This is a genomic window from Streptomyces sp. NPDC102279, from assembly GCF_044766365.1.
Lineage (GTDB): Bacteria > Actinomycetota > Actinomycetes > Streptomycetales > Streptomycetaceae > Streptomyces.
Window position 1 is genome coordinate 1 of sequence record NZ_JBIWLU010000018.1, and the last position, 57,122, is coordinate 57,122.

The 57,122-nt window shown below is 71.4% G+C and carries 47 protein-coding genes, 1 tRNA gene, 1 rRNA gene and 1 pseudogene (1 of these 50 running past the window's edge); 32 read left to right on the plus strand and 18 right to left on the minus strand.

Translation table 11 applies throughout. The annotated features are described in order from the left end of the window. From rrf to ACIRQH_RS36235, 3 genes are all read left to right on the plus strand, one after another. A 5S ribosomal RNA gene (gene rrf, locus ACIRQH_RS36225) occupies positions 1-88 on the plus strand; the annotation flags it as partial. 113 nt (positions 89-201) lie between these two features. Next, positions 202-864 (plus strand): DegT/DnrJ/EryC1/StrS family aminotransferase, encoded by a 663-nt coding sequence (locus ACIRQH_RS36230; RefSeq protein ID WP_404229448.1) that lies wholly within the window; start codon positions 202-204, stop codon positions 862-864. 85 nt (positions 865-949) lie between these two features. Further along, positions 950-1,025: transfer RNA gene (locus tag ACIRQH_RS36235), tRNA-Thr, on the plus strand. 83 nt (positions 1,026-1,108) lie between these two features. On the opposite strand, the gene ACIRQH_RS36240 is transcribed toward ACIRQH_RS36235, so the two are convergent. Then, positions 1,109-3,856, minus strand: coding sequence for a SpoIIE family protein phosphatase (locus tag ACIRQH_RS36240; protein WP_404229290.1), 2,748 nt, complete (start codon positions 3,854-3,856; stop codon positions 1,109-1,111). Positions 3,857-4,265: 409 nt separating this feature from the next. Between ACIRQH_RS36240 and ACIRQH_RS36245 the strand changes: the two genes are divergently transcribed. The 10 genes from ACIRQH_RS36245 (at position 4,266) to ACIRQH_RS36290 (ending at position 19,295) form a co-directional block, all read left to right on the plus strand. Then, the gene (locus ACIRQH_RS36245) at positions 4,266-9,758 is read left to right on the plus strand and encodes a HAMP domain-containing protein (RefSeq protein ID WP_388867776.1); all 5,493 of its coding nucleotides are present in this window, start codon (positions 4,266-4,268) and stop codon (positions 9,756-9,758) included. 354 nt (positions 9,759-10,112) lie between these two features. After that, positions 10,113-10,796, plus strand: coding sequence for a response regulator (locus tag ACIRQH_RS36250; RefSeq protein WP_358819826.1), 684 nt, complete (start codon positions 10,113-10,115; stop codon positions 10,794-10,796). A 155-nt stretch (positions 10,797-10,951) separates the two neighbouring features. Continuing rightward, positions 10,952-13,693 (plus strand): DNA translocase FtsK, encoded by a 2,742-nt coding sequence (locus ACIRQH_RS36255; protein WP_404229293.1) that lies wholly within the window; start codon positions 10,952-10,954, stop codon positions 13,691-13,693. 334 nt (positions 13,694-14,027) lie between these two features. Then, complete coding sequence (locus ACIRQH_RS36260; RefSeq protein WP_358819828.1) at positions 14,028-14,885, plus strand: RodZ domain-containing protein; 858 nt, start codon at positions 14,028-14,030, stop codon at positions 14,883-14,885. 91 nt (positions 14,886-14,976) lie between these two features. After that, the gene (gene rimO / locus ACIRQH_RS36265) at positions 14,977-16,458 is read left to right on the plus strand and encodes a 30S ribosomal protein S12 methylthiotransferase RimO (protein ID WP_404229295.1); all 1,482 of its coding nucleotides are present in this window, start codon (positions 14,977-14,979) and stop codon (positions 16,456-16,458) included. Next, positions 16,455-17,177: a CDP-diacylglycerol--glycerol-3-phosphate 3-phosphatidyltransferase gene (gene pgsA / locus ACIRQH_RS36270; protein WP_388867768.1), complete on the plus strand. Its 723-nt coding sequence runs from the start codon at positions 16,455-16,457 to the stop codon at positions 17,175-17,177. The genes rimO and pgsA overlap by 4 nt, the downstream gene beginning before the upstream one ends. Next, complete coding sequence (locus ACIRQH_RS36275) at positions 17,174-17,719, plus strand: CinA family protein (RefSeq protein WP_388933354.1); 546 nt, start codon at positions 17,174-17,176, stop codon at positions 17,717-17,719. Before pgsA ends, ACIRQH_RS36275 begins: the two co-directional genes overlap by 4 nt. A 109-nt stretch (positions 17,720-17,828) precedes the next feature. Continuing rightward, positions 17,829-18,206, plus strand: a complete 378-nt coding sequence (locus ACIRQH_RS36280) for a helix-turn-helix domain-containing protein (protein WP_037620346.1) — start codon at positions 17,829-17,831, stop codon at positions 18,204-18,206. Positions 18,207-18,427: 221 nt separating this feature from the next. After that, the gene (locus ACIRQH_RS36285) at positions 18,428-18,898 is read left to right on the plus strand and encodes a DNA starvation/stationary phase protection protein (RefSeq protein ID WP_358819832.1); all 471 of its coding nucleotides are present in this window, start codon (positions 18,428-18,430) and stop codon (positions 18,896-18,898) included. A 115-nt stretch (positions 18,899-19,013) separates the two neighbouring features. Then, positions 19,014-19,295 carry a hypothetical protein gene (locus ACIRQH_RS36290; RefSeq protein WP_358819833.1) on the plus strand — a complete coding sequence of 94 codons (282 nt, stop codon included), beginning with the start codon at positions 19,014-19,016 and terminating at the stop codon, positions 19,293-19,295. Positions 19,296-19,550: 255 nt separating this feature from the next. Here ACIRQH_RS36290 and ACIRQH_RS36295 read toward each other — a convergent pair whose 3' ends face one another. The 3 genes from ACIRQH_RS36295 to ACIRQH_RS36305 form a co-directional block, all read right to left on the minus strand. After that, complete coding sequence (locus ACIRQH_RS36295) at positions 19,551-20,312, minus strand: SDR family NAD(P)-dependent oxidoreductase (RefSeq protein WP_388867761.1); 762 nt, start codon at positions 20,310-20,312, stop codon at positions 19,551-19,553. Positions 20,313-20,344: 32 nt separating this feature from the next. After that, complete coding sequence (locus ACIRQH_RS36300; RefSeq protein ID WP_404229301.1) at positions 20,345-21,184, minus strand: Fpg/Nei family DNA glycosylase; 840 nt, start codon at positions 21,182-21,184, stop codon at positions 20,345-20,347. A 214-nt stretch (positions 21,185-21,398) separates the two neighbouring features. Further along, the gene (locus ACIRQH_RS36305; protein ID WP_404229304.1) at positions 21,399-26,522 is read right to left on the minus strand and encodes an ATP-dependent helicase; all 5,124 of its coding nucleotides are present in this window, start codon (positions 26,520-26,522) and stop codon (positions 21,399-21,401) included. Between ACIRQH_RS36305 and ACIRQH_RS36310 the strand changes: the two are divergent. From ACIRQH_RS36310 to ACIRQH_RS36320, 3 genes and pseudogenes are all read left to right on the plus strand, one after another. Further along, positions 26,521-27,426: pseudogene (locus ACIRQH_RS36310) on the plus strand (AraC family ligand binding domain-containing protein); the annotation flags it as partial. The gene ACIRQH_RS36305 and the pseudogene ACIRQH_RS36310 sit on opposite strands and share 2 nt — an antisense overlap. A gap of 113 nt (positions 27,427-27,539) precedes the next feature. Then, on the plus strand, positions 27,540-28,367 hold the full coding sequence (locus ACIRQH_RS36315; RefSeq protein ID WP_388867752.1) for an AzlC family ABC transporter permease: 828 nt from the start codon (positions 27,540-27,542) through the stop codon (positions 28,365-28,367). Beyond that, positions 28,364-28,672 carry an AzlD domain-containing protein gene (locus tag ACIRQH_RS36320; RefSeq protein ID WP_358819838.1) on the plus strand — a complete coding sequence of 103 codons (309 nt, stop codon included), beginning with the start codon at positions 28,364-28,366 and terminating at the stop codon, positions 28,670-28,672. The genes ACIRQH_RS36315 and ACIRQH_RS36320 overlap by 4 nt, the downstream gene beginning before the upstream one ends. 150 nt (positions 28,673-28,822) lie before the next feature. On the opposite strand, the gene ACIRQH_RS36325 is transcribed toward ACIRQH_RS36320, so the two are convergent. Then, on the minus strand, positions 28,823-29,767 hold the full coding sequence (locus ACIRQH_RS36325; protein ID WP_404229308.1) for a hypothetical protein: 945 nt from the start codon (positions 29,765-29,767) through the stop codon (positions 28,823-28,825). Positions 29,768-29,847: 80 nt separating this feature from the next. Here ACIRQH_RS36325 and ACIRQH_RS36330 point away from each other — a divergent pair, with 80 nt between their 5' ends. Together ACIRQH_RS36330 and ACIRQH_RS36335 are read left to right on the plus strand one after the other, a co-directional pair. Next, complete coding sequence (locus tag ACIRQH_RS36330) at positions 29,848-30,042, plus strand: DUF3046 domain-containing protein (RefSeq protein WP_358819840.1); 195 nt, start codon at positions 29,848-29,850, stop codon at positions 30,040-30,042. A gap of 104 nt (positions 30,043-30,146) precedes the next feature. Beyond that, the gene (locus tag ACIRQH_RS36335) at positions 30,147-31,358 is read left to right on the plus strand and encodes an AI-2E family transporter (RefSeq protein ID WP_404229311.1); all 1,212 of its coding nucleotides are present in this window, start codon (positions 30,147-30,149) and stop codon (positions 31,356-31,358) included. Positions 31,359-31,361: 3 nt separating this feature from the next. On the opposite strand, the gene ACIRQH_RS36340 is transcribed toward ACIRQH_RS36335, so the two are convergent. Then, positions 31,362-32,141 carry a hypothetical protein gene (locus ACIRQH_RS36340; protein ID WP_404229313.1) on the minus strand — a complete coding sequence of 260 codons (780 nt, stop codon included), beginning with the start codon at positions 32,139-32,141 and terminating at the stop codon, positions 31,362-31,364. Between the two features lie 358 nt (positions 32,142-32,499). Between ACIRQH_RS36340 and recA the strand changes: the two genes are divergently transcribed. The 4 genes from recA (at position 32,500) to ACIRQH_RS36360 (ending at position 38,102) form a co-directional block, all read left to right on the plus strand. Then, complete coding sequence (recA, locus tag ACIRQH_RS36345) at positions 32,500-33,630, plus strand: recombinase RecA (protein ID WP_358819843.1); 1,131 nt, start codon at positions 32,500-32,502, stop codon at positions 33,628-33,630. Between the two features lie 3 nt (positions 33,631-33,633). Next, the gene (gene recX, locus ACIRQH_RS36350) at positions 33,634-34,557 is read left to right on the plus strand and encodes a recombination regulator RecX (RefSeq protein WP_404229316.1); all 924 of its coding nucleotides are present in this window, start codon (positions 33,634-33,636) and stop codon (positions 34,555-34,557) included. 297 nt (positions 34,558-34,854) lie between these two features. Then, positions 34,855-35,571 carry an ArsR/SmtB family transcription factor gene (locus ACIRQH_RS36355; protein ID WP_404229319.1) on the plus strand — a complete coding sequence of 239 codons (717 nt, stop codon included), beginning with the start codon at positions 34,855-34,857 and terminating at the stop codon, positions 35,569-35,571. Continuing rightward, positions 35,568-38,102 carry an ABC transporter permease gene (locus ACIRQH_RS36360; RefSeq protein ID WP_404229321.1) on the plus strand — a complete coding sequence of 845 codons (2,535 nt, stop codon included), beginning with the start codon at positions 35,568-35,570 and terminating at the stop codon, positions 38,100-38,102. Before ACIRQH_RS36355 ends, ACIRQH_RS36360 begins: the two co-directional genes overlap by 4 nt. Before the next feature lie 179 nt (positions 38,103-38,281). Here the strand turns inward: ACIRQH_RS36360 and ACIRQH_RS36365 are convergent, their stop codons facing one another. The 8 genes from ACIRQH_RS36365 to ACIRQH_RS36400 form a co-directional block, all read right to left on the minus strand. Then, a complete protein-coding gene (locus ACIRQH_RS36365) occupies positions 38,282-38,692 on the minus strand; it encodes a rhodanese-like domain-containing protein (RefSeq protein WP_388867731.1) in 411 nt (136 codons plus the stop codon). Next, positions 38,689-39,243: a cysteine dioxygenase gene (locus ACIRQH_RS36370; protein ID WP_388867728.1), complete on the minus strand. Its 555-nt coding sequence runs from the start codon at positions 39,241-39,243 to the stop codon at positions 38,689-38,691. The genes ACIRQH_RS36365 and ACIRQH_RS36370 overlap by 4 nt, the downstream gene beginning before the upstream one ends. A gap of 71 nt (positions 39,244-39,314) precedes the next feature. Then, positions 39,315-39,476 carry a putative leader peptide gene (locus ACIRQH_RS36375; RefSeq protein WP_358819849.1) on the minus strand — a complete coding sequence of 54 codons (162 nt, stop codon included), beginning with the start codon at positions 39,474-39,476 and terminating at the stop codon, positions 39,315-39,317. Between the two features lie 33 nt (positions 39,477-39,509). Then, the gene (locus ACIRQH_RS36380; protein WP_404229326.1) at positions 39,510-41,255 is read right to left on the minus strand and encodes an FAD-dependent monooxygenase; all 1,746 of its coding nucleotides are present in this window, start codon (positions 41,253-41,255) and stop codon (positions 39,510-39,512) included. A gap of 173 nt (positions 41,256-41,428) precedes the next feature. After that, complete coding sequence (locus tag ACIRQH_RS36385) at positions 41,429-42,322, minus strand: amino acid ABC transporter permease (protein ID WP_358819851.1); 894 nt, start codon at positions 42,320-42,322, stop codon at positions 41,429-41,431. Continuing rightward, on the minus strand, positions 42,319-42,987 hold the full coding sequence (locus ACIRQH_RS36390) for an amino acid ABC transporter permease (RefSeq protein ID WP_358819852.1): 669 nt from the start codon (positions 42,985-42,987) through the stop codon (positions 42,319-42,321). The genes ACIRQH_RS36385 and ACIRQH_RS36390 overlap by 4 nt, the downstream gene beginning before the upstream one ends. Before the next feature lie 151 nt (positions 42,988-43,138). Then, positions 43,139-43,972 carry a glutamate ABC transporter substrate-binding protein gene (locus tag ACIRQH_RS36395; protein ID WP_358819853.1) on the minus strand — a complete coding sequence of 278 codons (834 nt, stop codon included), beginning with the start codon at positions 43,970-43,972 and terminating at the stop codon, positions 43,139-43,141. Between the two features lie 95 nt (positions 43,973-44,067). Next, the gene (locus tag ACIRQH_RS36400) at positions 44,068-44,844 is read right to left on the minus strand and encodes an amino acid ABC transporter ATP-binding protein (RefSeq protein ID WP_358819854.1); all 777 of its coding nucleotides are present in this window, start codon (positions 44,842-44,844) and stop codon (positions 44,068-44,070) included. Between the two features lie 293 nt (positions 44,845-45,137). Here ACIRQH_RS36400 and ACIRQH_RS36405 point away from each other — a divergent pair, with 293 nt between their 5' ends. After that, entirely contained in the window at positions 45,138-45,824 is a 687-nt protein-coding gene (locus tag ACIRQH_RS36405; RefSeq protein ID WP_358819855.1) for a response regulator transcription factor, read from the plus strand. Positions 45,825-45,832: 8 nt separating this feature from the next. After that, entirely contained in the window at positions 45,833-47,245 is a 1,413-nt protein-coding gene (locus ACIRQH_RS36410; protein ID WP_404229332.1) for a sensor histidine kinase, read from the plus strand. 24 nt (positions 47,246-47,269) lie between these two features. Here ACIRQH_RS36410 and ACIRQH_RS36415 read toward each other — a convergent pair whose 3' ends face one another. Then, positions 47,270-48,268 carry a TAXI family TRAP transporter solute-binding subunit gene (locus ACIRQH_RS36415; RefSeq protein ID WP_388867718.1) on the minus strand — a complete coding sequence of 333 codons (999 nt, stop codon included), beginning with the start codon at positions 48,266-48,268 and terminating at the stop codon, positions 47,270-47,272. 142 nt (positions 48,269-48,410) lie between these two features. Here ACIRQH_RS36415 and ACIRQH_RS36420 point away from each other — a divergent pair, with 142 nt between their 5' ends. Together ACIRQH_RS36420 and ACIRQH_RS36425 are read left to right on the plus strand one after the other, a co-directional pair. Then, positions 48,411-48,869 (plus strand): MazG nucleotide pyrophosphohydrolase domain-containing protein, encoded by a 459-nt coding sequence (locus ACIRQH_RS36420; RefSeq protein ID WP_404229335.1) that lies wholly within the window; start codon positions 48,411-48,413, stop codon positions 48,867-48,869. Between the two features lie 218 nt (positions 48,870-49,087). Continuing rightward, positions 49,088-49,963: an alpha/beta fold hydrolase gene (locus ACIRQH_RS36425; RefSeq protein WP_404229337.1), complete on the plus strand. Its 876-nt coding sequence runs from the start codon at positions 49,088-49,090 to the stop codon at positions 49,961-49,963. A 14-nt stretch (positions 49,964-49,977) separates the two neighbouring features. Here ACIRQH_RS36425 and ACIRQH_RS36430 read toward each other — a convergent pair whose 3' ends face one another. Continuing rightward, positions 49,978-50,712 (minus strand): TetR/AcrR family transcriptional regulator, encoded by a 735-nt coding sequence (locus ACIRQH_RS36430; protein WP_388867710.1) that lies wholly within the window; start codon positions 50,710-50,712, stop codon positions 49,978-49,980. A 92-nt stretch (positions 50,713-50,804) separates the two neighbouring features. On the opposite strand from ACIRQH_RS36430, the gene ACIRQH_RS36435 reads away from it, so the two are divergent. From ACIRQH_RS36435 to ACIRQH_RS36445, 3 genes are all read left to right on the plus strand, one after another. After that, positions 50,805-51,668: an NAD(P)H-binding protein gene (locus ACIRQH_RS36435; protein ID WP_404229340.1), complete on the plus strand. Its 864-nt coding sequence runs from the start codon at positions 50,805-50,807 to the stop codon at positions 51,666-51,668. 176 nt (positions 51,669-51,844) lie between these two features. Beyond that, positions 51,845-53,374, plus strand: coding sequence for a tRNA (N6-isopentenyl adenosine(37)-C2)-methylthiotransferase MiaB (miaB, locus tag ACIRQH_RS36440; protein ID WP_404229343.1), 1,530 nt, complete (start codon positions 51,845-51,847; stop codon positions 53,372-53,374). Positions 53,375-53,516: 142 nt separating this feature from the next. Then, a complete protein-coding gene (locus ACIRQH_RS36445) occupies positions 53,517-54,245 on the plus strand; it encodes a class III extradiol dioxygenase subunit B-like domain-containing protein (protein WP_404229346.1) in 729 nt (242 codons plus the stop codon). Positions 54,246-54,623: 378 nt separating this feature from the next. Here ACIRQH_RS36445 and ACIRQH_RS36450 read toward each other — a convergent pair whose 3' ends face one another. Beyond that, on the minus strand, positions 54,624-54,887 hold the full coding sequence (locus ACIRQH_RS36450; protein WP_358819863.1) for an antitoxin: 264 nt from the start codon (positions 54,885-54,887) through the stop codon (positions 54,624-54,626). A gap of 24 nt (positions 54,888-54,911) precedes the next feature. Beyond that, positions 54,912-55,166, minus strand: coding sequence for a hypothetical protein (locus tag ACIRQH_RS36455; protein ID WP_358819864.1), 255 nt, complete (start codon positions 55,164-55,166; stop codon positions 54,912-54,914). Between the two features lie 182 nt (positions 55,167-55,348). On the opposite strand from ACIRQH_RS36455, the gene miaA reads away from it, so the two are divergent. From miaA to dapF, 3 genes are all read left to right on the plus strand, one after another. After that, positions 55,349-56,287 carry a tRNA (adenosine(37)-N6)-dimethylallyltransferase MiaA gene (gene miaA / locus ACIRQH_RS36460; RefSeq protein WP_388867694.1) on the plus strand — a complete coding sequence of 313 codons (939 nt, stop codon included), beginning with the start codon at positions 55,349-55,351 and terminating at the stop codon, positions 56,285-56,287. A 107-nt stretch (positions 56,288-56,394) separates the two neighbouring features. Next, entirely contained in the window at positions 56,395-56,937 is a 543-nt protein-coding gene (locus tag ACIRQH_RS36465) for a hypothetical protein (protein WP_404229451.1), read from the plus strand. Positions 56,938-56,986: 49 nt separating this feature from the next. Beyond that, on the plus strand, positions 56,987-57,122 hold the 5' portion of the coding sequence (gene dapF, locus ACIRQH_RS36470; protein ID WP_404229351.1) for a diaminopimelate epimerase. It continues 734 nt past the right edge of the window; 136 of the gene's 870 nt are visible here — the first part of the coding sequence; it begins with the start codon at positions 56,987-56,989; its stop codon lies beyond the right edge, outside the window.

The window sequence follows — 57,122 nt, forward strand, 5'->3', positions numbered from 1 at the left end:
CGGTTACATTCCGAACCCGGAAGCTAAGCCTCACAGCGCCGATGGTACTGCAGGGGGGACCCTGTGGGAGAGTAGGACGCCGCCGAACTAATATTGGAGAGCTGGTCCCCGAACTTCGGTTCGGGGACCAGCTCTTTTTTGTTTTGCGTCACTTGGAGTTCACGTTGCGCGACCACCATCCCAAGCATGGGTACTGCTGCAATGCTCAGGGCCGCGGGCGTCGGAGCCGGTGACGAGGTCATCGTCCCGGCCTTCGGGAACGTGGACGTCGCCGAGGCCGTGAACCAGGCCGGCGCCACCGTCGTCTTCGCCGACATAGACCCGGCGACCTACTGCCTCGACCCGCTCGCGGTCGACGCCGTCATAACGCCCCGGTCCGCGGCTGTCATCGTCGTGCACCGCTTCGGACGGACCGCCGACCTGCCGCGGCTGCACGAACTCGGCCGACAGCACGGGCTGTTGGTGCTGGAACAGGGAGAGGTCGCCGCGCCGTACGACGAGATCGCGCAGCGCCGGGAACGGGCCGCCTACCTCGACGGCCGGCTCAGCGGGGTGCGGACGCCGGACGGCGGAGACGGACACACCTACCAGCAGTACGTGGTGCGGGTGCCCGGCAACGGGCGGCCGGACCGGGACGCCTTCGCACGAGCCGTGCGGGCCAGGGGAGTTGAGTGCCGGGTCCCGGTCAAGACGCCGGTGCACCGCATGCCCGGGTTCCGTCGGGACGTGCACCTTCCCGAGACCGAGCGGGCCGCGGACGAGACTCTTTCCCTGCCGGTGGAGGGGGCGTTGACCAAGCGGGAGATGCAGCGGATCGTCTCCGCGTGCAACGCGCTCGGCGGACTTCTCCAGCCCGCATTCTGATCTCCGCACCGGTGGTTGGGAACACCGTTGTCTTCGGGGTATGATCTATTTCGTTGCCGCGAGGGAAACTTCGCAGAGGCAGCAGGCCCCCCTAGCTCAGTCGGTAGAGCGTCTCCATGGTAAGGAGAAGGTCAACGGTTCGATTCCGTTGGGGGGCTCCAGCAGAAAAGGCCTCCGCCCTTGTGGGCGGGGGCCTTTCGCATGTCCGGGGCCGACCGGCGTTCCCGGCCGGCCCCGACGGTCACTAGTCGTTCTGCAGGCCCGGAACGCGCATCGCGAGAATCGCCATGTCGTCCGAGGGGGCGTCCGAGGCGAAGCGCTCCACCGCGCGCATGATGCGTGCCGCGACGGCACCCGCCGTCAGGCCCGTGCAGGTGGTGAGGACGTCCGCGAGACCGTCGTCACCGAGCATGCGGGTGCCCTCGCGGCGCTCGGTGACGCCGTCCGTGACACAGAGCAGGACATCGCCCGGATCGAGGGTGACCGTCTGCTCGTAGAGCTCCAGGTCCTCCATCACGCCGAGGAGCGGCTGAGGTTCGGCGGCCGGTTCGACCGTGCCGTCCTGGCGCAGACGCAGCGGGAGCGGGTGCCCGGCGCAGACCACCTTCAGGACGGCGCTGCCGTCCTCCTGGGGCCACAGCTCGCCGTACAGGAGGGTCAGGAAGCGGCTGCGGGCGCCCTCGTCGAGGATCGCGGAGTTCAGGCGCTCCAGTACGGCCGGCCCTCCGTAGCCCTCGCGGGCCAGCAGGCGCAGGGCGTGCCGGGCGAGGCCGGTGACCGCCGCCGCCTCCGGGCCCGTACCGCAGACGTCGCCGATGGCGAAGCCGTACGCGCCGTCGCGGATGGGGAAGAGGTCGTAGAAGTCGCCGCCGACTTCGTTGCCCTCGCCGGCCGCGCGGTAGATGACCTCGACCTCGACGTTCTCGATGTGGGGGAGCTCGGGGGGCAGGAGGCTGCGCTGGAGGGACTGGCTGATGGCCGTGCGCTCCGAGTACAGGCGCGCGTTGTCCAGGGCGAGGGCCGCTCGGCGGGAGAGGTCCTCGGCCAGTTCCAGGATCTCCTGTCGGAAGTGCTCGTCCGACGGCTTGCCGAGGGTCAGCATCCCGATGACGCGGTTGCGGGCCACCAGGGGGAGGACGACGGTCTCGCCGCCGACCGCCGAGGCCGTGGCGAGGGTCGTGCCGATGCCGGTGTTCGCCGAGGCGTTCTCGCCGAGGCCCAGGCTGCGCATGGAGGTGCGCAGGGCGGCCTCGTGGGCCGCGGCGGCGGGCGCCGACCAGACGCGGGCGCCCGGCGTGGGCACCGGGTCCGGCGGGGCGATCTTCGACAGCAGTGCCTTGAGACCGTCGATGCGTTCCTCGTCCTCGTGCAGCACGTACGAGAGGTACGGCTCCGAGGCCTGGTCGGCGATCGTGTAGACCGCGCACCAGGTCGCGAGGGTCGGGACGGTCATCTGGGCCATGAGGGCGAGTGTCTGGTCGCGGTCCAGGGTGCCGGCGAGGAGGTCGGAGGCCTCGACGAGGAACGAGAGGGAGCCGCGGCGCAGGCGTTCCAGTTCGCCGAGGCGGGCGGACTCCACGGCCAGGGCGATGCGGTCGGCGGCGAACTGGAGGCGCAGGGCCTCCTCGTTGGAGTAGCGGCCCGGGGCTTCGGCGGCGACGCCGAGGGAGCCGGTGAGGCGGCCCTCGACCTTCAGCGGGACGGTGACGACCGAGCGCATGCCGGTGCCGCCGAGGAGCGGGACGGCGCCGGGGACGACCGTCAGGTCCTCGTGGACGGCGGGCATCCGGGCCGAGCCGTAGCGTCCGGGCCCCGCCTCGACGGGGACGCGGGCGAAGCGCTGCCGGGCGGAGGGCAGGCCCGTCGAGGCGCGTACCTCCAACTCCGTCTCGTCGTCGGTCGCGAGGAGCAGGAACGCGGAGTCGGCGTCGAGCATGTCGCGGGCGCGCTCCACCGTGCGCTGGAGGAGGCCGTCGAGGTCGTCCGGGGCGGGCGAGCCGATGAAGATCTCGAACGGGTCGGTGGTCTGGCCCTCGGCGGTGGTGCCCGAGTCCGCCGCGGCGAGGCGCAACGGGGTCTGCAGGACGGCGCGTTCGTGGTCGCGGACGAGGAGGCAGACCGTCGACGGTTCGCCGCTCGTGTCCCGGACCCGCAGGTGTGAGGCGTAGACGGGGGCGACCCGGCCGTCGGCGCAGCGGATGCCGTAAGTGCCCTCCCAGCGGGAGAGCTGGAGGGCCTCGACGATGCCGGTGCTGGTGCCCGGGGTGTGCGGCCAGGCCGCGAGGTCGGTGAGCGGCTTGCCGGTGACCTGCTCGGCGGCGTACCCGAAGAGTTCCTCGGCGTCCTCGTTCCACGCGTTGATGGCGCCGGTGCGGTCGATCTGGACGACCGCGACGCGGACGCGGCCGTCGGCGAGGGGGAGGAGGTGGGCGGGGAGGGCGGGGCCGGCGGCGCGGGTGCCGACCGCGCGCTCGGGGAGTTCGAGCTGGAACCAGACCTGCTTGTGGGTGGGCGTGTACTCGACACCCCAGCGGCCGGCGAGGGCCGCGCACAGCTGGAGCCCGCGTCCGCCCTCGCGGTCGGGGCTGCCCATGTTGATGGCCGCTCCCTGGAGTGGGATCTCGCGTTCGGGGTAGTGGTCCGCCACCTCGATGCGTACGCCGTCGTCGCTGCGCAGACACAGAACGTCGGCGGAGGTGCCCGCGTGCACGACGGCATTGGTGACCAGTTCGCTGGTCAGGACGACGGCGTCGTCCACGATGTCGGCGAATCCCCAGCCCTGGAGGGTGTCGCGGACGAAGGAGCGGGCGGTAGCGACGGAGCGTCCCACCGGCTCGAAACTGGCGGCCGCGCGCGCGGTGATCACAGAACTCCTCGTCCGGTTGTCGGCGTGCACGGCTGCGTGGCCGCCCCGCTCCTGCGTGGGAAGAGCGTTGGTCCCCGTCGGCCGGGGATCCTGAGGCGCTTCTCCAGGATGCAGTCCGGTGGTCATGGTGCGGTGCCCCTCCGATGCCTGCCCGCTCGTGCTCGTGCCACCGCCCAGGCCGGACAGGTCCGGCACGGCTGGACAGCCGCATGCAAGGTTACTTACCTTCGCCGTCCATGCGGATGCCGGTCGACAGTGTTTCCGTCCGGAAGGGCCGGGACTTTCCGTTCCGCCGTGCGCGTGTGGCCGTCCGCGACCAGGGTCGGCTCCGGTTCCGCAGGTGTGCGGACGAGGCCCGATGGTGTGCGGACGATGTGCGAAGCTGCCGAACTGTTATGGCCTGGTTGAGCCGGGGTGAAACACTGGGCAGGCTCCACGGAGTAGGTCCGGGCACACCGAGTGCCTCCTCTGCACGCCGAGCAGCAGTACCCGAGTACGCCGAGCAGTAATGGTCGACCCTTGCGGGAGGGACACAGTGGAGTCTGGCGCAGCGACGCGGGGCGGTAGGACGCGCGCGAAAGGCGGACAGTCCCCGAGCAGTGGGCGCACACCGCGCACCGGTACGACCGAGGTGGACACGGCGGCGCTGAACCGCATGCTGGCCGCCCTGGTCTCGATGCGGGACGGGAACTTCCGCAAGCGGCTCACGGTCTCCGGCGACGGGGTGATGTCCGAGATCGCGGCGGTCTTCAACGAGGTGGCCGACCGCAATCTGCATCTCACCGGCGAGCTGTCGCGGGTGCGGCGGGTGGTGGGCCGTGAGGGAAAGCTCACGGAGCGGCTGGAGACGGGGGTCTGTGAGGGCTCCTGGGCGGCCGCGATCGACGCGTCGAACGCGCTGGTCGACGATCTCGTACGACCCGTCTCCGAGGTCGGCCGGGTGCTGTCCGCGGTCGCGGAGGGCGATCTGTCGCCGCGGATGGATCTGCGCGCGCAGGCGGCCGACGGGAACGGGCATCCGCTGCGCGGCGAGTTCCTGAAGGTCGGACGGACGGTCAACAACCTCGTCGACCAGCTGTCGACGTTCACCGACGAGGTCACGCGTGTGGCCAGCGAGGTGGGGACCGAGGGCAAGCTGGGCGGGCAGGCCCGGGTGCGCGGGATGTCGGGTTCGTGGAAGGACCTCACGGACTCGGTCAACACGATGGCGTACCGGCTGACGGCCCAGGTGCGGGACATCGCCCTGGTGACGACGGCGGTCGCCAAGGGTGACCTGTCGCGGAAGGTCACCGTTCACGTGGCCGGCGAGATGCTGGAGCTGAAGAACACCGTCAACACGATGGTCGACCAGCTCTCGTCGTTCTCCTCCGAGGTGACGCGTGTCGCGCGTGAGGTGGGGACCGAGGGCGAGCTGGGCGGCCAGGCGCAGGTGCCCGGGGTGGCCGGCGTCTGGAAGGACCTCACCGACTCGGTGAACCTGATGGCCGGCAACCTGACGGCCCAGGTGCGCGGGATCGCGCAGGTGACGACGGCCGTCGCGAGCGGTGACCTCTCGCAGAAGGTGACCGTCTCCGCGCGGGGCGAGGTCGCGCAGCTCGCCGAGACGATCAACCAGATGACCGAGACTCTGCGGACGTTCGCCGACGAGGTCACGCGTGTGGCCAACGAGGTCGGCGCCGGAGGTCAGCTCGGCGGTCAGGCGAACGTGCCGGGCGCGGCGGGCACGTGGAAGGACCTGACCGATTCGGTCAACACGGTCTTCCGGAACCTGACGACGCAGGTGCGCGACATCGCCGCGGTGACGACGGCGGTGGCCAACGGCGACCTGTCGCAGAAGGTCACCGTGGACGTGGCCGGCGAGATGCTGGAGCTGAAGAACACCGTCAACACGATGGTCGACCAGCTGTCGTCGTTCGGTGTCGAGGTCACCCGGGTGGCGCGCGAGGTCGGTGTCGAGGGTGAGCTGGGCGGCCAGGCGCAGGTGCCGGGGGTGGCCGGTACGTGGAAGGACCTCACCGACTCCGTCAACACGGCGTTCCAGAACCTGACGGGTCAGGTGCGCAACATCGCGCAGGTGACGACGGCGGTCGCGAACGGTGACCTGTCGCAGAAGGTCACCGTGGACGTGTCCGGCGAGATGCTCCAGCTGAAGAACACCGTGAACACGATGGTGGACCAGCTGTCGAGCTTCGCCGACCAGGTGACGCGGATGGCGCGGGACGTGGGTACGGAGGGCCGGCTCGGCGGTCAGGCCCGGGTGGACGGTGTGTCCGGTACGTGGAAGGAACTCACCGACTCCGTCAACTTCATGGCGGGGAACCTGACCTCGCAGGTACGCCAGATCGCGCAGGTGACCACCGCGGTGGCCCGGGGCGACCTGTCGCAGAAGATCGACGTGGACGCGCGCGGCGAGATCCTGGAGCTGAAGAACACCATCAACACGATGGTCGACCAGCTCTCCGCGTTCGCCGACCAGGTGACGCGGGTGGCGCGCGAGGTGGGCACGGAGGGCCGGCTCGGCGGTCAGGCCCAGGTGCCCGGCGTCGCCGGTGTCTGGCGCGACCTGACCGACTCCGTGAACGGCATGGCCGGCAACCTCACCGCCCAGGTGCGCAACATCGCGCAGGTGGCGACGGCGGTGGCCCGGGGTGACCTGTCGCAGAAGATCGACGTGGACGCGCGCGGCGAGATCCTGGAACTGAAGAACACCCTCAACACGATGGTGGACCAGCTCTCGAACTTCGCCGAGCAGGTGACGCGGGTGGCCCGCGAGGTGGGCACGGAGGGCATGCTGGGCGGGCAGGCCGAGGTGCAGGGTGTCTCCGGCACCTGGAAGGACCTCACCCAGTCCGTGAACTTCATGGCCAACAACCTGACCATCCAGGTGCGCAACATCGCCGAGGTGACGACGGCGGTCGCGAAGGGCGACCTGTCGAAGAAGATCACCGTCGACGCCAAGGGCGAGATCCTCGAACTGGTCACGACCGTCAACACGATGGTGGACCAGCTGTCGAACTTCGCCGAGCAGGTGACGCGGGTGGCCCGCGAGGTGGGCACCGACGGCAACCTGGGCGGGCAGGCGCGGGTGCCGGGTGTCACCGGCATCTGGAAGGACCTGAGCGACAACGTCAACGTGATGGCCAACAACCTGACCAACCAGGTGCGGAACATCTCCCAGGTCGCGACCGCGGTGGCCAACGGCGACCTCACCAAGAAGGTCACGGTCGAGGCGAGCGGTGAGGTCGCTCAGCTCGCCGACACCGTCAACACCATGGTGAAGACGCTGAGTTCGTTCGCCGACCAGGTGACCCGGGTGGCCCGCGAGGTGGGCACGGACGGCATCCTCGGCGGCCAGGCGCGCGTACCGGGCGTGTCCGGCACGTGGAAGGACCTCACCGAGTCGGTGAACGGGATGGCGTCCAACCTGACCGGCCAGGTGCGCAACATCGCGATGGTCACGACGGCCATCGCGAAGGGTGACCTGACCAAGAAGATCGACATCGACGCGCGCGGCGAGATCCTGGAGCTCAAGACCACCATCAACACGATGGTCGACCAGTTGTCGTCCTTCGCCGAGGAGGTCACCCGGGTGGCCCGCGAGGTGGGCACCGAGGGGCAGTTGGGCGGCCAGGCACGCGTGCGTGACGTCGACGGCACCTGGCGCGACCTCACCGAGTCGGTGAACGAGATGGCCGGGAACCTGACGCGGCAGGTACGTGCCATCGCGCGCGTGGCGACCGCGGTGACCCGCGGTGACCTGAACCTGAAGATCGACGTGGACGCGTCCGGCGAGATCCAGGAACTCCAGGACTACATCAACAAGATGATCGCCAACCTGCGCGACACCACGATCGCGAACAAGGAGCAGGACTGGCTGAAGGGCAACCTCGCCCGCATCTCCGCCCTGATGCAGGGCCGCCGCGACCTCGCCGACGTGGCCTCCCTGATCATGAGTGAGCTGACACCGGTCGTCTCGGCCCAGCACGGCGCGTTCTTCCTCTCCATGCCGCTGGTCGACGGCAAGGACGCGGGCGCCGAGGACGAGGAGGCGTACGAGCTGCGCATGCTCGGGTCGTACGGCTACTCGATGGGCTCCATGCCGACGTCGTTCCGGCCCGGCGAGGCGCTCATCGGGACGGCCGCCCAGGAGAAGCGCACGATCCTGGTGGAGAACGCGCCGAGCGGCTACCTGAAGATCTCCTCCGGGCTCGGTGAGGCGCCTCCGGCCCAGGTCATCGTGCTTCCGGTGCTGTTCGAGGGGACGGTGCTCGGGGTCATCGAGCTGGCGTCGTTCACGCCGTTCACACAGATCCAGAAGGACTTCCTGAACCAGATCGCCGAGATGATCGCGACGAGCGTCAACACCATCTCCGTGAACACCAAGACGGAGGTGCTGCTCCGCCAGTCGCAGGAGCTGACCGAGCAACTGCGCGAGCGTTCGGCGGAGTTGGAGAACCGGCAGAAGGCGCTCCAGGACTCGAACATGGAGCTGGAGGAGAAGGCCGAGCTGCTGGCCCAGCAGAACCGGGACATCGAGGTGAAGAACACCGAGATCGAGGAGGCCCGCCAGGTCCTGGAGGAGCGTGCCGAGCAGCTCGCCGTCTCCATGCGCTACAAGAGCGAGTTCCTGGCGAACATGTCGCACGAGCTGCGGACGCCGCTCAACTCCCTGCTGATCCTCGCCAAGTTGCTCGCCGACAACGCGGACACGAACCTGACGCCCAAGCAGGTCGAGTTCGCCGAGACGATCCACGGCGCGGGCTCGGACCTGCTCCAGCTGATCAACGACATCCTCGACCTGTCCAAGGTCGAGGCGGGCAAGATGGACGTGTCGCCGACCCGTATCGCGCTGGTCCAGCTCGTCGACTACGTCGAGGCCACCTTCCGCCCGCTGACGGCGGAGAAGGGGCTCGACTTCTCGGTGCGGGTCTCGCCGGAACTGCCCGCCACGCTGCACACGGACGAACAGCGGCTGCTCCAGGTGCTGCGCAACCTGCTCTCCAACGCGGTGAAGTTCACCGACTCCGGGGCGGTCGAGCTGGTGATCCGGCCGGCCGGCGCGGACGTGCCGGTGGCCATCCGGGAGCAGCTCCTGGAGTCGGGCTCGCTGCGGGAAGCGGACGGCGACCTGATCGCGTTCTCCGTGACCGACACCGGTATCGGGATCGCCGCGAGCAAGATGCGGGTGATCTTCGAGGCCTTCAAGCAGGCGGACGGCACGACGAGCCGCAAGTACGGCGGCACGGGCCTCGGCCTCTCCATCTCGCGGGAGATCGCGCGGCTGCTGGGCGGCGAGATCCACGCGCAGAGCGAGCCGGGACGCGGTTCCACCTTCACGCTGTACCTGCCGCTGTACCCGAGCGAACTGCCGCCGCAGGGCTACGGGCAGATGGCCCCGGCGCTTGAGGCGGGGGAGCTGCTCGCCTCCGAGGCGGAGCTGGCCGGCCAGGGCGTCGAGATGACGGCCGAGGTGAAGTCGTACCAGGAGACCCAGAACGGACCCGCCGCGCTCTTCAGGAGGCGCCGCAGGACGCTTCCTGCGGCCGAGGAGCACACCGCCGCCCCCGGGCGGCCGGAGAGCGGTGCGGGAGGCTCTCAGGAGCAGTGGGCGGCTCCGGAGACGGGACCGCAGCCGCCCCGGGGCATCCGCTTCGAGGGGGAGAAGGTCCTGATCGTCGACGACGACATCCGCAACGTGTTCGCGCTGACGAGCGTCCTGGAGCAGCACGGCCTGTCGGTGCTGTACGCGGAGAACGGCCGTGAGGGCATCGAGGTGCTGGAGCAGCACGACGATGTGACGGTCGTTCTGATGGACATCATGATGCCCGAGATGGACGGTTACGCGACGACCACGGCGATCCGCAGGATGCCGCAGTTCGCGGGGCTGCCGATCATCGCCCTGACGGCGAAGGCGATGAAGGGCGACCGGGAGAAGGCGATCGAGTCGGGGGCCTCCGACTACGTGACCAAGCCGGTCGATCCCGATCACCTGCTCTCCGTGATGGAGCAGTGGATGCGCGAGGGGTGACGTGGGCGACACCGGGTGGGGCGGGCGGTCGTCCGGTGACGCGGTGTGGAGGGCCGGTTCACCGTGCGGCACGGCCGCGGCGGCCGCTCCACCTCGTGCGGCAGGTCGCACAACGGACCTGGCCCGAAGCCGTGTAGAAGCACGGGATTCGGGGAACCTTCTGGTCTCCCGCTACGTTTCTGCTACGTGCACAGTGACATCACGGTGACAGGGTGTGGCGACAGGCGGGGTGCGGCTACCATGACCGGCACAAGGACGGACGACGTAAGGGAGTCGTCCTCTGGGGCGGCCCCCGGTGCTACCCCAAGTCCTGCGGACAGGGGAGGCCCCATGCCGGGGCGAGGAGGGCGGGCCATGGTGCAGAAGGCCAAGATCCTCCTGGTCGATGACCGGCCGGAGAATCTGCTGGCGCTGGAGGCGATTCTCTCCGCGCTCGATCAGACACTGGTGCGGGCATCGTCCGGGGAGGAAGCGCTCAAGGCGCTGCTCACGGACGACTTCGCGGTCATTCTGCTGGACGTCCAGATGCCGGGCATGGACGGTTTCGAGACCGCCGCGCACATCAAGCGGCGGGAGCGGACCCGGGACATCCCGATCATCTTCCTCACCGCCATCAACCACGGCCCCCACCACACCTTCCGGGGGTACGCGGCGGGCGCTGTGGACTACATCTCCAAGCCGTTCGACCCGTGGGTGCTGCGCGCGAAGGTCTCGGTCTTCGTCGAGCTGTACATGAAGAACTGCCAACTCCGGGAGCAGGCAGCCCTGCTGCGGCTCCAGTTGGAGGGCGGTGGCGGCAGGGCGACGCTCGGCGACACCAAGGAGCCCGCCGGTCTCCTCGCCGAACTGTCCGCGCGGCTCGCGGCCGTTGAGGAGCAGGCCGAGGCGCTGTCCAAGCAACTGGACGACGACTCCGCGGACGCGGCGGCCGTGGCGACCGCGGCCCACCTCGAACGCAAGCTGACCGGGCTGCGCAGAGCGCTGGACGCCCTGGAGCCGGGCACCGGAAGCGCACCCCCGCTCCCGTCGCAGAGCTGAAGGGACGTCGACGCGGAAACGTTGTCGACGTCGGCGCGGCCGGGCGGGAAACCGGATGAGGACGCGTCAGTTCCGGTCCCTGGCAAGGGCGACACGATCGGGTGAAGCCGTGGGCACACGTGTCCCCTGTCGTCTCCACCGGTAACCTCACACACATGGCCTCACGTCAGTCCGCAGCCAAGAAGCCGCCCGCGAAGAAGGCGGCCGCTCCGACGAAGGCTCCGGCGAAGAAGGCCCCCGCGAAAAAGGCAGCCGCCAAGAAGGCGCCTGCCAGGAGGACCGCGGCCAAGAGGCCCGCTCCCGCGCCGGCGCCCAGCCCGACCGCGGGCGTGTACCGACTGGTGCGCGCCCTGTGGCTGGGCATCGCCCATGCCGTCGGAGCGACCTTCCGTGGCATAGGGCGGGGCGCCAAGGGCCTCGACCCGGCCCACCGCAAGGACGGCGTCGCGCTCCTGCTGCTCGGCGTCGCGCTGATCGTCGCGGCGGGAACCTGGTCCAACCTGCGCGGCCCGGTCGGCGACCTCGTCGAGATGCTCGTCACCGGTGCCTTCGGGCGCCTCGACCTGCTCGTGCCGATACTCCTCGGCGTCATCGCGGCCCGGCTCATCCGCCACCCCGAGCAGCCCGAGGCCAACGGCCGCATCGTCATCGGTCTGTCCGCCCTCGCGATCGGTGTGCTCGGGCAGGTCCACATCGCGTGCGGGTCGCCCGCGCGCAGCGACGGCATGCAGGCGATAAGGGACGCCGGCGGACTCATCGGCTGGGGTGCTTCCACCCCGCTGACGTACACGATGGGCGACGTCCTCGCCGTGCCGCTCCTCGTGCTGCTCACGATCTTCGGGCTGCTGGTCGTCACGGCCACCCCGGTCAACGCGATCCCGCAGCGGCTGCGCCTGCTCGGCCAGAAGCTCGGTATCGTCCAGGCCGACTTCGACGAGGACGCGTTCGGCGAGGACGACGAGCGCTACGACGAACAGTGGCGCGAGGCGACCCCGGCGCGCTCCCGCAGACGCCCGCAGGCCCCCGACGCGTACGACCCCGACAACGCCGAGCAGGACGCGCTCACCAAGCGACGGAGCCGGCCCCGGCGGCCCGGCGCGCAGCAGCCCGACATGAACCGGCCGATGGACGCCGTGGACGTCGCCGCCGCGGCCGCCGCCGCGCTCGACGGTGCCGTGCTGCACGGGATGCCGCCCTCGCCGCTGGTCGCCGACCTGACGCAGGGCGTCAGCGTGGAGCGCGACGGCTACGAGGAGACCACGCCGGTGCCGGCCGCGCGGGCCAAGGGCCCGGTACCGGGTGCCAAGCGGCCGAAGCAGGAGGCCCTGCCCTCCGAGGGCGTCGTGCCCGACCTCACCAAGGCCGCGCCCGACGGGCCCCGCGCGCTGCCCCCGCGCGCGGAGCAGCTCCAGCTCTCCGGGGACATCACGTACTCGCTGCCCTCGCTCGACCTCCTGGAGCGCGGCGGCCCCGGCAAGACACGCAGCGCCGCCAACGACGCGGTGGTCGCCTCCCTGCAGAACGTCTTCCGGGAGTTCAAGGTCGACGCCGCCGTCACCGGCTTCACGCGCGGTCCGACGGTCACGCGCTACGAGGTCGAGCTCGGCCCCGCCGTGAAGGTCGAGCGGATCACGGCGCTGACCAAGAACATCGCGTACGCGGTCGCCAGTCCCGACGTGCGGATCATCAGCCCGATCCCCGGCAAGTCCGCGGTCGGCATCGAGATCCCCAACACCGACCGCGAGATGGTCAACCTCGGCGACGTGCTGCGGCTCGCGGACGCGGCCGAGGACGACCACCCGATGCTCGTCGCGCTCGGCAAGGACGTCGAGGGCGGCTACGTGATGGCCAACCTCGCGAAGATGCCCCACGTGCTGGTCGCCGGTGCCACCGGCTCCGGCAAGTCCTCGTGCATCAACTGCCTCATCACCTCGGTCATGGTCCGCGCGACCCCCGAGGACGTACGGATGGTCCTGGTCGACCCCAAACGCGTCGAGCTGACCGCCTACGAGGGCATCCCGCACCTGATCACGCCGATCATCACCAACCCGAAGCGGGCGGCCGAGGCGCTCCAGTGGGTCGTGCGCGAGATGGACCTGCGCTACGACGATCTGGCCGCGTTCGGTTACCGGCACATCGACGACTTCAACGCGGCCATCCGCAGCGGCAAGGTCAAGCTGCCCGAGGGCAGTGAGCGTGAGCTGACCCCGTACCCGTACCTCCTGGTCATCGTCGACGAGCTCGCCGACCTGATGATGGTCGCCCCGCGTGACGTCGAGGACGCGATCGTGCGCATCACGCAGCTCGCCCGCGCGGCCGGCATCCACCTGGTGCTCGCCACCCAGCGCCCGTCGGTCGACGTCGTCACCGGTCTGATCAAGGCGAACGTGCCCTCCCGGCTCGCCTTCGCCACGTCCTCGCTCGCCGACTCCCGCGTCATCCTCGACCAGCCCGGCGCCGAGAAGCTGATCGGCAAGGGCGACGGGCTCTTCCTGCCGATGGGCGCCAACAAGCCCACGCGTATGCAGGGCGCCTTCGTCACCGAGGACGAGGTCGCCGCCGTCGTGCAGCACTGCAAGGACCAGATGGCGCCCGTCTTCCGCGAGGACGTCACCGTGGGCACCAAGCAGAAGAAGGAGATCGACGAGGACATCGGCGACGACCTCGACCTGCTGTGCGCGGCGGCCGAACTGGTCGTCACCTCGCAGTTCGGGTCCACCTCGATGCTCCAGCGCAAGCTGCGCGTCGGCTTCGCCAAGGCCGGCCGGCTCATGGACCTGATGGAGTCGCGCGGCATCGTCGGACCGACCGAGGGATCCAAGGCCCGGGACGTGCTCGTGAAGGGCGACGAGCTCGACGGAGTGTTGGCCGTGATTCGCGGGGAAGCAGGAGCATAGGCACTTCGACGGAGGAAGACGGGACAGCCGGTCGGGGCACGGTGGCCGCACGGCGGGACGCCCGAAGGTCGGGCGGTTCGCCGCGCGGGTGGCGGAACGACACGTTCAGCCCCAGTCTGATATTCGAACGTGACTCACCCGTAAGGGATCGACGGGCAACCGTTTCCCTTCGTCGCACGTCAAGTTGAGCGAAGGGACGCCAACTGTCCCGGCGTCAGGATGACCGGCCATTCTGATGGCGTACAAAGTCCCACCGCCCGGTTGCCCCACCCTTTCGTACCCCCCCTAGACTGAACCTCCAGCACAGGTGGCTACACGCTCGAAAGGCGCCCCCGTGTCCATCGGCAACTCCCCTGACGGCAACACCCCCGAAGACGAGCGTCCGTTCGAAGACGACCGTGCGGCCGAGCGGGTCTCGATCGGCCGTGCCCTCCAGCAGGCACGTATCGACGCCGGCCTCACCGTCGACGACGTCAGCAACGCCACCCGCGTCCGCATCACGATCATCCACGCCATCGAACAGGACGACTTCACCCCGTGCGGCGGCGACGTCTACGCCCGCGGGCACATCCGGACGCTGGCTCGCGCCGTCCAGCTCGATCCGGTCCCGCTCCTCACCCAGTACGACGCCGAGCACGGCGGACGTCCCGCGCCGACGCCCGCCGCCCCGCTCTTCGAGGCGGAACGCATCCGTCCCGAGCGGCGCGGACCGAACTGGACGGCCGCCATGGTCGCCGCGATCGTCGCGGTGATCGGGTTCGTCGGGTTCACCGTCGTCAAGGGGGGCGACAGCGGTGACGACTCGAAGACCCAGGTCGCCGAGGGCTCCACGCCCACCGCCAGCAAGGCCGCCTCGCCCAGCGCGGACGCCAGCAAGCCCGCCGACCCGAAGCCGGACCCGTCCGACAGCGCCATCGCGGCCGCCCCGCAGGACAAGGTGACCGTGCGGGTCAGTGCCCCGGACGGACGCAGCTGGATCTCCGCCAAGGACCACAACGGCCGGATGCTCTTCGACGGCCTGCTGAACCAGGGCGAGTCCAAGACCTTCCAGGACAGCTCCAAGATCAATCTCATCCTCGGTGACGCCGGAGCCATCCAGCTCTACGTCAACGGCAAGAAGATCGAGGACGACTTCCGGCCGGGTGCGGTCGAGCGTCTGACCTACACGAAGGGCGACCCCCAGGTCGGCTGAGGTCAGCAGACACAGGCAGTCCACGGGGTTGGCCAAGATCGGCCAACCCCGTCGACATGGGGTGTCGGAGAGACAAAGTAGTCTTGAGCCCATGCCTGAACGCCGTACCGTCGCACTCGTCACCCTTGGCTGCGCCCGTAACGAGGTGGACTCGGAGGAGCTCGCAGGCCGCTTGGAGGCGGACGGCTGGCACCTCGTGGAGGACGCCGAGCAAGCGGATGTCGCCGTCGTCAACACCTGTGGCTTCGTCGAAGCCGCCAAGAAGGACTCCGTCGACGCCCTGCTCGAAGCCAACGACCTCAAGGGCCATGGCAGAACCCAGGCCGTCGTGGCGGTGGGCTGCATGGCCGAGCGGTACGGCAAGGAACTCGCCGAAGCCCTCCCCGAGGCCGACGGCGTGCTCGGATTCGACGACTACGCCGACATCTCCGACCGCCTGCAGACCATCCTGAACGGCGGCATCCACGCCTCCCACACCCCGCGCGACCGGCGCAAGCTGCTGCCGATCAGCCCCGCCGAGCGGCAGACCGCCGGCGAGGAAGTGGCCCTTCCCGGCCACGGCGCCCCCACCGACCTGCCCGAGGGCGTCGCCCCGGTCTCCGGCCCCCGCGCTCCGCTGCGCCGCAGGCTGGACGGCTCCCCGGTCGCCTCGGTGAAGCTCGCCTCCGGCTGCGACCGCCGCTGCACCTTCTGCGCCATCCCGTCCTTCCGCGGCTCGTTCATCTCGCGCCGCCCCAGCGACGTCCTGAACGAAGCCCGCTGGCTCGCCGAGCAGGGTGTGAAGGAGGTCATGCTGGTCTCCGAGAACAACACCTCGTACGGCAAGGACCTCGGTGACATCCGTCTCCTGGAGACGATGCTGCCGGAGCTGGCCGAGATCGACGGCATCGAGCGGGTGCGGGTCAGCTACCTCCAGCCCGCCGAGATGCGCCCCGGCCTGATCGACGTCCTGACGTCGACGGAGAACGTCGCGCCCTACTTCGACCTGTCCTTCCAGCACTCCGCGCCCGACGTGCTGCGCTCCATGCGCCGCTTCGGCGACACCGACCGGTTCCTGGAGCTGCTCGACACCATCCGCGCCAAGGCCCCGCAGGCCGGCGTGCGCTCGAACTTCATCGTCGGGTTCCCCGGCGAGAGCGAGGCCGACCTCGCCGAGCTGGAGCGCTTCCTCACGGGCGCCCGCCTCGACGCGATCGGCGTCTTCGGCTACTCCGACGAGGACGGCACCGAAGCGGCGACCTTCGAGAACAAGCTGGACGAGGATGTCGTCGCCGAGCGCCTCGCGCGCGTGTCCCGACTCGCCGAGGAACTGGTCGCCCAGCGCGCCGAGGAGCGCGTCGGCGAGACGGTCCACGTCCTGGTCGAGTCGATCGACGGCGAGGACGGCGCGTACGGCCGCGCCGCGCACCAGGCGCCCGAGACGGACGGGCAGGTGCTGTTCACGAGCGGCGAAGGTCTGACCGTCGGCCGTATCGTCGAGGCCAAGGTGGTCGGTACGGAAGGTGTCGACCTGGTGGCCGAGCCACTGATCGGCGCGCTCGCGTGTATGGAGACTGAGGAGGCGGCCAGATGACCGGAGTCCCGGCATCCGCGGCGGGCGGCTCCCCCAGCGCCAAAGGCGCTATGAGCGCCCCCGACGCGTCCGGTGCTCCGGGCGACGGCAAGCCGGTGCGGGGCGGGAAGCTGACCGCTGCGGCCGTCGACCAGGCCAGCCTGTGGAACATCGCCAACATCCTGACCATGATCCGGCTCGTCCTCGTGCCCGGCTTCGTGGCCCTGATGCTGGCCGACGGCGGGTACGACCCCGCCATGCGCGCCTGGGCCTGGGCGGCGTTCGCCGTCGCCATGATCACCGACATCTTCGACGGTCACCTGGCCCGGACCTACAACCTTGTCACCGACTTCGGGAAGATCGCCGACCCCATCGCCGACAAGGCGATCATGGGCGCGGCGCTCATCTGCCTGTCGGGCCTCGGCGATCTGCCCTGGTGGGTGACCGTCGTCATCCTCGGCCGTGAGCTGGGCGTCACGCTGCTGCGCTTCGTCGTGATCCGGTACGGCGTCATCCCGGCGAGCCGGGGCGGCAAGCTGAAGACGCTGGCTCAGGGCACGGCGGTCGGGATGTACATCCTGGCGCTGACGGGGGCGCTGGCCACCCTGAGGTTCTGGGTGATGGCCGTGGCGGTCGTCCTGACGGTGGTCACCGGACTCGACTATGTGCGACAGGCCGTTGTGCTGCGCAGGCAGGGCATCGCCGCACGCCAGGCAGCCGCCGAGGAGACCGCGCGGTGACGTCCGCGGCCACCGAGGTGGTGCGACTACTCACGGTGAGGGGTGAGACCCTCGCCGTCGCCGAGTCGCTCACCGGTGGCCTGGTGGCGGCCGAGCTCACGGCGGTACCGGGTGCCTCGAAGGCGTTCCGCGGCTCCGTGACCGCGTACGCCACCCCGCTCAAGCATCAGCTGCTGGGTGTCGACGCCACTCTGCTGGCCGAGCGCGGGGCGGTGGATCCGCAGGTCGCGGCCCAGATGGCGGCCGGAGTGCGCAGGGCGCTCGGCGCGGACTGGGGGATCGCCACCACGGGCGTCGCCGGCCCGGATCCTCAGGACGGTCAGCCGGTCGGCACGGTGTACGTGGCCGTCGCGGGGCCCTCCGGCGCGACTTTTCCTGCCCCTGGTGGCGGGAAAGTGGAGCCACTGCGGTTGAACGGTGGCCGGGCGGAAATCCGTATGGAGAGTGTACGCAGCGTGCTCGCCCTGCTCCTGAGCGAGCTGGCGGGCGAACAGACCGGGAATGAGCGGGCACAGGATACGGAACAGAACGGGGGGTTTTGATGTTTGCAGCCCTGAGTGAACACGACATCGCTCCCCGCACGGCCGCGGCGCAAGGCGGTACGGTGGGGCGTGAAGGATGCGGCTACGCGGTCCGAGGAGGGAGCCACCGATGATTCTGCTCCGTCGCCTGCTTGGTGACGTGCTGCGTCGGCAGCGCCAGCGCCAGGGCCGTACTCTGCGCGAAGTCTCCTCGTCCGCCCGAGTCTCACTCGGCTATCTCTCCGAGGTGGAGCGGGGGCAGAAGGAGGCATCCTCCGAGCTGCTCTCCGCGATCTGCGACGCGCTTGACGTACGGATGTCCGAGCTCATGCGGGAAGTGAGCGACGAGCTCGCTCTCGCCGAGCTGGCCCAGTCGGCTGCGGCCACCGAACCGGTGCCCGCACCGGTGCGTCGCCCGATGCTCAATTCCGTATCGGTGACCGGTGTGCCACCGGAACGGGTCACGATCAAGGCGCCTGCCGAGGCGGTCGACGTCGTCGCCGCCTGACGCTCACGGACTCACGTCCCTGAGCCGGTCACGCACATGGGAAGCCCCGGCCGGGGCGTCCTCCAGGGAGACCTGGAGGAGCCTGGCCGGGGCTTTCGCGTTGCCCGGAAGCGGGTAGGGGAGACCGGTATGGGTCCATTTGCCGGTCTTCGGCCCGCCCTTCATGGTGGAGGGACGGGGCGAGGCCGACCGCCGGACCCGTCGTGAATCGGAGGATGTGGATGTACGTCGTGAAGAGCCCTCTGTCCGACGCGGACCTGAAGACCGTCGCCGAGGCGTTGCAGGGCGCCCTGGTCGACCTGGTGGACCTCTCCCTCGTGGCGAAGCAGGTGCACTGGAACGTCGTGGGGCCCCGCTTCCGCTCCGTCCACCTCCAGCTCGACGAGGTCGTGGACACCGCGCGCCTGCACTCCGACACCGTCGCCGAGCGCGCCGCGACGCTGGGCGTCTCGCCGGACGGACGGGCCGCGACGGTGGCGACGAGCAGCGGCATCGGCGCGACCCCCGACGGCTGGATCAAGGACGAGGACGCCGTGGCGTCCCTGGTCGACGCGCTCGGCGCGGTGATCACCCGGATGCGGGAACGCGTGGGCTCCACCGGTGAGCCGGACCCGGTGAGCCAGGACATCTTCATCGGCATCACGGCCGACCTGGAGAAGCACCACTGGATGTTCCAGGCGGAGAACGGCTGAGGGCTGACCGATGGCTCGGCGCTTCGCCACCGGCCGCACCCGTCGGCCGCCGGTCAGGTCGCTCGTGTCGCGTGTATGGAGTCGATGGCCCGGTGCCGGGCCGGAGGAGGGTGCCATGGCGGGGCGAATAGTGCGCCGGGGGGCCGCTCTGGTGTTGGGCGTGCTGTGGTGGTGCAGCGTGCTCCGGCTCGCTCTGGCCCCCGACGCGGGGGTGCTGGAAGGGACGATAGCGGCGGGCGGATGGGGGCTGAGCCTGCTTCCGGTCCACTGCGTGCCGAAGTCCCGCGCGGCCGGCGCCATGGGTTCCGACCGGTGGTGGGCGTACTGGCGGGAGGTCTGGCGCCGGCGGGCGAGCGGTGGAGGGAACGGGGAGGGTCCGGCTCCTGGGGTCGGGTAGGCGGCCGGGGCGGTGAGGTGGGCCGCTGCTTCGGTAGCCGGCTGGACGGTGTGAGGCTCGGTGGGGTCGGACGGCGTGCGGGGCCGCTCGCCGATGCGTGGCGCCGCTCGGTGGGCGTGCCGTCCCTGCGGGTGCGCATACGGTGCCTGCGGGTGCGCACATACGGTCCCTGCGGGTGCGGGTGCGGGTATCGGTATCGGTATCGGTATCGGGGCGAGCTTGGTGGGGAGATTCGGGCGGCGAGGCGGGGGAGCGCTACCAGGGCATCGCGACGCCGCCGTTGGGGCGGAGGATCTGGCCCGTGGTGAACCCCGATGCGTCCGAGGCCAGGTGCAGCACGGCGTGGGCGATGTCCTCGGGCTCCCCGACGCGGCCCAGCGGTGACAGCCGGGCCATGAACGCCTCGGTGTGCGCCTGCTTCTCGCCGTGGTGGTCGGTCATGGGCGTTCGGATCCAGCCGGGCGCGACCGCGTTGACACGGATCCCGTGCGGACCGACCTCCGTGGCGAGCGTCTTCGTCAGCTGGACGACGGCCGCCTTCGACACGCTGTAGCAGAACAGGCCCGGGCCGCCGGTGTCGATCGCGCCCGACGCCATCGTGACGATGCTGCCCCGGACGCCCTTCGCGATCATTGCGTGGGCAGCCTCCTGACAAGCGTGCAGCACGCCCCTGAAGTTGACGCTCAGCACCCGGTCGAGATCCTCGTCCCTGGTCTCCAGGACGGGACTGCTGTGCATGATGCCGGCGACCGCGGCCATGATGTCGACGCGGTCGCACGATGCGACGGCCTGCTGGACCTGGGCGCGGTCGGCGACGTCGATGTGATGCGTGTGGGCCGTGCCGCGCTGGTCCTTGATCAGGGTCGCCGTCTCGTGCAGGCCCTGCGCGTCGCGGTCCGCGCAGTGGACGACGGCGCCCGCCTCCGCGAGCAGCAGTGCGGACGCGCGGCCGATGCCGCTCGCCGCGCCGGTGACGAAGGCGGTGCGTCCGGTGAGGTCGTACGCGGGGAGGGCCATGAAGCGACGGTACGAGCGTTTCTGACGGTCCGTCAATTAGTCGTGCGAGGTTGATGTACGGCTCGGCGCCCGCCCGACGGCGGCGTGGGGCCCGTCTGGCAGCGGGGGCACCAGTACGTGGGGCGTTCGCGGGATCCGTCGCCCTGGTCGGCGACGCGGACCGGTGTTCCGCAGCGCAGGCAGGGGCGTGGAGCGCGGCCGTACACGTACAGGTGCTGGTCGCTGCGGCCCGTGGTGATGCGGGCCGGGCGGTCGCGGTTGAACTCCAGCAGCTTCTTCGCCAGGTCGGGCAGCCGGGTGGCCAGACCCGAAGGCAGGGCGCCGACCGGAAGCCACGGGGTGACGCCGAGCAGGAAGCACAGCTCGCTCTTGTAGACGTTGCCGATCCCGGCGAGATTCCGCTGGTCGAGGAGGGCTTCGCCGAGGGCTCGGTCCGGGTCGCGGAAGAGGTTCTCCAGGGCCTTGTCCGGGTCCCAGTCCGGGCCCAGGAGGTCGGGGCCGAGATGCCCGACCGCGCGGTCCTCGTCCGTGGTGCGGAGCAGTTCCAGGACGGGGAGGCGGTATCCGACCGCGGTGCGGTCCGCCGTGCCGAGGATGGCCCGGATCTGGTGGGCCGGCCCACCACTCCAGCGCCGGCCCGGCTCGAACACCTTCCAGGAACCGTCCATCCGCAGGTGCGAGTGGAGCGTCAGGTCGCCTTCGATCCGGGTGAGCAGGTGCTTGCCGCGCGGGGTGACGTCCAGGACGGTGCGACCGGTGAGGTCGGCTGTGGCGAACTGCGGGACCCGTAGATCGGATCGGGTCAGCACCTTGCCCGCGAGGGCCCCATGCAGCCGCCTCGCGGCCTGCCAGACGGTGTCTCCTTCGGGCATGGGTCCAGGGTGGCACGGGTGGGGAGTAGGGGGCGGAGGTGAGGGGCTTGTGGGTGATCTTCGGGCTGGGGAGGCCGCACGATCGGGGATCGGCGTCGCGTGCGGCGGTCGGTGTCACGTGTCCGCCGGTGGACCGGGGCGTTCCCCACCGGACCGTGTGCCCGCATGCCGGGTCGCTCCCGGTTCGGGGAGTGCTCCGGCGCGCGGGGCGAGGTCAGGCTCGCAGCCGCAGCCCGCGTGGGGTGGCGATGAAGCCCGCTCCTTCCAGGAGGGTGCCGAGGGGAGAGGTCAGGGCCGAGGCTCCGTTGACGCGCTCGACGGTCACCGTGCCGAGCGAGCCCGCGCGGGCCGATGCCGCGAGGGCTTCGGCCGCGGCGTGCAGGCGTACGTCGTCGCCGACCGGGCTCTCCGGATCGGCGGGCCAGGCCAGCAGGGTCTTGCCGCCGCGCTCCATGTAGAGGGTCAGCTCGCCGTCGACCAGGACGACCAGGGAACCCGCCTTGCGGCCCGGCTTGTGGCCCGCCTCGGTCGGCGACTCCGGCCAGGGCAGGGCCGCCCCGTAGGCGTTCGCGGGGTCGGCCGCGGCCAGGACGACTGCCGGGGAGGTGGCGCGGGTGCGGGAGCGGGCGTTCGGAAAACCTCGGTCGGCGGGGCCCGTGGAGCCGTACCCGTATGGCGAGGCATTGCGCCGGGACGACGCCGGCGGGTGGCCGGAGGCGTCGGGGTACGAGGAACCGGCCGAGAAGGCGGAGTCGGCGGAGAAGGCGTGGGCTCCGCCGTCTCCGGAACCGGGGTTGCCGAAGTCGCCTCCGCCGAAGCCGGGTTCGCCGAAGGCAGGCTCGTGTCCGTCGAGGTCCGGACTGCCGAGGCCTGTGCCGTGTCCCTCGCCGTCGGGGTCCGGCCGGCCGGTGGAGTCCACGCGTCCGCCGGTGCCCGGGAGTCCCGAGAGGTCGGGGAACCCGGGCACGTCCGCCGGGCCCAGGGCGGATCCCCGACCGCCCGGCAGACCGTGGTCGTCCGGGAAACCGTGGGCCCCGGGAGAGCCGTCCGGGAAGCCGTGGCCGCCAGGGGACATGAGCGGGGACGAGGTGTCGCCGCGGTCCCGAGCGTTCGCCGCCGCGCGCAGGCGGTCCACCGCGCCGTCCATGGCGAACTGGGCCGCGCCGAGGCCCTCGACCACATAGCCACGGCGCGCTTGGCCGCTGTCCTCGAAGGCGGACAGGATGCGGTAGACGGCGGAGAAGCCGCCCTCCACACCCTCAGCGGCGACGGCACCGCGGGTGACCACGCCGTGCCGGTCGAGCAGGGTGCGGGCCAGGGCGTGGGCGCGCACGGTGGGATCGGGCTCGCGCTCGGGCAGGAGCGACCAGCGGCCCGCCACGGTCGGTGGGCCGGTCCGGGACTGGGGTCGGGCGCCGCCGGTCAGAGCGCCGTAGCGCCCGCGGGGGACCGAGCGCTTGGCGCGGTGGGCGGTCGATCCGGCAGTGCGGCCCGAGCCGAGGAGGGAGCGCATCGGGGCGAGGGTGTCGTTCGTGAGGCGCCCGGACCAGGCCAGGTCCCAGATGGCGTCCGCGAGGTGGGGATCGGTGGCGTCGGGGTGGGTGGTGGCGCGGACCTGGTCGGCGATCTGGCGGAAGAAGAGGCCGTAGCCGCCGGTGAGGGTGTCGAGGACGGACTGGTGCAGTGCCGTCAGCTCCAGGGGGTGTGCGGCCGGAAGCAGCAGGGGGGCGGCATCGGCCAGATAGAGCGCGACCCAGCCGTCCTTGCCCGGCAGTGAACCCGCTCCGGCCCACACGACCTCTCCGGCGGCCGTGAGTTCGTCGAGCAGCGCCGGTGCGTACCCGGCGACGCGGGAGGGCAGTACCAGCTTTTCCAGCGCGGACGCCGGCACGGACGCGCCCTGCAACTGCTCGACGGCGCGCACCAGTCCGTCGACGCCGCGCAGCCCGTGACCGCTGCCGACGTGTTGCCACTGCGGGAGGAACTGGGCGAGCGCGGCGGGCGGCACCGGCTCCAGCTCGTGGCGCAGCGCGGCGAGGGAACGCCGCCGCAGCCTGCGCAGGACCGCTGCGTCGCACCACTCCTGGCCGATGCCCGCGGGGTGGAACTCGCCCTGTACGACGCGCCCGTTGGCGGCCAGCCGGTGCAGTGCGCCGTCCGTCACCGCCGTGCCGAGCCCGAAGCGGGCGGCGGCCGTCGTGGACGTGAACGGCCCGTGGGTGCGTGCGTACCGTGCGAGGAGGTCTCCGAGGGGGTCCTTCACCGGCTCGGTGAAGGCTTCCGGGACGCCGACGGGCAGCGCTGTCCCGAGTGCGTCCCGCAGGCGGCCCGCGTCCTCGATCGCCGCCCAGTGGTCGGCCCCGGCGATCCGGACCCGGATGGCGCGGCGTGCGGCGGCCAAGTCCTGGGCCCAGTGCGGCTCGGCGCCCCGTTCGGCCAGTTCGGCGTCCGTGAGCGGCCCCAGCATGCGCAGCAGGTCGGCGACGCCCTCCACGTCCTTGATGCGCCGGTCCTCGGTGAGCCATTGCAGCTCGCTCTCCAGCTCGGAGAGCACGTCGGCGTCGAGCAGCTCGCGCAGCTCGGCCTGGCCGAGGAGCTCGGCCAGCAGGCGGGAGTCCAGCGACAGCGCGGCGGCCCGCCGCTCGGCGAGGGGCGAGTCCCCCTCGTACAGGAACTGGGCGACGTAGCCGAAGAGGAGCGAGCGGGCGAACGGGGAGGGCTCGGTGGTGGTGACCTCGACGAGGCGGACCTTGCGGGACTCGATGTCGCCCATCAGCTCCGTGAGGCCCGGGACGTCGAAGACGTCCTGGAGGCATTCGCGGACGGCTTCGAGGACGATCGGGAACGAGCCGAACTCGCTCGCCACCTGCAGCAGTTGGGCGGCGCGCTGGCGCTGCTGCCACAGGGGGGTGCGCTTGCCGGGGCTGCGGCGCGGGAGCAGCAGGGCGCGGGCGGCGCACTCGCGGAAGCGGGCGGCGAACAGGGCCGAGCTGCCGACCTGGTCCGTGACGATCTGGTTGACCTCGCCCTTGTCGAAGGCGACGTCCGCGGCGCCGACCGGTGCCTGGTCGGCGTCGTACTCGGTGCCCGCCTTCGTGGGGGCCTGGTCGAGCAGGTCCATGCCCATCAGGTCGGCGTCGGGCAGCCGGAGCACGATGCCGTCGTCGGCGTGCATGACCTGGGCGTCCATGCCGTACCGCTCGGACAGCTTCGCCCCCAGGGCGAGGGCCCAGGGGGCGTGGACCTGGGCGCCGAACGGGGAGTGCACGACGACGCGCCAGTCGCCGAGCTCGTCGCGGAAGCGTTCGACGACGATGGTGCGGTCGTCCGGCACGTGACCGCACGCCTCGCGTTGTTCGGTGAGGTATGCCAGGACGTTGTCGGCGGCCCAGGTGTCGAGGCCGGCAGCGAGGAGGCGGAGCCGCGCGTCCTCTTCAGGGAGGGAGCCGACTTCTCGCAGGAACGCGCCGACGGCGCGGCCCAGTTCGAGGGGCCGGCCGAGCTGGTCGCCCTTCCAGAAGGGCAGCCTGCCGGGGACACCGGGGGCCGGGGAGACGAGGACGCGGTCCCGCGTGATGTCCTCGATGCGCCAGGAACTCGTGCCGAGCGTGAACACGTCGCCCACGCGGGACTCGTAGACCATCTCCTCGTCGAGCTCGCCGACCCGGCCGCCGCCCTTCTTGGGGTCGGCTCCCGCGAGGAAGACCCCGAAGAGCCCGCGGTCGGGGATCGTGCCCCCGGAGGTGACGGCGAGCCGCTGGGCGCCGGGGCGACCGGTGACCGTGCCCGCGACGCGGTCCCAGACGACGCGGGGCCTCAGTTCCGCGAAGGCGTCCGAGGGGTAGCGGCCGGCGAGCATGTCGAGCACGGCCGTGAACGCCGACTCCGGGAGCGCGGCGAAGGGCGCCGCGCGACGGACGGTGGTGAGCAGGTCGTCGACCTGCCAGGTGTCGAGCGCCGTCATGGCGACGAGCTGCTGGGCCAGTACGTCCAAGGGGTTGGCGGGGATCCGCAGGGACTCGATGGAGCCCGTACGCATCCGCTCGGTGACCACGGCCGCCTGCACCAGGTCTCCCCGGTACTTGGGGAACACGACGCCCGTGGAGACCGCGCCGACCTGGTGGCCGGCGCGGCCCACCCGCTGGAGCCCCGACGCCACGGAGGGCGGGGACTCGACCTGGATGACGAGGTCGACCGCGCCCATGTCGATGCCCAGTTCGAGACTGGAGGTGGCGACGACGGCGGGCAGACGGCCGGCCTTCAGGTCCTCCTCGACCTGGGCCCGCTGCTCCTTGGACACCGAGCCGTGGTGCGCACGCGCGATGACGGCCGGCGCACCTTGTGCCGCTCCCGAGCCGCCCATCAGTTCGGCGGGAGAATGCGCTTCGTCCAGGGGCTCACCGGTCGCCCGCTCGTACGCGATCTCGTTGAGCCGGTTGCACAGGCGCTCCGCGAGACGCCGTGAGTTGGCGAACACGATCGTCGAGCGGTGGGACTGGACGAGGTCGGTGATCCGTTCCTCGACGTGCGGCCAGATGGAGGGCTTCTCCGCGCCGTCCTTGCCGTCGGCGGCGGGGGACCCGCCCAGCTCGCCCAGGTCCTCCACCGGGACGACGACCGAGAGGTCGAACTCCTTGCCGGAGGGCGGCTGGACGATCTCCACCTTGCGCTGCGGGGAGAGATAGCGCGCGACCTCGTCCACGGGACGCACGGTCGCGGACAGGCCGATACGGCGGGCCGGTTTGGGCAGCACCTCGTCGAGGCGCTCCAGTGTGAGCGCGAGGTGGGCGCCGCGCTTGGTGCCCGCGACCGCGTGCACCTCGTCCAGGATCACCGTCTCGATGCCCGTCAGCGCGTCGCGCGTGGCCGACGTCAGCATCAGGAACAGCGACTCGGGGGTGGTGATCAGGATGTCCGGCGGGCGGGTGGCCAGGGCCCTGCGCTCGGCGGGCGGCGTGTCGCCGGAGCGGATCCCCACCTTCACCTCGGGCTCCGGCAGCCCGAGCCGCACCGACTCCTGCCGGATGCCGGTCAGCGGGCTGCGGAGATTGCGCTCGACGTCGACCGCGAGCGCCTTGAGCGGCGACACGTACAGCACACGGCAGCGCTTCCTGGGATCCGCGGGCGGGGGTGTCGAGGCCAGCTGGTCGAGCGCGGCGAGGAACGCGGCCAGGGTCTTGCCGGAGCCGGTCGGGGCGACGACCAGCACATCGGAACCCGCGCCGATGGCTTTCCACGCCCCGGCCTGGGCCGCGGTGGGCTCGGAGAAGGCCCCCGTGAACCAGCCGCGGGTCGCGGGGGAGAAGCCGTCGAGGGCCCGATGCGTGGAGCTGACCATGCGTCCATCCTGCACCCGCTCACTGACAATCGCTCTGACCTGCACGGATACGGTGACGGAACGGGTCGGCCGACCGGAGTCCGCCAGGCCCGTGCGCGGGGTGCGGTGGACGTCCGCGGTGGCTCCGGCCGAGGTGGCGGAGAATGAGGACGTGGCAGGTTCGGGGCAGGAGCGGGCACGACACTGGCAGTACGCGGAACTGCCCGGTGTCGATCTCCTGCGGGCCCGGTACGTCGAGAAGATCTTCGTGCGGCACACGCACGAGAACTTCGTGATCGCCGCCATCGACGAGGGCGTCGAGGTCTTCCACCACGGTGGAGTCGACCAGTACGCGGGTCCCGGTGCCCTGGCCCTCGTCAACCCCGACACCCCGCACACCGGACGCGCCGGCGTTCCCGAGGGCTGGCGCTACGGCGCCGTGTACCCCTCCCCGGGCCTCGTCGCGGAGATCGCCGCCGAGACCACCACCCTGCGCGGTGCCCCCGGATTCACCAGGCCCGTCCTCGACGATCCCTACGCGGCCGGTCTGGTCCACCAGGTGCTCCGGGCCGCCGACGAGGGCAACGCGCTGGCCGCCGACACCCTGCTGCGCGTCGCCGTGACCCGGCTGCTGCGCCTGAACGGTGGTCCCCTGCCGCAGCGGACCGTGCGGACCGCCGGCGGCCGTCTCGCCGCACGCGCGCGTGCCGTGCTGGAGGAACGGATGGCCGAGCCGCCGACGCTGGAGCGGCTCGCCGCCGACTTCGGCACCAGCTCGTTCGCCCTGCTGCGCGCGTTCCGGGACGCCTACGGAATGCCGCCCCACACGTGGCTGACCGACGCGCGGGTGCGCCGGGCACGTCATCTCCTGGACGCCGGTTCCGCGCCCGCCGAGGCGGCCCTCGCCGTCGGCTTCACGGATCAGCCGCACCTCAACCGCCACTTCACCCGGATCGTGGGGGTGCCCCCGGGGGCCTACCAGCGTGAGCGCAAGAACGTACAAGACGGGGCGGGGCACCTCCTCGTACCGTCCGATGCGTGGCAGAACAGACAGCTCTCGCGGACCAACGCAGTGAAGAAGACGGAAAACCCGACGCCGCCGTCGTCCGCGACGCACTCGGAGTCGGGGTCGCCGTCGGACTGTCCGGTTTCGCCTTCGGGGTGACGTCGGCCGGCAGCGGGCTCAGCCTTCTGCAGACCTGCGCGCTCAGCCTCCTGGTGTTCACCGGTGCCTCGCAGTTCGCGCTGGTGGGTGCGCTCGCGGCCGGCGGCAACCCGCTCACGGCGGCAGCGGGCGCCTTCTTCCTGGGGGTGCGCAACGCCTTCTACGGGCTGCGCCTGTCGCAGCTCCTCGCCCTCCCGCGCGCGGTGCGCCCGTTCGCCGCGCAGTGGGTGATCGACGAGACCACGGCCGTCGCGCTCGCCCAGCCCACCCGCCGCAGCGTCAGGCTCGGCTTCACGGTCACCGGCCTGTCGTTGTACCTCTTGTGGAACCTGACCACCCTGCTGGGCGCGGCCGGGGCCGAGGCCATCGGGGACACCGACGCGTGGGGCCTGGACGCCGCCGGACCCGCCGTGTTCCTGGCGCTGCTCGCGCCCATGCTGAAGACCACCACGGAACGCGCGGTGGCGGGCATCGCGGTCCTGCTGGGGCTCGGCCTGCTGCCCGTGCTGCCCGCCGGAGTCCCCGTGCTGGTGGCCGCGCTCGCCGCCCCCGCCGTTCTCTACGTGACGGGACGCAACCGGGCGCGTACCGAGGACGGGCCGTGTGGTGGCACACCGCGGAGCCCGTCCACGCCCGGGCCAGAGGCACCGACCGATGTGCCCGCCGACGCACCGCACGACGCATCTGGGGAAGACCGTTGAACATCTGGATCGCCATCGGCGCCACCGCCGTCGGCTGCTACGTCGTCAAGCTCGTCGGCCTGCTGATCCCCGCGGGGGTACTGGAGCGGCCGCTCGTGCAGCGCCTCGCCGCCCTGCTGCCCGTCGCCCTCCTGGCCGCCCTCACGGCCCAGCAGACCTTCGCGGACGGGCGGGTCCTCGTCGTGGACGCGAAGGCCGCGGGGCTGGCGGCGGCGGCCGTCGCGTTGATCCTGCGCGCCCCGTTCCTGCTGGTGGTCGCTGCCGCCGTGGTGGTGACGGCCGGGGTCCGCGCGATCGCGGGGTGACGCGCGGGCACGCGCGCGTGGGCCCGTTTGCGGGCTGTTCCGTGCGAGGCCGGGCGCGGCCCCCGATCCCGTCACGCTCCCGGAAGAAGGGTCGGGGTCGTGGTCGTGGTCGCGGTCGCAGTCGCGGACCGCGGCAAGAGGCGGACGTCGTCAGTCGAGGGATCTGCCGTGCGCCCGAAGGGTGCGCAGCGCCTCGATCGTCACCAGGGGGCGGCTCTCCAGGGCGGTGCCCGGTGCCCACTGACGCCACCGGATGGGCCAGCCGCCGTCCTCCTGCTGCTCGGCCGCGAGGTGGTCGAGGGAACGGGTCATCTCCTCGTCGGTGAACCACGCGCGCGCGAGCGAACCCGGAGTGCTCGCGTAGTCGTGCGGGAAGTGATGCTCATTTTCCGCGTAACCGGGGGCGACGGGGAAGGCCGCCAGGTTCCCGGGGTCGAGCGCGGCGAGCCGGCTCTCCCTGACGAGACGGCCCAGGCGGTCGGCGCACGCCTCCGCGCGCGGGCGGTCGGCCGCCGAATCGAGGAAGGCGACCGCCGCCTCGATCTCGTACGGATGGGACCGCTGCAGGGACTCGACCGCCTGCCAGCAGAAGTCGGTGGCCCGGAACAGCCACGCGTGCCACACCTCGTTGCGGTGCAGCAGACCCACCACCGGCCCGGTGGCGAGGAGTTCGCTCGGCGGGTCGTCGACGATCGGGAGAAAGGGGGCGGCCGGGTAGCCGCGCTGGCTGGGATGGATCGCCGGCAGCGCGCCGTCCGCCGTCGACACGGAGGTCAGATAGCGGCACACACGCTCGACCCGCTGCCCTCCGCAGCGCCCGATCGAGTCGAGGACCCGCAACGCGTGCCCGGTGTGCAGCGGCTGGCTGATCGGGCCGCGCAGATCGGGTTCGAGCGCGTGACCGTACCCTTCGTCGTCGTTGAGGTACGCGGCAAGCGCGGTCTCCACCGGGTCGGCGCCGCCGCCGAGGAAGTGATACGCGAAGCGGCGCTGTTCCAGCACGCGCGCGGTGAGCCAGATGAAGTGCTCGGCGCGTGCGAGCGGGGAACGCGCCGGGGGCGTCTGGGGGAGTGGGGATGCTCCTGTTTCGGCCATGCGTCAGACCGTAGGGCGGAAAGCGGTCCCGGCATGCGGTCCCGGCATCGGCCCACCCCCAGGGGCGGGATACTGGTGTCATGCGGTTGACGGTCTTCAGGCAGCGAATGGCAGATCATTTCGGCGCGGGGTACGCCGACACCTTCGCGCGCGATCACGTGATGACGGAACTCGGCGGGCGCACCGTCAACGAGGCGCTGGACGCCGGCTGGGAGGCCAAGGACGTCTGGCGCGTGGTGTGCGCGTCGATGGACGTTCCGTACGAAAAGCACTGACAGGTATCCGAAAAGTGCCTGGCCCGGGCCGGGGAAGTGTCCGACGGGCATCGAACAAGGGGGGACCGGGGCCGATTGTCGGTGGCGTGGGCGAAACTTGCTCCGTGGCCCCGACAGACGAGAACACGCAGGTCGATCAGCAGGCATCCCCGTTCGGCACGACTCCGCCCGACCCGCCCGGCGGGGGCGTCGTCGCGCAGGGCGGTCGCATGCCGCGCTGGCTGCCGCGTGCCATGGTGCTCGCGCTGACGCTCATCGCGGGGTTCCAGCTGGGCAGTTGGGCGTTCCACCAGCTCACGGGCCTGCTGATCAATATCCTGATCTCGTTCTTCCTGGCGCTCGCGATAGAACCCGCGGTGAGTTGGATGGCCTCGCGGGGCGTGCGCAGGGGACTGGCCGCGTTCCTCGTCTTCCTCGGCTCGCTGATCCTGACCGCCGGGTTCGTCACCCTGCTCGGCTCGATGCTCGCGGGGCAGATCATCAAGATGGTCGAGGGCTTCCCGGACTACCTCGACTCCGTCATCAACTGGATCAACGCGCACTTCCACACCGACCTGAGACGGGTCGACATCCAGGACAGCCTGCTCCACTCCGCCTGGCTGCGGAAGTACGTGCAGAACAGCGCCACCGGCGTCCTGGACGTCTCCGGGCAGGTGCTGGGCGGGCTCTTCCAGTTGCTGACCGTCGCGCTGTTCTCGTTCTACTTCGCCGCCGACGGACCGCGGCTGCGGCGCGCACTCTGCTCGGTGCTGCCGCCGGCCCGGCAGGCCGAGGTGCTGCGCGCCTGGGAGATCGCCGTCGACAAGACCGGCGGCTATCTGTACTCACGCGGCCTGATGGCACTGATCTCGGGAGTGGCGCACTACATCCTGCTGGAGGCGCTCGGCGTGCCCTACGCGCCTGTGCTCGGCGTGTGGGTCGGCCTGGTCTCGCAGTTCATCCCGACCATCGGCACCTATCTCGCGGGCGCCCTGCCGATGCTGATCGCCTTCACCGTCGACCCCTGGTACGCGCTGTGGGTGCTCGTCTTCGTGGTGATCTACCAGCAGTTCGAGAACTACGTGCTGCAGCCCAAGCTGACCTCCAAGTCGGTGGACATCCACCCGGCGGTCGCCTTCGGGTCCGTCATCGCGGGCACGGCGCTCCTCGGAGCCGTCGGCGCCCTGATCGCCATCCCCGCCGTGGCCACGCTCCAGGCGTTCCTCGGGGCGTACGTGAAGCGCTACGAGGTCACGGACGACCCGCGCGTCCACGGGCACCGTACGCGCAGCTCGGAGGGCGTTGCCGCGCGCGTGCGGCGACTGCTCGACCGGTGACGCTCACCAGGTGAGCACCGCGTCGACGCCGGCCGCGATGACGGCCGCGGCGTAGCAGCCGACCGCTCCGTACAGGACGCGCTCCCTGACCCGCTCGCTCCAGCCGGTGCGGGACAGCAGCCACGCCAGCGCGGGCAGTACGAGGACGGCGTGCAGGCTCACGCCGTGCAGCGGCTTGAGCGGAGCCGTCGAGTGGTAGGCGGCCTCCTGGTGGCCGGTGCGCGCGAGAACGACCCCGCGCGCGATCATCGCGGCGCCGGAGGCCAGCGCGACAAGCAGGATCGCGAACCCGGACCGCAGGGCGAGCGGCATGCCGGGAGGCCCGGCGGGCCGGTTCCGGAACGACGCGACCGCGAACAGGGCCAGCACCACGACCAGCACCCCGCCGCCCACGGCGAGCGTCATGGACACCGCCGTGTCGAAGCCGGTCTCCATGTTGAGATGCGAGGGCACCCGCCGCCACGCCTGGAGTGTGATCCCGCCGACCTCCACCACGCAGTCCGCGGCGAACCCGACGAGCAGCGTGGTGCGCAGCCGGGCCCCGACGCGCAGATACGACGTCACCCAGGTGACCGCGATCAGCGTCAACCCGAAGGAGAGTCCGAAGGTGACGGGCTTGCGCCAGGAGACCGGTCCGTCCCAGGGGCCGCCGTCGACGGCGAAGACCAGCAGATGCACGCATCCCGACAGGACGAGCACGGCGCCCGTGACGTGGCAGAACCGCTCGGCCGGGCGGAGCGAGGACTTCGGCGGAGTCAGGGGGCGGACCCTCGTCGTTTCCATGGCGCACAGCCTGCCGGGCGGTCCCGGGGGACGTCGTCGTACGGCCGAAGGCACCGGTGCTACGCCCGGGGGAGTAGCCCTGGCCGGACGCGCGCCGGGCCCGTGACGGGCCGGATCCGGAGGGTTGTCGGACTGTGAACGTAGTCTCGGAGGCGTCGCGTGGTGCGCTTGACACGAAAATCGAACATCCATTCTTATGGAAGTTCCGGCGGAGCCCTCGCCGAGGGTTTCGGCAGGGTTTCCATGGAGATGTGCCCGAGTTATCCACAGGTCGGACGGGCGTCGGGGCGCATTGTCAGTGGCAGGCGTTAGCGTCTTTGACGTGAAGCGATCGACTCAAGCAAACCGGGTGGAACCCATGGCAGGAACCGACCGCGAGAAGGCGCTCGACGCCGCGCTCGCGCAGATTGAACGGCAGTTCGGCAAGGGCGCAGTGATGCGCCTGGGCGAGCGGCCGAATGAGCCCATCGAGGTCATCCCCACCGGGTCGACCGCGCTCGACGTCGCCCTCGGCGTCGGCGGGCTCCCGCGCGGCCGTGTGGTCGAGGTCTACGGCCCGGAGTCCTCCGGCAAGACGACCCTGACCCTGCACGCCGTCGCGAACGCGCAGAAGGCCGGCGGCCAGGTGGCGTTCGTGGACGCGGAGCACGCCCTCGACCCTGAGTACGCGAAGAAGCTCGGCGTCGACATCGACAACCTGATCCTGTCGCAGCCCGACAACGGCGAGCAGGCTCTGGAGATCGTGGACATGCTGGTCCGCTCCGGCGCGCTCGACCTCATCGTCATCGACTCCGTCGCCGCCCTGGTGCCGCGCGCCGAGATCGAGGGCGAGATGGGTGACTCGCACGTGGGTCTGCAGGCCCGTCTGATGAGCCAGGCGCTGCGCAAGATCACGGGTGCGCTGAGCCAGTCCCAGACCACCGCGATCTTCATCAACCAGCTCCGCGAGAAGATCGGCGTGATGTTCGGCTCCCCGGAGACCACGACCGGTGGCCGGGCGCTGAAGTTCTACGCCTCGGTGCGGCTCGACATCCGGCGCATCGAGACGCTGAAGGACGGCACCGACGCGGTCGGCAACCGCACCCGCGTCAAGGTCGTCAAGAACAAGGTCGCGCCGCCCTTCAAGCAGGCCGAGTTCGACATCCTCTACGGGCACGGCATCAGCCGCGAGGGCGGCCTGATCGACATGGGCGTGGAGAACGGCTTCGTCCGCAAGGCCGGCGCCTGGTACACGTACGAGGGCGACCAGCTCGGCCAGGGCAAGGAGAACGCCCGTAACTTCCTGAAGGACAACCCCGACCTCGCCAACGAGATCGAGAAGAAGATCCTGGAGAAGCTGGGAGTCGGTGTGAAGAAGACCGAGGAGCCCGCCGCCGTGCCGGGAGCGGACGCCGCGGTCTCGGCTGCCGCCCCGGACGACGCCGCGAAGACCGTGCCCGCTCCTGCGGCCAAGGCCACCAAGACCCGGGCCGCGGCGGCCAAGAGCTAGTCCATGACACGGCGAACCGACTGGGCCGAGTACGCCTCCCCTGCCGCCCCCACGGGGCCGGGACAGGGGTACGGCGGCGACGGCGGCCCGGACGGAGACGGTGACGGAGCGTACGGCGGTGCCGGGGGGTACGGCGGCCGTTCGTACGGCCCCGCCGACGACAGGCTCGACGGCGGGGAAGGCTACTTCGGCGGCGATCCGGACGACGGTGATCCGGGCGACGGCGGGGCGTCGGCCTTCGGCGCGCGGCGGAGTGACGGCCCGCCGGGCGAAGGCTCCCGGCGTGGCGGTGGCGCCGGCCGCGGTGCGGGCGGACCACGAGGTGGACGAGGGCGTCGGAGGCGTGGCGGTTTCGGCGAGTCGTCCGACGACCCGCAGGACGGAGGCACCCCCTCCTCGGCGAGGGTCGAGAAGAGGGAGTCCCCGAGGGACCCGGCTGAGCAGGCGCGCGCGATCTGTCTGCGCCTGCTCACCGGGACCCCGCGCACGCGGAAGCAACTCGCGGATGCGCTGCGCAAGCGCGAGATCCCGGACGAGGTGGCGGACGGGGTCCTGTCACGGTTCGAGGAGGTCGGGCTGATCAACGACAGTGCCTTCGCGGAGGCCTGGGTCGAGTCCCGGCACCACGGCCGGGGGCTGGCCAGACGAGCCCTCGCCCAGGAGCTGCGGACCAAGGGAGTCGAGCCGACGCTGATCGACGAGGCCGTCGGGCAGCTCGACTCCGACCAGGAGGAGGCGACAGCGCGGGACCTGGTGGCCCGCAAGCTGCGCTCCACACGCGGACTCGACCGCGACAAGCGACTGCGGCGCCTCGCGGGCATGCTGGCCCGCAAGGGCTACTCCCAGGGCATGGCCCTGCGAGTGGTCCGGCAGGCGTTGGAGGAAGAGGGCGAGGACACCGAAGGGCTCGCGGACGAGGAGTTCTGAGCCCGCGGGGTTCTGATCCCTCGGCGGAACAGCAGCACACGGTGCCCCGGAAACACGGGCGTGCCGTCGTCCGGTCACGGGCTCTGAACACGGTGGACGCGCGGGGGCGCCGATCGCGTTCGGAGCCCGGACGCATGTGTGAGTGGGCACGGATCCACGGGCGCACAGGAGCGAGGGCCGTGGGGCGCCTCTCCGCTTCGACGTCAACTCGTCCCGGACGAGGTGGGGTTAACCCCCGGGGGAAGACGCCCGGTCGCCGCAGTGCACAGGCCCCTGTGCACAGACGACTGTGTACGCATGGCTCAGGAACCCGGCACACAGGAGGCAGCACCCGCGCGGGCGCCGCATGTCTCCACGGAACTCTCCGACCTCGCCACGCTCAAGGCCCTCGCGCAGCCCCGGCGGCAGCGCATCCTCCAGCACCTCACCCTGCACGGCCCGGCGACCTCGGCGAGCCTGGCCCGCGAGCTCGGGCTGAACACCGGAGCCACGAGCTACCACCTGCGTGAACTCGCCCGGTACGGCTTCGTCGAGGAGCAGCCGGAGGCGGACGGTCACGGCCGGGAGCGTTGGTGGCGGGCGGTTCCCGGTGACCGGCGTTTCCCGCCACGCAGCCGGCAGAGCGCCGAGATGCGGCTCGTCATGGACGAGCTGAACCACCATTCCTACGCCGCCGACCTCGAACTCTTCGAGAAGGCGCAGGCCCAGGCGCAGCTGCGGACCGAGGCGGACGAGGCCCCGTGGGCGGACGCCTTCCCGTACTCGCGCGGCAGCATCCGGCTCACGCTTCCCGAGCTGCACGCGTTCTTCGAGGAGTACATCGCGCTACTCAACCGATACAAGCGCCCCGACGCCGACACCCCCGCCGGCGCGCGCATCGTCCTCACCCGGTTCCTCGCCCATCCTGCCCCGGACAAGGACACCGAAGCCGCGAGCGAGCCGCTGCCCCACGGTGGCACAGCAGTCGACGACCCCGAGGCACCCCACAACAGAAGAGAGAGCGACCCGACATGATGCTGCGCTACGCGCTGAAGACCGTCCGCGCCCGCAAGGGCGGCTTCCTCGGCGCCTTCGTCGCCCTGATGTGCGCGGCGGCCCTCATCACCGCCTGCGGCACTCTCCTGGAGACCGGCCTGCGCGGCACGATCCGCACCGAGCGCTACGCCGCGTCGCCGATCGTGGTCTCCGCCGACCAGAACGTCCACCGGACGACCGTCAAGCACAAGAAGGGCAAGACCAAGGTCAAGCACAAGGCGAAGCCGATCGCCGAACGGGCCTGGCTCGCGGACGACCTCACCGCACAGCTGCGCGGTCTCCCCGGAGTGCGCCGAGTCGTCCCCGAACTGACCTTTCTGGCAGAGCCGTTGGCCACCGGCTCCGCCGTCGGGAAGGATCGGCCCGCCTACGGGCACGCCTGGGACTCCGCCGCGCTGACTCCGTACCGGCTCACCGCCGGTGGCGCGCCCGTGGTGGACACCGACCTCGTCGTCGACCGGTACTTCGCCGAGCGCGCGCACCTGAAGCCCGGCGACCGCCTCACCGTCCAGTCGACGCAGTCACCCCGCACCTACCGCGTCACCGGGATCGCCGCGCCCGCCTCCGACGTCAGCCACCAGACCTCCCTCTTCTTCTCCACCGCCGAGGCCACGCGGCTGGCCGCGCACCCCGGGCAGGTCAGCGCCATCGGCGTGCTGACCGACAGCGGTTCCGACGTCCCAGCGGTCAAGCGGGCGGTGGCCGAGGCGCTGAACGGCACCACCGCACAGGTCGGGTCGGGTGACGAACGAGGCCCGGTCGAGTTCCTGGACGCGGCGGCCGCCCGCGTCCGGCTGGTCAGCATGGGCGGCGCGATGGGCGGCACCTCCTTGCTCGTGGCCGTGCTGGTGGTCGTGGGCACCTTCGCCCTGTCGGTCCAGCAGCGTCACCGCGAACTCGCCCTGCTGCGCGCCATCGCCGCCACCCAGGGGCAGATCCGCACCCTGCTGGGACGCGAGGCACTGATCGTGGGAGCGGCCGCCGGTGTCACCGGAGCCCTGGTGGGCCTGCCCCTGGGGAGTTGGCTGTACAGCCGATTCGTCGCCCTGGGCGCCGTCCCGTCCACGCTTCAGCACACCGTCAGCGTGTTCCCCCTCTTCGCCGCTGTGGGCGCCACGCTGTTCGGCGCCTGGGCCGCCGCCCGTATCTCGTCCCGCCGTGTCGCCCGCATCCGCCCGGCCGAGGCACTCGCCGAAGCACGGGTCGAGCGCACCCGCCCGGCCCGGGGCCGACTGCTCGCCGGTCTCGTGCTCCTCGCGGGCGGAGCCGTGCTCGTCGCCGTGCTCAGCACGCTGCGCACCGAGCCCGCGTCGACGCCCGTGACCTTCCTGGCGGTCGTGGTCCTCGCCACCGCTGTCGCCCTCCTCGGACCGCTGCTGGTCCGGGCTGCCGCCGCCGTGCTCGCCGGCCCGCTGCGACGGAGCGGCCCCGCGGGACGGCTCGCCCGTGCCAACCTCCGCGGCAACGCGGCCCGCATGGCCTCCGTCGTCACTCCGCTCACCCTCCTCATCGGGATGACCTGCACCGTGCTCTTCGTCCAGCCCACGCTCGGGAACGCCGCCCGTGCCCAGGCGCGCGACGGTATCCGCGCCGACTGGGTGCTCGCCGCGCAGGGCCCCGGTGTCCCGGCCGCGGCGGCGCGGGCCCTGCGCACGCACCACGACGTCGTCACCGAAGTGGTCCGCACGACCGTCCGCGTGGGCCTCGACAAGTACGCGGCGCAGGGCGTCACACCGGCCGGCCTGTCCCGCACCTGGGACCCGGACGTCACCGCGGGCACCGTGAACGGCCTCGACAGCGGCACGGTCGCCGTCAGCGAACTCGCCGCGGACCAGCTCCACCTGAAGCCCGGGGACAGGCTGCGCCTCACCCTCGGTGACGGAACGCCCGTCCGGCTCACGGTCGCCGCCGTCTACGCCAGGGGCCTCGGATTCGGGGACCTGACCTTCGCCCATGACCTGATCACCCGTCATGTCGACAACCCACTCGCCACCTCCGTCCTGGTCAGTACAGCCCGTACACAGACTCAACTCGCGACCACGCTCCGTGAGTTCCCGGCCGTGCGGGTGCTCGCCCCCGCCGTGGCCGACTCGGTCCAGGCCGATCGGCAGCAGGCGAACGCCGAGGTGAACTACCTGGCCATGGGGCTGGTCCTGGCCTTCACCGCCATCGCCGTCGTCAACACGCTCGCCATGTCGGTCGCCGAACGGGTCCGCGAGTTCGCGATGCTCCGCCTCGCCGGTGCGACCCGCCGTCAGGTGCTGCGCATGCTGCGGACCGAGGCGCTGTCGGTCCTGCTGCTCGCCACGGCCCTCGGCAGCGGAATCGCGCTCGCCGTCCTCACCGCCTTCAGCGTCGGCATGACCGGCAGCGCGGCACCCGCGGTCACCCCGCTCGTGTACCTGACGGTCGTCGCGGTCGCCGGGCTGCTCGCCCTGGTCGCCACCGCCCTGCCCGGACGCGTCGCCTTGAGGACGCGCCCTGTTCTGGTGGCCACGGCCAAAGAGTGAGTCCCGCCGCCGATGAGTGGGACGCGCCGCCGGTGAGTGAGCGCCATCGACCGAAAGGGCGCCCAGAAGGGCGGCGGTAAGAGGCGGTGCATCGGGGTGGGCGCCCCTTACCCAAGGGACGCCCACCCTCGTATGCGTCGGGACGACTCAGAGCTCCGCGTGGGCCGACGGCCCGCGGATCACTCCTCCGCGTCGGCGGTCGTGACCGGAAGGCCGGCCGCCTTCCACGCCTGGAAACCGCCGACCAGATCGGTGGCCCGGTGCAGCCCCAACTGGCGCAGGGACGCGGCGGCGAGGCTCGACGCGTACCCCTCGTTGCAGAACACCACGACCTTCAGGTCATGACTCGTGGCCTCCGGAGCGCGGTGGCTGCCGGTGGGGTCGAGCCGCCATTCCAGTTCGTTTCGCTCGACGACGAGGGCGCCAGGGACCAGGCCGTCGCGGTCGCGCAGGGCCGCGTACCGGGTGTCGACCAGCAGGACCTCGCCGGACTGCGCGGCCGCGTACGCCTCCTCCGGCTCCACGCGGTCGAGGCCCGCGCGGACCCGTTCCAGCAGCTCGTCGATGCCGACGGGAAGAGGGGTGCTCACTGCCAGTCCTCCGGACGTTCGACGTGCTCCAGGCGCAGCACCTGGCCGGTGCGGCTGTAGCGGCGGATCTGCGGGAGCGGCGGGTAGTAGGCGTGGACCGAGATCGCGTGCTCCTCGGTGGACTCGTTGAGGACCTCGTGCACGTGATGGCGGCCGAAGGCGCGACCGGTACCGGCGGAGAGTGTGCGATGCCGGTCGATGTCCTCGGTGAGTTCAAGGGTCTTCCAGCCGTCGGCGGGCAGCCGCGCGGCGAGCGAGTGCTCCTTGAGCTCACCGGACGCCGTGAGGAAGGCGCCGACGGACTCGGCGTGGTCGTGCCAGCCGGTGCCGGTGCCGGGCGGCCAGCCGATGAGCCAGGCCTCGCTGCCGCCGGGGCCTTCGAGCCGCACCCAGGTGCGGCCTTCGGGGTCGAGGGGGAGCGAGGCGATCAGCTCGGCGTCGGCGGCCGTACGGCGGACGAAGGCGAGCAGATCGGCCTGGGTGGGTGTGCTGGAGGCAGCGGCGACAGCGGGGGTGAGGGGAGACGCGGAGACAGCGGGTGACACAGACACTCGGACCGTCCTGAGGGTTCGCGAGGGGCGCGCGAGGGCACGAAGCGGCGCGCGGGAGAAAGGATGCGAAGTCAGAAGGACGGACGACACACGCAGCCCGCATAGCGGAGGAGGTCCATATGGACCCTCCGCCACAGGCGCACACAGGTGTCGGTCACGATTCGGAGTACACCATGGCGGTGCAGGCCGGTCAACTCACCGTCACTATGTGGACCCCTGTGGGCCCACGGCATCACATCGCCGCTGCTCAGGTGGTCACGGAGCGTTCAATTCCGGCCGGCGGTCGCCTCCGCGGCGGTCTGTGTCGCCGCCGGTCCGCCGAGGGCCGCCTCGGCCGCCTCGTACAGGTCTGCCGGCCGGACCCCGCTGAGCGCGGTGACCAGATGGCCGTCGGGCCGGACAAGGAGCACCGTGTGTGCGGCGGCGCCCGGGTAGTTCTCCGCGACGAGCAGTTCGGCGGGGTGCGGCAGTGCGGTCACGGCGGCGGCGAGGCGGGGCATGATGCCGGCCGTCACCCAGTGCTTGCGTTCCCACACTCCGGTGCCCGGGGCGATCAGCACGACGAGCAGGACGCCGCGGCCGAGCCGCTCGCGCAACGGTACGAAGGAGCCGTCCTCCGCGGTCACCCGCACATCGGTGACCGGAGCGCCAAGCTCCGTGGCGACAGGGGCCTGCGAGTCGACCGGCGGGGGCGCGAGCGGGGAGTCGGCGTACGCCCCCGGCGTGCCCAGCGGCCCGCGACCGAGGTGGCCGTCGGTGAGGAGCGCGTCGTGGCCGCGCGCGGATCCGGGGACGTAGGCCCGCAGCCCGCCGCCGCCCCGCAGGACGGGCAGTGCCTGGTCGGCGGCGCGCAGCCGGGCGGCGACCACGCCCCGCCGCTCCGTCTGGTAGCTGTCGAGCAGGGCGTCGTGCGGGCCGTGGTGCCAGGCGAGCGCCAGCTTCCAGGCGAGGTTGTCGGCGTCCCGCAGACCTTCGTCCAGCCCCTGGGTACCGAGCGCGCCCAGCAGGTGGGCCGCGTCCCCGGCGAGGAAGACGCGCCCGACGCGCCACCGCCGGGCGAGCCGGTGGTGCACGGTGTGGACGCCGGTGTCGAGCAGTTCGTACGCGGGGGTGGAGCCGCCGCTCCAGCCGCCGAGGGTCTCCCTGATGCGGGCGACCAGCAGGTCGGGCGTGACCAGGTCCTTGCCCGGGGGCAGCAGCCAGTCCAGCCGCCACACGTCCTCGGCGAGCGGGCGCGCGGTCACCTCACCGAGGGAGGGCCCGGACGTCCGCCACGGCGGCAGGCGGTGCAGCAACGCTTCTCCGGGCCAGGGAAGTTCGGCCCGCAGGGCCGCCACGGCGTGCCGTTCCACAGCGGTGCGGCCGGGAAAGCGGATGTCCTGGAGCTTGCGTACCGTCGAGCGCGGCCCGTCGCAGCCGACGAGGTAACTGCCGCGCCACCACGTTCCGTTGGACCCACGGGTGTGCGCCGTGACGCCCGACGTCTCCTGCTCGACGGAGTCGAGACGGCTGTCGGAGGCGACCTTGACGAGGCGCTCGTGGACGATCGCCTCGCGCAGCGCGCCGGTCAGGTCGTGCTGGGCGATGTGCAGTGGCGCGCTGAACTCCTCGGCCTCCGCCGGGCTTTCCGTACCCCGGGAGGTACCCGCACCCAGGGCGGTGACGGCCCCCCGAGGGCCGTCACCGCGGGACATCCCGGTGTCACGGGGACCGGTGGCGCTCCGCGCTCCGCTCCCGTTCGACCGCCCGCCGAAGACGACCTCGCGCATCACCTGCTTGCGCCGCATCGACCGCCATCCGGCCCAACGGAAGCCGACGTCGTCGATCGGGAGCCCCGTGAGTCTGCCGACCAGCGCGGCCGTGTCCTCGCGCAGCACCACACTCCGCGCGAGCCGCTGTTCGTCCTTGCCCGGCCCCTCGTCCAGGACCACGGAGGGGACCTCATGGCGGGCCAGCGCAAGGGCCAGCGTGAGCCCGACGGGCCCTGCTCCGACGATGATCACCGGGTCCACGACGCGGTGCCCCCTGCCCGGAGCGGTGTCCTGGGAGACGTACGGGAACAGGCAGGTGGAGCGGGGTGCACGATCACAGAACGTATGCAACCCATTGCCGGTGCTTGCGTCAAGTGACGAGGGCAGTGGCGATCATGCCACTGCCCCCACCGGCCAAGCGGATTGACTGCTTGTCAGATGCCGCCGCCTCCGGCGTTCGTGCCCGTGATCCCGGCGATCGCGGCGTCGTCCGCCGGGAGCACCGCGCCGGTCGACTTCTTGCCGCGCCGCAGCCGTGCCTCCAGCCAGGAGGCGAAGCTGGTGATCGCGAAGTTCACGATGATGAAGATGACGGCGACCACGATGAAGCTCTGGACGACGTTGGCGTAGTTGGCCGCGAGCGTGCTGCGCGCGGTGAGCAGCTCCTGGTAGCCGATCATCACGCCGCCCAGCGCGGTGTCCTTCACGATGACTACGAGCTGGCTGACGATCGCGGGCAGCATGACGGTGACCGCCTGCGGCAGCAGGATGCTGCTCATCGTCTGGCCCTTGCGCAGACCGATCGCGTAGGCGGCCTCCGTCTGTCCCTTGGGGAGGGCGAGGATGCCGGCCCGGACGACCTCGGCCAGGACCGAGGCGTTGTAGAGGACCAGGCCGGTGACGACGGCGTAGAACGGACGGTCCTCACTGGCGATGCCCGCGGAGCGCGCGTACAGCTCGTTCGCGAACAGCATGAGCAGCAGGACCGGGATCGACCGGAAGAACTCGACCACGACGCCGGCCGGGACGCGCACCCAGCGGTGGTCGGACATCCGGGCGATGCCGAAGACGGCGCCGAGCGGGAGGGCGATCACCATGCTGAGCGCGGCCGCCTTCAGCGTGCCGAGGAGGCCCGGCCACAGGTACGTGCTCCAGGCGTTCGCCGTGGTGAACGGCTCCCAAAGGGCCCACTTCAGCTGGTTCTTGTCGTCCATCGCCGTCCAGATCCACCACAGGAACAGGGCGAGCAGGACGACGAAGACCACCGAGAGGACCACATTGCGGCGCTTGGCCCGGGGGCCGGGGGCGTCGTAGAGAACGGAGGTCATCGCTTTACCGCCAGTCGCTTGCCCAGCCAGCCGAGGATGAGGCCGGTGGGGAGGGTCAGGACCACGAACCCGAACGCGAAGACGACGGCGATGAGGACCGTCTGCGCCTCGGCCTCGATCATCGTCTTCATGAGGGTGGCGGCCTCGGCCACGCCGATGGCGGCGGCCACGGTCGTGTTCTTGGTCAGCGCGATCAGCACGTTCGCCAGCGGGACGATGACGGAACGGAACGCCTGCGGCAGCACGATGAGCCGGAGGGTCTGGCTGAAGCTCAGCCCGATCGCGCGGGCCGCCTCCGCCTGCCCGACGGGCACGGTGTTGATGCCGGAACGCAGCGCCTCGCACACGAAGGCCGCCGTGTAGGCGATGAGGCTGAGCACCGCCAGCCGGAAGCCCTGGAGATCGAAGTTGTCGGACGCGCCCATCGTCACACCGAAGATGTCGGCGAGGCCGAGCGAGCTGAAGACGATGATGACGGTCAGCGGGATGTTGCGGACGATGTTCACGTAGGCCGTGCCGAACCCGCGCATGAGCGGGACGGGGCTGACCCGCATCGCGGCCAGCAGCGTGCCCAGGATCAGGGAGCCGATGCCGGAGTAGACGGTGAGCTTCACCGTCGTCCAGAACGCCCCTAGGACGTCATAACCTTGAAGAAAGTCGAACACGATCTCCCGCGCTTCCGGGTGGTGGCGTACGTGGCGGACGCGGTGCGCCGCCGCCGTGATCGCGGCGGGCGGCGGCGCACCAGCGGAACCCCGCGTGAACCGCGGATTCCTGCGTTACCGATAGGTCCCTGCGTTACCTGGTGACGTCGGGCTACTTGACGATCACGCCGACTTTCGGGGCCTGCTCGTTCTTGTAGTTCGAGCCGAAGTTCTTCTTGACCGCCGCGTCCCAGGCGCCGTCGCTGACCATCTTCGTGAGCGCCGTGTTGATCTTCTTCTCGAGGGCGGAGTCGCCCTTCTTGATGCCGACGCCGTAGTTCTCGTTGCTGAGCTTGAGGCCGGCGAGCTTGAACTGACCCTTGTACTTGTCCTGTGCGGCGAAGCCCGCGAGGATCGAGTCGTCCGTGGTCACGGCGTCGACGGCACCGCTCTGCAGACCCGCGATGCACTCCGAGTAGCCGCTGTACTTACGCAGGTTGGCCTTCGGGGCGATGGTGTTCTTGACGTTCTCCGCCGACGTCGAGCCGGTGACGGAACACAGCTTCTTGCCGTTGAGGTCCGTGCCCTTGGAGATGTCCGAGTCGGCCTTGACGAGCAGGTCCTGGTGGGCCAGCAGGTAGGGGCCGGCGAAGTCGACCTTCGCCTTGCGCTCGTCGGTGATCGAGTAGGTGGCCGCGATGAACTTCACGTCGCCGCGGGCGAGCGCGTTCTCACGGTCGGCGCTCTTCGTCTCGACGAACTCGATCTGGCTCGGCTTGTAACCGAGCTCCTTGGCCACGTAGGTCGCGACGTCCACGTCGAAACCGGCGAAGGAGCCGTCCGGCTGCTTCAGGCCGAGACCGGGCTGGTCGTACTTGATGCCGACCTTGATCTTGCCGCCGCCCGAGGAGCCGCTGTCGTCCTTGTTGTCCGAACCGCACGCGGTGGCGGTGGCGGTGAGGGCGAGCACGGCGGCCGAGGCGGCGACGACCTTGGAGAGCTTCATGGAGAACATCCTTTGCGTGGAGAAAGAGGTACGGGCCGTCGAAGCGCGGTGCGCGCGCTCGGAGCCCCGCGCGAGACGAGGGACGTCGGGAGCTGTCAGTGGTGCAGGATCTTCGACAGGAAGTCCTTGGCACGGTCGCTGCGCGGGTTGCTGAAGAACTGGTCCGGCACCGCCTCTTCGACGATGCGGCCGTCGGCCATGAACACGACGCGGTTGGCGGCCGAACGGGCGAAACCCATCTCGTGGGTGACGACGATCATGGTCATGCCGTCGCGGGCGAGCTGCTGCATGACTTCGAGGACCTCGTTGATCATCTCGGGGTCCAGCGCCGAGGTCGGCTCGTCGAAGAGCATGACCTTCGGGTCCATCGCCAGTGCCCGCGCGATCGCGACGCGCTGCTGCTGGCCGCCCGACAGCTGCGCCGGGTACTTGTCGGCCTGCGTGCTGACACCGACACGGTCGAGCAGGCTGCGGGCCTTCTCCTCCGCCGCCTTCTTGTCCGTCTTGCGAACCTTGATCTGGCCCAGCATCACGTTCTCGAGCACGGTCTTGTGCGCGAAGAGGTTGAAGGACTGGAAGACCATGCCCACGTCGGCCCGGAGCCGGGCGAGCCCCTTGCCCTCCTGGGGCAGCGGCTTGCCGTCGATCGAGATGTCACCCGAATCGATGGTCTCCAGGCGGTTGATCGTGCGGCAGAGTGTGGACTTCCCGGACCCGGACGGTCCGATGACCACGACGACCTCACCCCGTGTGATCGTCAGGTCGATGTCCTGGAGTACGTGCAACGCGCCGAAGTGCTTGTTGACGCTCTTCAGGACGACCAGTTCGTCGGTCCCGGCCAGGTCGTCCTTGGCCACCGATACTTCGGTCATCGCTTTGGGGCTCCGTCCTCCTCGGTTTCGGAGGACAGTAGTGACCCCGCACGACCAGCGTCATTACATCTGAGGGGAACTTGAGCATCACGATCTGGTAGCAATCGGACACGTGTCGTAATGGCCGGCGCGAAGGCGCGTACCGGCTGGGTAACGGAAGCAGCAGGCAACCCGATGCCCCTTGACGCCGTCCTTGTCCATCGGCGTGACTTCCTACTTGGTGCACGCGCGCGTGCACTCTTGCACATGGCACACGCCGAGACCGTACGACCGATGAACCGGAGGGGGCCGGAATGAGACTGCTGCTCGTCGAGGACGACAACCACGTCGCCGCGGCCCTTTCCGCCGTGCTCGCTCGGCACGGCTTCGACGTCACGCACGCCCGCAGCGGCGAGGAGGCCCTACAGGCCCTCGTCCCGGAGAGCGACGGGTTCGGGGTCGTCCTCCTCGACCTCGGACTGCCCGACCAGGACGGCTACGAGGTCTGCGGCAAGATCCGCAAGCGGACCGCCACCCCGGTGATCATGGTCACCGCGCGCGCGGACGTGCGGTCCCGCATCCACGGCCTCAACCTCGGCGCCGACGACTACGTGGTGAAGCCGTACGACACCGGGGAACTGCTGGCCCGCATCCACGCCGTCGCGCGGCGCACCGCCCACGACGACGCCGCGTCCCCCGGCGAGACCGCGCTGATCCTCGGGCCCGTCCGCATCGAGCTTCCCAACCGGCAGGTCACCGTCGGCGGCACGACCGTCCAGCTGACCCGCAAGGAGTTCGACCTGCTCGCGCTCCTCGCCCAGCGCCCCGGCGTCGTGTTCCGCCGCGAGCAGATCATCAGCGAGGTGTGGCGCACCAGCTGGGAGGGGACCGGACGCACCCTGGAGGTGCACGTCGCCTCGCTGCGCTCCAAGCTGCGCATGCCGGCGCTGATCGAGACCGTGCGCGGCGTCGGGTACCGGCTCGTCGCCCCGGCCGGGTAGCGGGCACGGTGCGCACGCGACTCCTCCCGCTGCTCATCGTCCTGATGGCGGCCGTCCTGCTCGCCCTCGGCGTCCCGCTCGCCGTCAGCCTCGCGGCGGCCCGGCAGCAGCGCGTCGTCGTCGACCGCATCGACGACACCGCGCGCTTCTCCGCCCTCGCCCAGTACGTCACCGAGCCGCCGAGCGGCACCCAGGGCGGCTTCCCCGACGAACGCGCCGAGACGCTGCGCACCGAGCTGGCCCGCTACTACGAGGTGTACGGCATCCGCGCCGGCGTCTTCTACCGCAACGACAGACCCATGGCCAACGCTCCGGACGGCTGGGGTCTGCCCCGGACGGGGGTGGCCCGCGACGCCTTCAACGAGGCGTTGGTCAGCCGGCGCAGTCACGACCCCCGGCAGGTCTGGCCCTGGCAGCGCCACCGTCTCGTCGTCGCCTCCCCGGTCATCAAGGACGGCGATGTCATCGCCGTCGTCGTCACCGACTCGCCCACCGGGCAGATGCGGTCCGTGACCCTGCACGGCTGGCTGATCATCGGAGCGGGCGAGATCGCCGCGATGCTCCTCGCGGTCGGCGCCGCGCTGCGGCTGACCGGCTGGGTGCTCCGCCCCGTACGCGTCCTCGACGCCACCACCCACGACATCGCGACCGGGCGCCTCAAGTCCCGGGTCGCGGCGGCCGGCGGACCACCGGAACTCCAGCGCCTGGCCCGGTCGTTCAACGAGATGGCCGACAACGTCGAGGACGTGCTGGAGCAGCAGCGCGCCTTCGTCGCCGACGCCTCGCACCAGTTGCGCAACCCCCTCTCCGCACTGCTGCTGCGCATCGAGCTGCTCGCCCTGGAACTGCCCGAGGGCAACGAGGAGATCGCCTCCGTCCGCACCGAGGGAAAGCGCCTGGCCCAGGTCCTGGACGACCTGCTCGACCTGGCCCTCGCCGAGCACGCCGAGGCCGATGTGCGCCTCACGGACATCGGCGGGCTGACCGCCGAGCGGGTGGCGTCCTGGCAGCCGGTCGCCGAGAGCCGGGGCGTACGGCTGGTCGGGACCTGCCCGGCCACCACCGGCTGGGCCGACCCGATCACGCTGTCGAGCGCCCTGGACGCGGTGATCGACAACGCGGTCAAGTTCACGCCCGAGGACGGATGCGTCGAGGTGACGGTCGCGTCCAACGGCCGGACGTCGACCGTCGTGGTGACCGACTGCGGTCCCGGCCTCACGGACGAGGACCTGACGCGCATCGGAGACCGCTTCTGGCGCAGTGCCGTCCATCAGAACGTCAAGGGCTCGGGTCTCGGCCTCTCCATCTCGCGGGCCCTCCTGGAGGCGGGCGGCGGCTCCATCGCGTACGAGCACCACGAGCCGCACGGCCTGTGCGTGACGGTGACGGTGCCGAGGTCGGGGCCCGGACGGGTGACCTGAGCGGGGTACGCCCCGTCCGGTCGGCTACGGCTTGATCGACCGGTAGTAGCGCCGCGCGCCCTCGTGCAGCGGCAGCGGGTCCGTGTAGATCGCCGTGCGCAGGTCCACGAGCTGGGCCGCGTGCACCTTGGCACCGATGCGGTCGCGGCTGGCGATCACCGTGCGGGTGAGTTCCTCGGTCAGGTTCGCGTCCGCGTCGTCCCGGGTGATCAGGAAGTTGGCCACGGCCAGCGTCTGCACGGCCGCGCCGCGCTGTGCCTTCGGATAGGCGTCGGCGGGCATCACCGCGGCCCGGTAGTAGCGGGAGGCGCCGCCCTGCTCGTGCAGCTTCTTGACGAGGTCGCTGCCGATCGGCACCAGCCGGATGTCGTCGCTCTCGGAGAGTCCGAGCACGGCGCTCGTCGGCAGGCCACCGGACCAGAAGAAGGCGTCGATCTTGTGGTCCCTGAGCATCTCCGGCATGTCCGCGATGCCGTTGTCGAGGGGCTCGATGTCGTTGTCGGCGTCCAGTTCCGCCGCCTGGAGCACGTGGTTCGCGATGAGCCGCACTCCGGAACCGCTCGGACCGACGGCGACCTTCCTGCCCTTCAGGTCCGCCACCGACCGTATCGACGACGAGCGCCGCACCACCAGGTGCACGTAGTCGTCGTACAGCCGTGAGCAGCCGCGCAGCCGGCCCGAGCCCGGCTTGTTCTGCAGGATGTACGTCTCCACGGCGTCGGCCGCCGCGATGCTGAAGTCGGCCTCGCCGGTGGCCACGCGCCGGATGTTCTCCTGCGACCCGTCGCTGTTCAGCAGCTTGACGTCGACATCGGGCATGTCCTTGGCCATCGCTCCCTGCAGGAGCGTGCCGTACTTCTGGTAGACCCCGGTCGGGGTGCCCGCGCTGAACGTGATCGTCCCGCGCGGTGACTCCCCGCCGAGGGGCAGCAGCCACCACAGCAGCAGCCCGACGACCGCGAGGCCTGCCGCGGAGCCGAACAGCGCGCGGCGTCTGCCGATGCGGGGAAATGCCTGGAACATGCGCGCGATCCTGCCAGCCCGAGGGCGGTCCTGACCAGGCCGGGACGGGCGAGAGGGGGGTCCATCGGATCGATAGGCTCGCCCCGTGGAGCCGTCTTTCCCGTCGCAGGTCCCTTCTCCCGCAGCTCAGGCAGCCTCCCCGGTGGCGTCTCCGGATGCCGCGGAGGGCACCTCCGCCGGTGCCGTCCCCTCGTCCGCCTCCTCGTCTCCGGCCTCGCTGGTCCGGGAGTTCCACCGGGCGTTCGGCCTGGACGACCCCAGCATCCCGACCGAGGTCTCGGCCGGGCTCGCCGCGCACCGCGGGGAACTGCTGGCCGAGGAGGCCGCGGAAGTGGCGGAGGTCTCGGTCGAGGGCCCGCTCGACCGGCTGGCGCACGAGCTCGCCGACGTCGTGTACGTGGCGTACGGCACGGCACTCGTCCACGGGATCGACCTCGACGCGGTGATCGCCGAGATCCACCGGGCCAACATGACGAAGATCGGCCCCGACGGCCATGTCGCCCGCCGGGCCGACGGCAAGGTACTGAAGGGCGAGCACTACCGGGCCCCGGATGTCGCGGAGGTCCTGCGCCGCCAGGGGTGGAACGCGTCGGAGGCCTAGGGTCTGTCGTTCGGATCGGCCCGCGCCGTGGCGTTCCGGCCGTCCGGGTCCGAGCCGATCCCGACGGCGCCTCTCGCAGCGTGCCCAGGCGACTTACGCCCGCACCTCTTCCACGGCCTCGGACCCGCTTGTTAACTTCGCGGAGCGGCGCCTTGCGACGTCGCTGAGCGAAGCGGCCGGCGATGTCGCCGGGCCGCCGTGACGAGCAGGGGGAGCGCATGGACGAGCCGGCCGAACTCGATCTGCCCGTCGAGGGCGGAACCCTGCGCGTCCTGCGGTTCGGCGACGGGCCGCGGACCGCCCTCGCCGCCCACGGCATCACCGCGTCCGGCATGGCCTTCGGCGCCCTCGCCCGCCACCTCCCCGACGAGTGGAGCCTGTACGCGCCCGACCTGCGGGGACGCGGCGGCAGTACCGACACCCCGGGCCCGTACGGCCTCGACCGGCACGCCACCGACCTGTGCCGGCTGGCGGAGGACCTCGGCGCGGGTGCCCCGGTCGCGCTGACCGGACACTCGATGGGCGCGTACGTCGCGCTGCTCGCCGCCGCGCGCCGGCCCGAACTGTTCGACCGGCTCCTGCTCGTCGACGGAGCACTGCCCCTGCCGGTGCCGCCCGGCGCCGATCTCGACGGCATTCTCGACGTGACGCTCGGCCCCGCGATAGTGCGCCTCGGCCGCACGTACGAGACCGACCAGGACTACGTCGACTTCTTCCGCGCGCACCCGGCGCTCGGCCCGGACTGGAACGCCGACGTCGAGACGTACGTCCGCTACGACCTCACGGGTCCCGAGGGCGCCCGCCGGTCGAGGGCGCGCGAGGAGGCCGTACGGCAGGACGGGCGTGATCTGCTGGCCTCGGGTGACCGGTTCGCCGCGGACCTGGAGCGGCTGTCCGTCCCGGCGCTGCTGCTGCACGCGCCGCTCGGGCTGCTGGGCCAGGAACCGCCGATGCTGCCCGCCACCGTGGTCGAGCGCTGGACGGGCGGAACAGTGGACCTGCCCGCCGAACTGGTCGAGGACTCCAACCACTACACGATCCTGCTGGGCGCCGCCGCGAAGACGGTCGCGGAACGGTTCACCGGCCTCGCCTGACTCCGGAACGGCGGTCAGTCGGCGGACGCGGCGATCCGGTCCAGCCACTCCTCCATGAGCCCGCGCTCCGGTGCGGTCAGGGCGTCGGTCCGGGGGAGGACCGCCCGCAGGGTGACGGCCGCGGTGACGGGCCCGGGCGCGGTGCCGGCGGGCGCGTCCGTGGTGATCGCCGCGAGGACGGCCTCCCGGGCGGTGCGGGAGAGTTCGGGGTCCCGGCGGTCCTCGGGCGTGGCGATGAGCGTGAGGGTCGTACCGGAGCCGGCCGCGTGGACCAGGGCGACGGCCCGTTCTTCGGGGACGGCGAGCCGGCCCGCTTCTGCCACGCGGTGGATGTGCCCGGAGAGCACCTCGAAGGCGGCGGCGGCCGCGGGGGAGGTCGTGCCCGGGCGGTAGCGGCCGTACATCAGCGTGAAGAGCGCCGGGTTCGCGAGCCCGAGGCCGATGTGCAGATCCCAGCCACGACGGAGGTCCTCCACCGGGTCGCCCGTCGAGGCGAGGGCGGACTTGCTGGTCAGGTAGGCGGTGAAGCCGTGCGCGGCGACCGCGTCGAGCAGGCCCTCCTTGTCGCCGAAGAGCCGGTAGATGGTCGGCGGCTGGACCCCCGCCGCGGCGCTCACGGCCCGCGTCGACACCGCGTCCGGGCCGCCCTCGGCCAGCAGTCGCGCGGCCGCCGCGACGATCCGTCCGCGTGGTCCCTCCGGGGCCTCCGCCGCCGTGACGTCGACGTTCCCCGTGCTCTCCATGGTCATGCTTCCGATGGTAACGGAGCAGTGTTAGCGACCATTCGTTTCCAGTGGTACCTTCGAAGTGTTATCACTGGAAACATGGAAAGAGGATCGTCATGATCGTCGTCACCGGAGCCAACGGCCGGCTCGGCCGGCTCGTCGTCGAGAAGCTGCTGGACCGCGTCCCCGCCCAGGAGATCGGCGTCAGCGTGCGCGACCCGGACCGTGCCCGGGTGTTCGCGGAGCGCGGCGTGCGGGTGCGCCGCGGCGACTTCGCCGACCCCGCGAGCCTCGCCCACGCCTTCGAGGACGCCTCCAAGGTGCTCGTCGTCTCGGCGGACGCCGTCGGCGAGACCGCCGTGAGCGGGCACCGCACCGCCATCGAGGCGGCGGCCGCGGCGGGCGCCAAGCGCGTCCTCTACACGAGCCACATGGGCGCCGACCCCTCCTCGCCGTTCCCGCCCATGCCCGACCACGCGGCGACGGAGCAGGACCTCCAGCGGTCCGGCGTCGCCTTCACGTCCTTGCGGAACGGCTTCTACGCCGCCTCCGCCGCGATGCTGCTCGGCGCCGCCGTCGAGACGGGCGAACTCGTCGCCCCGGAGGACGGGCCGGTCGCCTGGACCGCCCACACCGACCTCGCCGACGCGGCCGCGCTCGCCCTCGTGGGGGAGACGGACGAGCTCGACGGCTTCACGCCCGCGCTGACCGCCGAGGAGACCGTCGACATGGCGGCCATCGCGGAGATCGCCTCGCGGATATCGGGCCGTGCGATCCGCCGGGTCGTCGTCTCCGACGCGGACTACCGGGCCGGTCTGGTCGGCCACGGCGTACCCGAGGCGGCGGCCGACCTCCTCGTCGGGCTGTTCGCCGCGAGCCGCCAAGGCGCGTTCGCACCGTCGGACCCCGCGCTCGCCCGGCTGCTGGGCCGGCCCACGGTGCCGGTGGAGGACGTCCTGCGGGCCGAGCTGTCCGCATGAGCCCGGACGCCCCACCGGCGCACGGCGACGGGCCGCCCTTGACCGGGTGAGGCGCGACCCGGGCCGGGTGCCCCGGCCGGGCCGGAGGGTTCCCGCGCCCCGCCCGGCCCGTGCGGCGTCCCGGCCGTGGGGCGCCTGCGTCCTGACGCACTCCGTCAACCGCCTACCCTTGTCACATGAGCAGCGGCGACCGGAGTCAGGCAGTGGACGTTCAGGAATCCAAGACGTACGAAGTGCGCACCTACGGGTGTCAGATGAACGTCCACGACTCCGAGCGGCTCTCCGGGCTCCTGGAGGACGCCGGTTACGTGCGGGCCCCCGAGGGCTGTGACGGCGACGCGGACGTCGTCGTCTTCAACACCTGCGCCGTCCGGGAGAACGCCGACAACAAGCTCTACGGCAACCTCGGCCGCCTCGCCCCGATGAAGACGAAGCGCCCCGGCATGCAGATCGCCGTCGGCGGCTGCCTCGCCCAGAAGGACCGCGACACCATCGTCAAGAAGGCGCCCTGGGTGGACGTCGTCTTCGGCACCCACAACATCGGCAAGCTGCCGGTCCTGCTGGAGCGCGCCCGCGTCCAGGAGGAGGCGCAGATCGAGATCGCCGAGTCCCTGGAGGCCTTCCCCTCCACGCTGCCGACCCGCCGCGAGAGCGCGTACGCGGCCTGGGTGTCGATCTCCGTCGGCTGCAACAACACCTGCACCTTCTGCATCGTCCCGGCGCTGCGCGGCAAGGAGAAGGACCGCAGGACCGGTGACATCCTCGCCGAGATCGAGGCACTGGTCGGCGAGGGCGTCTCCGAGATCACGCTCCTCGGGCAGAACGTCAACGCGTACGGCAGCGACATCGGAGACCGCGAGGCCTTCAGCAAGCTGCTGCGCGCCTGCGGAAAGATCGAGGGCCTGGAACGTGTCCGCTTCACCTCGCCGCACCCCCGCGACTTCACCGACGACGTGATCGCCGCCATGGCCGAGACGCCGAACGCGATGCCGCAGCTGCACATGCCGATGCAGTCCGGTTCGGACACGGTCCTGAAGGCCATGCGCCGTTCGTACCGCCAGGAGCGCTTCCTCGGGATCATCGACAAGGTCCGGGCCGCCATCCCGCACGCCGCGATCACCACCGACATCATCGTGGGCTTCCCCGGCGAGACGGAGGAGGACTTCGAGCAGACCCTCCACGCCGTCCGCGAGGCCCGCTTCTCGCAGGCCTTCACCTTCCAGTACTCCAAGCGCCCCGGCACCCCGGCGGCCACCATGGAGGGGCAGATCCCCAAGGCGGTCGTCCAGGCGCGCTACGAGCGTCTCGTCGCCCTCCAGGAGGAGATCTCCTGGGACGAGAACAAGAAGCAGGTCGGCCGCACCCTGGAGCTGATGGTCGCCGAGGGCGAGGGCCGCAAGGACGGCGCCACCCACCGGCTCTCCGGCCGCGCCCCCGACAACCGCCTGGTCCACTTCACCAAGCCCGAGGCGGAGGTCCGCCCCGGTGACGTGGTCACCGTCGAGATCACGTACGCCGCCCCGCACCACCTCCTCGCCGAGGGCGCCGTGCTGGGCGTACGGCGCACGCGCGCGGGAGACGCCTGGGAGAAGCGCAACTCCGCAGCGGCCGCCAAGCCCGCGGGTGTCATGCTCGGCCTGCCGAAGATCGGTGCCCCGGAGCCCCTGCCGGTCGCCGTGGGCGCCGGCGGCTGCGGCTGCGACTGACCGCGCCTGACGGGGGCTCCGGCGGCGCTGCACCCGGTCACGGGCCTTGGGCGTTCACGGCGTTGCCCGGGTAGGTGGAGTGCTGCCCTGGACGGCTGACGGTCCCGGGCGGCTCCCGGGTGACAGCGTTACGCTGCGGATCATGCTTGTAGCCGCCGCAGTCTGCCCCTGCCCCCCGCTGCTCGTGCCCGACGTCGCCGCCGGCGCGGCACCCGAGCTGGACGCCGCGCGTGCGGCGTGCACGGACGCGCTGGGCGTGCTCGCCGCGTCCCGCCCCGACCTGCTCGTCGTCGTCGGCCCCGCCGATCGGAGCGCCCGCGGACCGCACCCGGAGGGAACGCGCGGCTCCTTCACCGGCTTCGGGGTCGACCTCGCCGTCCGCCTCGGCCAAGAGAGCGCGGCCGGCACGGGGGCCGACACCGCGGACCGTCAGCTCCCGGCCTCGCTCGCCGTCGCCGCCTGGCTGCTGGAGCGCACCGGCTGGTCCGACGCCCCCGTCGAAGGGCTCGGCGTGGGCGAAACGCTGGAAGCCGAGCGATGCGTCGGCACGGGTGCCGAGCTCGGCGCGCGCGCCGGACGCGTGGCGCTTCTCGTGATGGGCGACGCCAGCGCGTGCCGGACCGTGAAGGCGCCTGGCTATCTCGACGAGCGCGCGGCGGGCTTCGACGCGGAGGCCGCCCGCGCCCTGGGAGCGGCCGACGTCGACGCGCTCAAGGCGCTGGACGCCGGACTGGCCGAGGAGTTGAAGGTCGCGGGGCGCGCCCCCTGGCAGGTCCTCGCGGGCGCCGCGGAGGGCGCGGGCCTGGCCGGCGCCCTGCTCTACGACGACGCGCCCTATGGAGTCGGATACATCGTGGCGGCCTGGTCCTAGGGGGCACGCCGGGCCTCGGCAGGCCGCTGGCGGGCCCGTCGACCTGGTCCGGGAGCCCCGGTCGGCGTCCGTACCGGGGACTCGGCGACCGGGACTCCGTACCCGGGATTCCTCACCGACGGCGGACGTGGCTCGCTCCCTGCGTCGCCGCCACGGCGTGCTTCGGGCCGGCCCGCCCGCACGTCGGTCCCTGCCCGTCGACGTGGACGCTCCGACCCGGGGCCTCGGCGAGAGCTGTGAGACCGGCGACCCCGGCGCCAGGTGCCGGCACGCCCGTGGACGACGACATCCCGGTCCTCGCTGTTCCGAAGCCGTCCACGAAACGGCGGACGGCCGGAAGCACGGGGCTTCGCGGCCGTCCGCCGATGCGCTTGTCGATCAGGGTGCCTGGGGCGGCGTCGGCATGTCCGGCGGTGTCGCGGACCCGCCGCCCTCCTTCGCCGCGAGTCGGTCCATGGCGTCCTTCGCCTTGCCCGTGCCCGTCCGGATCGTGTCGCTGTACTTGTGCTTGGTCTTCTCGTCCACGACCTTGGCGGCCTTCTCCAAGCCGTCGTTGACCTTGTGCCCGTGCTGCTGCGCGAGCCCCGAGACCTTGTCCTTGGCAGGCTCCAGCTTGGCTTTCAGACTGTCCATCAGACCCATGGTTCGCCTTCCCTCGCGGGGCAGTTACCTGCGGGCGCCGTCACCGGCTTCGTTGTCGGCGGCCTGGTCGGCGGTCTGCTGCCTCGGGATGTCGACGTCCTCCGCGGTGCCGGCCTCGGCGGTTGCCGCCGTCGCACCGCCCTCGCTCCCGGACGAACCCTCCGCGTCCACCGCCACCTCCGCCTCGGTGCCGGCCGGCCCTGCGGGGGCCTGCGCCTCGGCGGTTGACGCCTCCTCCGTCGCCTTCGACCTCCGGAGAAGTCGTGTAAATACGCCCATATCCGCTCCATACGTTACTCGTGAGGGCGAAATTCCGCGTTGCCCGGTGCGTCCGATTGCGTCGCCCGGGTCACCGGCTCTCGACGCCGGCGGCTGGAACCTCGCAACAGGCAACGAACCCGGACCGGGCCCGTCACGTAGCTCGTTAGGGGAGAGGCCCCGGGGTTTGCGAGACTGGGACCGTGAGCAGCGCACCCCCCGCCCCCCGGGTCATCGCCGTCGTCGGACCGACCGCGGCAGGAAAGTCCGATCTGGGCGTCTTCCTCGCCCAGAGCCTCGGCGGCGAGGTCGTCAACGCCGACTCCATGCAGTTGTACCGAGGGATGGACATCGGCACCGCCAAGCTGACGCACGAGGAACGCGGCGGAGTCCCGCACCATCTGCTGGACATCTGGGACGTGACGGTCACGGCCAGCGTCGCCGAGTACCAGCGCCTCGCCCGCGCCCGTATCGACGCCCTGCTCGCCGAGGGCCGCTGGCCGGTCCTGGTGGGCGGCTCCGGACTGTACGTGCGCGGGGCCGTCGACAACCTGGAGTTCCCCGGCACCGACCCCGAGGTGCGCGCCCGCCTGGAGGAGGAGCTGACCCTGCGCGGCTCCGGCGCCCTGCACGCCCGGCTGGCGATGGCGGACCCCGAGGCCGCGCACGCGATCCTGCCCAGCAACGGCCGCCGTATCGTCCGCGCCCTCGAAGTCATCGAGATCACCGGCAAGCCCTTCACCGCCAACCTGCCCGGCCACGACTCCGTGTACGACACCGTGCAGATCGGCGTCGACGTGGCGCGCCCCGAGCTGGACGAGCGCATCGCCCGTCGCGTCGACCGCATGTGGGACGCCGGGCTCGTCGACGAGGTGCGCGTGCTGGAGGCGCACGGCCTGCGCGAGGGGCGCACGGCGGCACGCGCGCTCGGATACCAGCAGGTGCTGGCGGCGCTCGCCGGGGAGTGCACCGAGGACGAGGCGCGCGCGGAGACCGTCCGTGCCACCAAGCGCTTCGCGCGCCGTCAGGATTCATGGTTCCGGCGCGACCCCCGGGTGCATTGGCTCAGTGGGGCTGCGGCGGATCTCACAGAACTTCCCGAGCTCGCACTGGCGTTGGTCGAACGACCGGTCACAGCCTGATCACGTCATGGCATCGGGACGCTCCGGCCGTCATCGGGGCCTCCGGTTGCGTGCCATCATCGAGCTTCGATCGACCAGTGAAGTCCGAGTTGGGAGGGCGCGTGGCGATGGAGGCCGGCCCTCGCGACACTGCACGAGGCACTGAGCACGGTGCCGTTCCGGACGGAGACGGTCTGAGCATCGACCCGGACGCCGATCGCGGCGTCGAGCCCGAGCTGGGCGGGGAACCCCTCAGCTCCGACGGACCCGACGACGACAATCTGACCGGGGTCATCGACGACGGGCCCGAGCCCGGTGCGATGTCCCCCGAGCCCGAGGTGGAGGTCGAGCTGCGCCCGCAGCGCCGGCTGCGCATCTGGCAGCTCGCGCCCATCGTCGCGCTGGCCGCCACCGGGTCCCTGATGTTCGCCTTCCCGCTGGCCTTCGAGTTCGGTGACGGCGGTGCCGTGGTCGCCATGCTCGGCCTGCTGATCTGCTCGTGCGCCGCCGGCTGGGGCATGATGGCCGCCCGCCGCGTCGGCTACGCCCTGCCCGGCTTCCCGGCGCGTGGCTCCGGCCGCCGCCCGGACTGGCGCGTGGTGATCGCGTACGTCGTGGTCGTCGCCGCGGTCGCGGTGCTCGCGGTGTGGCGCGTGGCGCGACTGCGCTGACCCGGGCGGCGTACCGCGCCGCCCGGATCCGACCCCGTACGATCGAGGGATGAGCACGCGGATCGCCTTCCTCAAGGGACACGGGACCGAGAACGACTTCGTTATCGTCCCCGACCCGGAGAACGTCATCGACCTCCCGTCGGCCGCTGTCGTCGCCCTGTGCGACCGGCGTGCGGGCATCGGCG

Bases quoted from the DNA above. Each gene is read 5' to 3' on its own strand.
- ACIRQH_RS36250 (WP_358819826.1), top strand. From the start codon at position 10,113: ATGGTGCAGAAGGCCAAGATCCTCCTGGTCGATGACCGGCCGGAGAAT.
- ACIRQH_RS36305 (WP_404229304.1), bottom strand. From the start codon at position 26,522: ATGGTCAGCTCCACGCATCGGGCCCTCGACGGCTTCTCCCCCGCGACC.
- ACIRQH_RS36355 (WP_404229319.1), top strand. From the start codon at position 34,855: ATGGCTCAGGAACCCGGCACACAGGAGGCAGCACCCGCGCGGGCGCCG.
- ACIRQH_RS36435 (WP_404229340.1), top strand. From the start codon at position 50,805: ATGATCGTCGTCACCGGAGCCAACGGCCGGCTCGGCCGGCTCGTCGTC.
- ACIRQH_RS36395 (WP_358819853.1), bottom strand. From the start codon at position 43,972: ATGAAGCTCTCCAAGGTCGTCGCCGCCTCGGCCGCCGTGCTCGCCCTC.
- ACIRQH_RS36230 (WP_404229448.1), top strand. From the start codon at position 202: ATGCTCAGGGCCGCGGGCGTCGGAGCCGGTGACGAGGTCATCGTCCCG.
- ACIRQH_RS36445 (WP_404229346.1), top strand. From the start codon at position 53,517: ATGCTTGTAGCCGCCGCAGTCTGCCCCTGCCCCCCGCTGCTCGTGCCC.
- ACIRQH_RS36450 (WP_358819863.1), bottom strand. From the start codon at position 54,887: ATGGGTCTGATGGACAGTCTGAAAGCCAAGCTGGAGCCTGCCAAGGAC.
- ACIRQH_RS36405 (WP_358819855.1), top strand. From the start codon at position 45,138: ATGAGACTGCTGCTCGTCGAGGACGACAACCACGTCGCCGCGGCCCTT.
- ACIRQH_RS36295 (WP_388867761.1), bottom strand. From the start codon at position 20,312: ATGGCCCTCCCCGCGTACGACCTCACCGGACGCACCGCCTTCGTCACC.
- ACIRQH_RS36415 (WP_388867718.1), bottom strand. From the start codon at position 48,268: ATGTTCCAGGCATTTCCCCGCATCGGCAGACGCCGCGCGCTGTTCGGC.
- ACIRQH_RS36290 (WP_358819833.1), top strand. From the start codon at position 19,014: ATGGCGGGGCGAATAGTGCGCCGGGGGGCCGCTCTGGTGTTGGGCGTG.
- ACIRQH_RS36400 (WP_358819854.1), bottom strand. From the start codon at position 44,844: ATGACCGAAGTATCGGTGGCCAAGGACGACCTGGCCGGGACCGACGAA.
- ACIRQH_RS36300 (WP_404229301.1), bottom strand. From the start codon at position 21,184: ATGCCCGAAGGAGACACCGTCTGGCAGGCCGCGAGGCGGCTGCATGGG.
- ACIRQH_RS36430 (WP_388867710.1), bottom strand. From the start codon at position 50,712: ATGACCATGGAGAGCACGGGGAACGTCGACGTCACGGCGGCGGAGGCC.
- ACIRQH_RS36465 (WP_404229451.1), top strand. From the start codon at position 56,395: ATGGAGGCCGGCCCTCGCGACACTGCACGAGGCACTGAGCACGGTGCC.
- ACIRQH_RS36330 (WP_358819840.1), top strand. From the start codon at position 29,848: ATGCGGTTGACGGTCTTCAGGCAGCGAATGGCAGATCATTTCGGCGCG.
- ACIRQH_RS36280 (WP_037620346.1), top strand. From the start codon at position 17,829: ATGATTCTGCTCCGTCGCCTGCTTGGTGACGTGCTGCGTCGGCAGCGC.
- miaB (WP_404229343.1), top strand. From the start codon at position 51,845: ATGAGCAGCGGCGACCGGAGTCAGGCAGTGGACGTTCAGGAATCCAAG.
- ACIRQH_RS36285 (WP_358819832.1), top strand. From the start codon at position 18,428: ATGTACGTCGTGAAGAGCCCTCTGTCCGACGCGGACCTGAAGACCGTC.
- ACIRQH_RS36360 (WP_404229321.1), top strand. From the start codon at position 35,568: ATGATGCTGCGCTACGCGCTGAAGACCGTCCGCGCCCGCAAGGGCGGC.
- ACIRQH_RS36255 (WP_404229293.1), top strand. From the start codon at position 10,952: ATGGCCTCACGTCAGTCCGCAGCCAAGAAGCCGCCCGCGAAGAAGGCG.
- pgsA (WP_388867768.1), top strand. From the start codon at position 16,455: ATGACCGGAGTCCCGGCATCCGCGGCGGGCGGCTCCCCCAGCGCCAAA.
- ACIRQH_RS36340 (WP_404229313.1), bottom strand. From the start codon at position 32,141: ATGGAAACGACGAGGGTCCGCCCCCTGACTCCGCCGAAGTCCTCGCTC.
- ACIRQH_RS36325 (WP_404229308.1), bottom strand. From the start codon at position 29,767: ATGGCCGAAACAGGAGCATCCCCACTCCCCCAGACGCCCCCGGCGCGT.
- recX (WP_404229316.1), top strand. From the start codon at position 33,634: ATGACACGGCGAACCGACTGGGCCGAGTACGCCTCCCCTGCCGCCCCC.
- ACIRQH_RS36385 (WP_358819851.1), bottom strand. From the start codon at position 42,322: ATGACCTCCGTTCTCTACGACGCCCCCGGCCCCCGGGCCAAGCGCCGC.
- ACIRQH_RS36375 (WP_358819849.1), bottom strand. From the start codon at position 39,476: ATGCCGTGGGCCCACAGGGGTCCACATAGTGACGGTGAGTTGACCGGC.
- ACIRQH_RS36240 (WP_404229290.1), bottom strand. From the start codon at position 3,856: ATGACCACCGGACTGCATCCTGGAGAAGCGCCTCAGGATCCCCGGCCG.
- ACIRQH_RS36455 (WP_358819864.1), bottom strand. From the start codon at position 55,166: ATGGGCGTATTTACACGACTTCTCCGGAGGTCGAAGGCGACGGAGGAG.
- rimO (WP_404229295.1), top strand. From the start codon at position 14,977: ATGCCTGAACGCCGTACCGTCGCACTCGTCACCCTTGGCTGCGCCCGT.
- ACIRQH_RS36425 (WP_404229337.1), top strand. From the start codon at position 49,088: ATGGACGAGCCGGCCGAACTCGATCTGCCCGTCGAGGGCGGAACCCTG.
- recA (WP_358819843.1), top strand. From the start codon at position 32,500: ATGGCAGGAACCGACCGCGAGAAGGCGCTCGACGCCGCGCTCGCGCAG.